Below are 57,022 nucleotides of genomic sequence, written 5' to 3'. Positions count from 1 at the left end.
TCTCCACCGTCAGCGCGTCGTAGCTCAGCAGTGTCCCGGTGAGCGGCGCGCCGATTCCGGCGAGATGCTTGACGGCCTCGGTCGCCATCAGCCCCGCGACGACGGCCGTTGTGACGCCGAGGACGCCCGCAGTCGCGCAGTCGGGCACCGAGTTCGCGGCAGGCTGCTCCGGGAACAGATCCCGCAGTCCGGCGCCGTGGGCCGGCGCTCCGGGCCCGGTCCACCACAGAGCGACATCGCCGCGATACCGCAGCACAGTGCCCCAGATCAGGGGAGTGCCGGTGAGTTCCGCCGCGTCGGCGACCAGGTACTTCGTGGCGAAGGTGTCGGAGCCGTCGAGCACGAGGTCGGCTGCACCGACGAGTGCCGCGGCGTTGTCGGTGGTGAGTCGCTCGGCGCGGGGCTCGACCGAGATGCCGGGCTGCAACTGTCGCAGACGCTCGGCAGCGACCGCGACTTTCGGTCGGCCCACGTCGTCAGCGCCGAAGAGGATCTGTCGGTGGATATTGCTGAGGTCCACGTCGTCGTCGTCGATCACGGTGATGCACCCGACGCCGACGGCGGCGAGGGACTGCATCGCCGGGCAACCGAGGCCGCCGGCTCCGATGACGAGCACGTGGGCGGCTGCGAGCCGTTCCTGCTGCGCGAGACCGAAACCGGGGAGTGCCAGCTGCCGTGCGATCCGGCGGAGCTCCGCATCATCGAGCGGGACGGGCGTGCCGCTCACAGCACCTGCTCCGCCCAGCTCGCGAGTCCGTCGAACGGCGACGATGCGACGGCGTGCTCGCGCCGCGGAATGCGGCCCGACCGGTGCGCCAGGGCGCCGGCCTCGACCGCGAGACGCATGCCGTGAGCCATCAGCGCGGGATCCTGGCAGCGGTTGACGGCGCTCGCGAGGAGCACCCCCGAGCATCCGAGCTCCATGGCGAGCGCGGCATCTGAAGCGGTGCCGACCCCGGCATCGAGCAGGATGGGTACCGTGGCGCGGCCGCAGATCAGCTCGAGATTGTGGGGGTTCAGGATCCCGAGGCCGGTGCCGATCGGGGAGCCGAGGGGCATCACGGCCGCAACGCCCGTGTCCTCCAGCCGCGACGCGACGACGGGATCGTCCGAGGTGTAGGCGAGCACCGTGAAACCCTCTGCGACGAGTGTCTCGCACGCATCGAGCAACTCCGCGGTATCCGGGAGCAGCGTGCGGTCGTCGGCGATGACCTCGACCTTCACCCAGTCGGTGCCGAGCGCTTCGCGAGCGAGCTTCGCGGTGATGACGGCGTCACGGGCGGTGCGACAGCCGGCGGTGTTCGGCAGGGGAGCGATGCCAAGACGACGCAGCAGATCGAACACCGATTCCTCCGTCGCCTCGGCGACACCGCGGTGCCGGCGCATCGAGACGGTGGTGAGCTCCGTGCCGCTCGCGACGAGCGCCGCCTCGAGGAGAGCGTGCGATGTGGCTCCTCCCGTACCCATGACGAGGTGAGAGGCGAACGTACGGTCGGCGATGGTGAGCACGGCGTCACCCGCCCTGGACCGCGGTGAGCACATCGATGGCGTCGCCGGCAGCGATGGGGCGATCCCACGCCGATCGGGGGACGACGTCGCCGTTCACGGCAACCGCGACGCCGCTCGCTGCCGGGGTGATCGAGGCGACGAGCTCCGCAACGGTGATGGGTGCGGTGTCATGCGATTCGCCGTTCACGGTGTACTGCATGTGCGACTTCCTTCCGGGTCGGGAGCGGGGTGGTGCAAGGGGCTGATGAGGCGCGGCGCCCCGGGGCTCGGCGTGCCGCCAGGGATCGCAGACCGAGAGGTCGAGATCCGAGAGGTATCCGGATCCGCAGCCGGGTCCGCAAAGGGTGTCCGCCACCACTCGACCGCCGAGCGCGGCGAGGAGCACGCCGTGCCGGAAGTACCCGGTCGAGACGATGACGTTCTCCCCGACGCGGCCCAGGTAGGGCAGGTCGTCCGGAGTGCCGGGCCGCACGCCAACGGACGTCTCGCGCACGCCGCACTCCTCGAGACCGGGAATGACCCGGATCCCGTCGCGCAGCAGATCGTGCAGGGCGCCGGCTCGCGGCAGATCCCCGTCGTCCTCGCGGCTCGTCGCCCCGAGAATCACCTCACGACCGTTCCGGGGGATGAGATAGACCTGGCGGCCCTCGACGAACGCGCGGATGACGCCGGTCGTCAGGGGGTGCAGGGATTCGGGGACCTCGAGGGTCATGATCTCGCCCGCGACCGGTCGGAGACGGAGCGGCGAGGCGCCGGGGTGCCACCCGGACACCTGCCTGGCACCGAGACCGTTCGCGAGCACGACGACGGCCCCATCGGTGTCGATCGTGACCGTCTCGCAGCGCACCGACCGGCAGGGATCGGCTCCGTCGAGCGTGAGCGCGCGCTCGCGAACGAACACCGCCCCCCGGCGTTCGAGTGCATCGATGAGGGCTGCCGCGAATCGCCGCGGCGCGAGGTGGTGATCGTGCGGCAGCGAGACCGCCGCCGCGAGCCCCGGCGCCAGCGACGGTTCGGTGCGTCGCGCGTCTCGAAGCGGAATCGGGTCCGCGACCATGCCGTGCCGCCGCTGGTACTCGGTGAGACCGCTCAGGTGCGCGGCGTCCGTGCGGTCGGCGGCGATGACGAGCGTGCCGTCGTCCCGATAGCCGGTCGGCAGCGGTGTCGCGTCGGTGACGCGTTCCACGAGACCCCGGGTGAGCTCGGCGGACCGTGCCATCAGCGGGAACAGCGACTCCTGACCGTACTGAACCTCGGCGATGGGTGCGAGCATGCCCCCCGCGTGATGCGTCGCACCGGAGACCGGACTGGGATCGACGATCACGACCGGCAATCCGGCCTCGGTGACTTCGAACGCCGCCACGAGGCCGATGATCCCCGCGCCGATGATCACGGCGCGGTCCGCATCGAGGTCGCACCTCATCGCCCGGCTCCGAACCCGCGGATCACCGACCGAGCCAGCGCTTCGGGATCCCGCGCACGCATGAACTCTCGAGATATGGCGACGCCGGCGATCCCGGTTCCCGCGAGGTCGGGCACATCCTGAGCCGTGACGTCGCCGATCGCGATCACGGGAACGGGGGACTCGACGACCAGCGGCGGGTATCCGGCGATGCCGAGGGGGGTGCGCCCGGAGTCCTTCGTCGGCGTCGGCCGGAACGGTCCAGCCCCGATGTAGTCCACAAGATCGGCGACCTCGTGGACGGCGTGCACGAGGCTCCAGGTTCCGGTGGTGACGCCGATGATCGCCGCGTCTCCGAGCAGAGCGCGTGCGTCGCGCACGTGGACGTCGTCCTGTCCGATGTGGACCCCGTGTACCGCGACCCCGCGCCGGGCGAGTGCCGCGGCAACGTCCACCCGATCATCGATCAGCACGCGGGTGGTCGGGGACACCGAGGCGACCGCTTCGGCGACGCGCGTGGCGAGGTCGGCGAGTACGCGTGCCGAGATCGGCTTCGATCGCACCTGCACCACGCCAGCGCCGCCCGCCGCTGCGGCGCGGGCCACCTCGACCGTGCGGCGATGATCGTTCCCGCCGGTGACGACGTGACATCGAAAATCGGGATTCATACTGCAGACTCGCTTCCTCCGCTGGCGCTCACCAGATCAGGTTCAACGGTCCCGCGCCGCTTCAGCGCAATCTCAGCCCGATGCATCGGGCACCCGTGGGGTACTGGCGCCCAGCCTAACCGGAGGTCCGTCATCGGCGCTAGGGAGCGCCGCGCGGACCCCCGGCGAGGAGACCCCCCCTACACCGCCTGGGGGAAGGCGTCCGCCGCCTTCTCGGCGAGACGCCGCAGATTCTCGGGTACCGGGCGATCCTGAACGGCCATGGTCTGCGCCCAGAGACGACCCGCGCGGTACGAGGAGCGCACCAGCGGCCCAGCAAGCACGCCGGCGAAACCGATCGCATCGGCATCGGCCTTGAGGTCGACGAACTCCTCGGGGCGCACCCATCGATGGACGGGGCGGTGCAGCTTGGAGGGGCGCAAGTACTGCGTGAGGGTCAAGATGTCGCAACCGGACTCGAAGAGCTGGTGCATCGTGTCGAGTACCTCGTCGCGTTCCTCGCCCATGCCGAGGATCAGGTTGGACTTCGTGATCATCCCGGCTTCTCGCGCCTGGCGGATGACGTCGAGCGATCGCTCGTAGCGGAACCCCGGGCGAATGCTGCGGAACAGGCGCGGAACCGTCTCGAGATTGTGCGCGAACACCTCGGGTTTCGCGTCGAACACCTGCTGCAGGTCACTGGGTCGGCCGCCGAGGTCGTCGGCGAGCACTTCGACGCCGGAGCCGGGGTTGAGCTGGTGGATCTGCCGGATCGTCTCGGCGTACAACCAGGCTCCGGTATCGGGGAGGTCGTCGCGGGTCACGCCGGTGATCGTCGCGTAGCGCAGGCCCATCGTGCGGACCGACTCGGCGACGCGACGGGGCTCATCGGTGTCGAGGGGGAGCGGCTTGCCCGACGTAATCTGGCAGAAGTCACAGCGGCGCGTGCAGATCGAGCCGCCGATGAGGAACGTCGCCTCGCGGTCCTCCCAGCACTCGTAGATGTTCGGGCAGCCGGCCTCCTGGCACACCGTGTGCAGCCCCTCGCGTTGCACGAGTCCACGGACGTCCGTGTACTCCGGTCCCGTCTTCGCGCGGGTCTTGATCCACTCGGGCTTCCGCTCGATCGGGGTCTCAGCGTTCCGAGCCTCGATGCGGAGCAGGGTGCGGCCGTTCGCCGTCGGGCGTTGCTCCCCACCTCCGGCACCGGCGGGATCCGGGGCACTCGAGCCGCCACCGCACCCGCCCGACGCCCCGCGCGCATGCGGCTCGAGCGTAGCGACCTGCGGGGTGTCTTCGTCTCGCGACTGCTCAGCCAGCACCTCCGAGAGTGGGGCGCCGATGTTGCGCGCGCTCACGAGGTCAGCTCCGCGATCGCGTCGAGCAGTCTCGGCGTGATCACCGGAAGCACGTCCGCCGGCGTGATCTCGGTACCGGCCAGGGTGCTCAAGGATGCCGCGCCGGCATCGGTGATGCCACAGGGGATGAACGAGCTGAACGGCTCGAGCGCGTTGCTGCAGTTCAGCGCGAATCCATGGGTGATCACGTGGGCGCGGGCGCGAAGCCCGATCTGCGCGAACTTCACTTCGGAGGCCCCGGCAGTCGCCCAGACGCCTGACCGGCCGGCAACACGATGTCCCGTCACCCCGAACTCGGCTGACACGTCAAGGAGTACCCCTTCGAGTGCACGCACGACGTCGACGACGCCGCGGTCCGGGCTGATCCGGATCACCGGGTAGCCGACGAGCTGGCCCGGTCCGTGCCAGGTGACGAGGCCGCCGCGGTCGACAGGAACGACGGGGGACCCGTCGGTGGGGTACTCCGCGGGATCGGCCCGTCGTCCTGCCGTGTACACCGGCTCGTGCTCCAGAAGGATGAGCGTGCCGTCATCCGCGCCGGAGTCGAGTCGATCGGCCGCCTGGCGCTGCAGGTCGAGGCCATCGCCGTACGGGACGAATGCGGGGTCGAGTCCGGCGACGTCAATGGTCACCGACGATTGAGCGATCATGCGATTAGACTAGTTGAACCGAGTTCAAAAAGTCGAATGATCATTTCGGGCTGGCAGTACCGTCACCGGGTTCGGCGCGCGCGGCCCGTCCCGCGACACCCGGAGGGCGCTACAGGGAGCGGAACACCGCAACAACTTTGCCGAGGACGTCGGCGAAGTCGCCGAGAATCGGTTCGAACGCACTGTTCCGGGGGAGGAGCCAGGTGTGGCCGTCACGGCGACGCAGCACCTTCACCGTCGCTTCTCCGTCGAGCAGTGCGGCGACAATGTCACCGTTCTCGGCGTCGTTCTGCTGACGGATCACGACGTAGTCGCCGTCGCAGATCGCCGCGTCGACCATCGAATCGCCGACGACCCGCAGCATGAAGAGTTGGCCCTCACCGACCAGGTGACGGGGCACGGGCATGACTTCATCCACCTGCTGCTCCGCGGTGATCGGAATGCCGGCGGCGATCTGGCCGACGAGCGGCACGTAGGCCGCTTCTTCCGGAGTCGCGTTCGATGGCGTGGGGTCGACCATGCTCGGCAGCTCGACGAGGACCTCCAAGGCGCGCGGACGGTTCGGGTCACGCCGCAGGTATCCGAGCAGTTCGAGCCGGGTCAGCTGGTGCGTGACGCTCGACAGCGAGGCGAGGCCGACGGCATCGCCGATCTCGCGCATGCTCGGCGGGTACCCGCGCGATGACACCGACTGGCCGATGAACTCGAGAATCGCCTGCTGCTTTTCAGTGAGCGGCTTAGCGGATTTCGAAGGTTTCGAGGGGCTCACGGTGGGTCCTTTCCCGGGGCTGCGACGCAAATGTCAGAGGTGCGTGATGGAGTGCTGCTCGTTCCCCGAGTGTAGGTGAAGTGTTCGAGTGGAACAAACATTCATTCGAGTGTGTCGCGGATTCCATTGGCGAATATTCGAACACTTGACTTCATCTTCGAAAAAAGAGAACATATATTCGAAAGACGCGTTCGGCATCGTTCTTCGATTCGAACGTTTCATCCGAAAGGAGATCGCAATGACCGCCACCGCATCACTCGAGCAGGCACCTGTCGGCATCGACGGGCGTGCTGCTCGCGAGACTCCCGTGCACCTGCGCCTCACGCATCGCGGTCGCGTGGTGTTCGGCACCATCGGCACACTGCTCACCGCCGGGGTGCTCGCACTGCTGGCCGCGCTCGGTGCGACGTCGGCGTCCGCGTCGGCCGAGCAGAGCGAGCAGTCGTTCAGCACCGTGGTGGCAGCCCCCGGCGATTCCTTGTGGGGCATCGCCGAGTCGCTCGACCCGGAAGGCGATCCGCGCGACCTCGTCGCCGAGCTCGTCACGCTCAACGGTATGGACGGTTCGGGCGTGCAGGCCGGCGAGAGCATTGCGGTGCCCACGCGGTACGCTGACGCTCCCGGCGTCATCCCCGCTCAGTAGGTCCGGGCTCCGCCCAAAGGACATTGCGCCTTTCGGGTCCGGCCTAGACTGGACAGGTGACTCAACTCAGCGACCTTCCGCTTCGCGACAACCTCGTCGGCAAGCTCCCATATGGCGCTCCTCAGGAGCCGGTGCCGGTGAGCCTCAACGTCAACGAGAACACCCATCCGATCCCCGACGAGGTCGTGGACGATGTCGTGGCGGAATTGACGCGTGCCGTTCGCGGAGTGAACCGCTATCCCGATCGAGAGTTCGGCGCATTGCGCGCGGCGCTGGCCGGATACCTCGGTCACGACCTGCGGGCCGAGCAGATCTGGGCGGCGAACGGCTCGAATGAGGTGCTCCAGCAGATTCTGCAAGCCTTCGGAGGACCTGGCCGCAGCTTGTTGAGCTTCACGCCGACGTACTCGATGTATCCGCTGCTGGCGGCAGGTACGGACACTCGGTGGGTCCCCGTCGAGCGACCGGCCGATTACGTGCTCGAGCCCGAGTTCGTGGCTCGCACGCTCAGCGATCACCAGCCCGACGTGGCGATCATCTGCGGACCGAACAACCCCACCGGCACCTCGCTCGACCTCGCTGTGGTCGAGGCGGCCGCCGACGCCTTCGACGGCATGCTGATCGTGGACGAGGCGTATCACGAGTTCGATGCCGCGCACCCGAGCGCGCTCGAACTCCTGCCCGGGCGACCGAGACTCCTCGTGTCGCGCACGATGAGCAAGGCGTTCGCCTTCGCCGGCGTGCGCCTGGGATACCTGGCAGCGGACCCGGCGGTCGTCGACGCGCTCCGTCTCGTTCGGTTGCCTTACCACCTCTCGGCGCTCACGCAGGCCGCAGCGATCGCCGCGGTGCGGCACGCGGACCGCATGCTCGCGACCGTCGACGACATCCGACACCAGCGGGACCGGCTCGCGGCGGCGCTGACGGACCTGGGTTACGCGGTGCACCCGTCAGGCTCGAATTTCATTCTGGTCGGAGGATTTGCCGACCCGCATGCCACGTTCACCGCGCTCCGGGAACAGGGGATCCTGATCCGTGAACTCGGCATCCCCGGCCACCTGCGCATGACCGCGGGAACGGAGACCGAGACGTCGTCGCTGATCGCCGCGATCTCCGCCCTCGGTCCCGGGGGCGCACGCTCCGAGTGAAGCGAGCGCGATAGGATCGGTGTATGACCGAATCCGCGCGTACCGCACGCCTCGAGCGCCAGACGAGCGAGTCCCAGATCGCCGTCGAGGTGAACCTCGACGGCTCGGGCAGCCACGACATCGAGACGGGTGTGCCGTTCTTCGATCACATGCTGACCGCCTTCGCGCGTCATGCGCTGATCGATCTGACGGTGCGCGCCGTGGGCGACGTCCACATCGATGTGCATCACACGGTCGAGGACACCGGTATTCTGCTCGGCGCCGCGCTGCTCGAAGCGCTCGGCGAGAAGCGGGGCATCACTCGGTACGGCGATGCGCTCGTCCCGCTCGACGAGGCGTTGGCGCAAGCCGTGATCGATATCTCGGGGCGGCCGTACCTCGTGCACTCCGGGGAGCCGGCGGGCTTCGAGTATCACCTCATCGGCGGGCACTTCACCGGATCGATGGTGCGTCACTTCTTCGAGGCACTCGTGCTGAACGCCCGGCTGACCGTGCACCTGCGGCTGGTCGAGGGTCGCGACCCGCACCACATCGCCGAGGCGGAGTTCAAGGCGTTCGCGAGGGCACTGCGTCAGGCGAAGTCGATCGATCCGCTGGAGACGGGTATCCCGTCGACCAAGGGCGCTCTGTGACCGACACCCTCCCCGATGTCGCGGTGCTCGATTACGGGTCGGGCAACGTGCACTCGGCCGTCAAAGCGCTGGCGCGAGCCGGGGCCCGGGTGGACCTCACGCGCGATCCTGACGCCGTGCGGTCGGCGGACGGGCTCCTGGTGCCTGGCGTCGGTGCGTTCGACGCGGTGATCCGCGCGCTGCGCGCGGTCGGAGGAGATCGGTTGATCGCCGAGCGTCTCGCCGCGGGGAAGCCGGTGCTCGGAATCTGCGTCGGTGAGCAGGTGATGTTCGCGCGCGGGATCGAGCGGGGAGTGGAGACCGAGGGTCTCGGATACTGGCCCGGGACGGTGCGCGAGCTCCGCGCTCCGGTGCTGCCCCACATGGGGTGGAGCACCGTGGAGGCGCCCGCGGAGTCGCGGCTGTTCCGAGGCATCGCGCAAGAGCGCTTCTACTTCGTCCACAGCAACGCCGCACCGGAGTGGGCCGTCGAAGCCGATGCTTCCGGTGGTCCCGAGGTCACCTGGGCCGAGCACGGGGAGCGCTTCGTCGCCGCCGTCGAGGACGGCCCGCTCACGGCCACGCAGTTCCACCCCGAGAAGTCCGGCGAAGCGGGAATCCGGTTGCTCGGCAACTGGATCGCTTCGCTTCGCACCACCCCCGCAGAAAGCGAGTAGTCCGTGACAGCGTTCACCGAGCAGCCCCGACTGACCCTGCTTCCCGCCATCGACATCGTCGACGGGGCGGCCGTTCGGCTCGTCCAGGGCGAAGCCGGCAGCGAGACCGATTACGGCAGCCCGCTCGACGCGGCGCTGCAGTGGATCGACCAGGGCGCGGAGTGGATCCACCTGGTGGACCTCGATGCCGCGTTCGGTCGCGGGAGCAACGCCGGCGTCATCCGGAAGGTGCTCGCGCACGCGAAGCACGTGCGCATCGAGCTCTCCGGCGGCATCCGGGACGACGCGAGCCTCGAGGCGGCGCTGGAGCACGGCGCGGCGCGGGTGAACCTCGGGACCGCCGCTCTCGAGGACCCCGAGTGGACGGCCGCCGTGATCGCCCGGTACGGCGAGCAGATCGCGGTCGGCCTCGATGTGCGCGGCGACACGCTTGCGGCGCGCGGGTGGACCGAGGAGAGCGGCAACCTCTGGGAGGTGCTGGACCGGCTCGAGGACGCATCGTGCCCGAGATACGTGGTCACCGACGTCACGCGCGACGGCATGATGCAGGGACCGAACATCGACCTGCTGCGACGGGTGTCGCAGCGCACCGAACGACCGGTGGTCGCCTCGGGGGGCATCTCCAGCCTTGACGACCTCGCAGCACTGCGCGAACTGGTGCCGCTCGGCGTCGAGGGCGCGATCGTCGGCAAAGCGCTCTATTCGGGGGCGTTCACCCTCGGTGCGGCCCTCGACGTGGCGGGACGGGCCGAGTAGGCCGGTATGGCGATCAAGCGGCTGCCCTCGACCGGTGATGCGCCCCGCACGACGGGCGTCCCCGAGAGTCTCGTCTCGGGCGGCGCCAGCGACTCCGCCGGTTTCCCGTGGGCCGGTCGCACCTTCGATCACCATGAGACCGCGTTCGCCGACGACGACGGAGCGACGCCGGAGGAGTTCGGTATCGCCGTCGACGCGGTGCGAGCCGCTGCCGCCGCACTGCGCGGGGCGGTCGACGCCGAGGGGCAGCGCGTGGCTCTCGGAGATCTGGCGGACGCCCACGCGGGCGCGATTCTCGCTCTTTCGCAGTGCCGGGTGCTCGTGCCGCTCGTGGCGGAAGCGGGCGACTTCGGCGAGACAGATGACGGGCGCACCGTGGAGAAGTCGCAGGAGCTGTCGATCGTGACGGTGCTCGGTCCGGACGGGAGACGGGTGATGCCCGTCTTCAGCTCGGTGGCGACGCTGCGCGCGTGGAACAGCGAGGCCAGGCCGATTCCGGTCGCAGCGCCCCAGGCGGCGCTCGCGGCGGCGCAGGACGACCATGCCCTCATCATCGTGGACCCCGGAACGCCCGAACGCGAGTTCGGCGTGCGGCGAACGGCGTTGCAAGCCTTGGCCGCGGGGGAACGCCGCGAACCGGCGTGGGCGGACCCCGAGGTCGAGCGCGCGTTCGCCTCGGGGGTGACCGCCGATTCGCAGGTGCGCTACACCGCGATCGTGCCCGGCGATCCCGAGGCGCGCCTCCTGGCGCCCGAGGTCGAAGTCGTGCTCGGACTCGAGCCCGCTCTAGATCGGGAGACGCTCCAGGCCGTGCTCGAGCGTGCGAGTCGCGCGTGGGCCGAGCATCCCATCATCGCCGAGCGCGTCGACTCCTTGCGGGTCGTGCCGACGGGCTCGGCGTCTTGAGCGCTAGTTGACAGGGCCGGTGTACTTCTCGCCCGGTCCCTGACCGGGTGCGTCCGGGAACTGCGACGCCTCACGGAAGGCGAGCTGCACCGACCGCAGGCCGTCGCGCAGGCTCCGCGCGTGCATGTCGCTGACCTCGGGAGCGCCCGCCGTGATGAGCCCGGCGAGGGCGTTGATGAGTTTGCGAGCCTCATCGAGGTCGATCTGGGACTCCGGATCGTCGGCGAGGCCGACCTTGACGGCGGCGGCGCTGAGCAGGTGCACGGCTGCGGTGGTGATCACCTCGACGGCTGCGACATCGGCGATGTCGCGCGTCGCGTCCGCTGCGGGATCGGCTGCGTTGGCGTCGGGTACGGTGTCGTCGTTCATGGCATCCTGTCTGTCGCTGTGCTAAACTTCTGCTGGTTCTCGGTGTTACGCCGAGAAAACGGAAGTGGAGATTCTCCCACCCGGCACCGCACATAACAGGTTACCGGGTCGTTGACACCCCGCCGCGCATCGCGTGGCAGCATAAGGGTGTGAGAGTGCGCGTCGCTCTTGATCTCCGTCACCGTGGTCCGATCCGGACCCAGCACACGAGATCAGAGGAGCAAGCGATCAGCGATCCCCGCACGAATGACAGAATCCGCGTCCCCGAGGTGCGACTGGTTGGTCCCAGTGGCGAGCAGGTCGGTGTCGTGCCGATCGAGACCGCTCTGCGCCTGGCAGCGGACGCCGATCTCGATCTCGTCGAGGTTGCCCCGAACTCGAAGCCGCCGGTGGCCAAGATCATGGACTACGGCAAGTTCAAGTACGAGGCCGCCCAGAAGGCGAAGGAAGCCCGTCGCAACCAGGCCAACACCGTCCTGAAGGAGGTGCGGTTCCGCCTGAAGATCGACACGCACGACTACGAGACCAAGACGAAGCGCGCCATCGGCTTCCTGTCGCAGGGCGACAAGGTGAAGTCGATGATCCTCTTCCGCGGTCGCGAGCAGTCGCGTCCCGAGCAGGGCGTTCGCCTGCTCCAGCAGTTCGCCGAAGACATCGCCGAGTACGGCACCGTCGAGTCCGCACCGCGCATCGACGGCCGCAACATGGTGATGGTCATCGCCCCGGTGAAGAACAAGTCGGAGGCGAAGGCCGAGCAGAACGCGCGTCGCGCCGAGGAGAAGGCGGACCGCAAGGCTCAGAAGGCCGGGGAAGCCGGAGAGTCCAGCGAATCCGGCGAGGCAGCCGCGAACGCCGAATAGAGACTTCGGCGCCCCGCGCGCCGTAGCACCCGTGGTCGCCCAGGCGACACACAACACGAATCAAGGAGAAATCGATGCCCAAGCAGAAGACCCACTCGGGGGCCAAGAAGCGGTTCAAGGTCACCGGCTCCGGCAAGCTGATGAAGCAGCGGGCCGGCATGCGCCACAACCTCGAGGTCAAGGCCTCGAAGCGGAAGCGCCGCCTGAACGCCGAGCAGGTGCTCTCGAAGGGCGACGCTCAGCAGGCCAAGCGGATGCTCGGCCTCTAACCGGCACCCGAACCCAGACTTTTCGTAAGGAAGACAGAACATGGCAAGAGTCAAGCGGGCCGTCAACGCCCACAAGAAGCGTCGCGTAATCCTCGAGCGTGCCGAGGGATACCGCGGACAGCGGTCGCGTCTGTATCGGAAGGCGAAGGAGCAGGTCACCCACTCGCTCGTCTACTCGTACAACGATCGCCGCAAGCGCAAGGGCGACTTCCGTCGCCTGTGGATCCAGCGCATCAACGCCGGTGCCCGCGCCAACGGCCTGACCTACAACCGCTTCATCCAGGGTCTCGGCCTGGCCGGTATCGAGGTCGACCGTCGTATGCTCGCCGAGCTCGCGGTGAACGAGCCCGCCACGTTCGCGACGCTCGTCGCGAGCGCGAAGCAGGCGCTGCCCGAGGACACCTCGGCGCCGAAGGCCGCGTAAGCGTCGTTCTCTCCGTCGGAACCCCGTCGCCCCTGAGGGCGGCGGGGTTTTGCGTTTCCTGGTCGACTCCGCGGCGCATAGGATGGGGCGGTGTCCGACGCCATGCTCAGTAACCGCCAGTCCGGTCGCGTGAAGCGCGCAGCCGCACTGACGCGCAAGAAGGATCGCCGTGCGCAAGGACGCTTCCTCGTGGAGGGCCCGCAAGCCGTGCGTGAAGCCCTGGTGCATGCGCCGCACCTCATCGAGATCGTCTACGCCACCGACGAGTCGCAGTCGTGGCAGCTGGAGATCGATCGACTCGCCGATGATGCGGGTGTGGAGCTCGTGCGCGCGACCTCCGAGGTCGTCGCGGCGATGACGGAGACGGTCACGCCGCAGGGCGTCGTTGCGATCGTCGAAGACTGCCGAGTGGCCCTCGCCGACGCCTGCGCGGGGGCGCAGCTCGTGGCAGTACTGCATGAGGTGCGCGACCCCGGGAATGCGGGAGCCGTGCTCCGCGCGGCCGATGCGGCCGGTGCCGATGCGGTGGTGTTCGCCGGGGACAGCGTGGACCCGTTGCATCCGAAGGTCGTGCGCTCGACGACGGGGTCGCTGTTCCATCTCCCGGTGGCCTCGGCAGACACGCTTGAGGACGCGATATCCGCGGTCAGGGAGGCCGGGCTCGCGGTCGTCGCCGCGGACGTCGACGGAGCCGAACTCGCCGCTGCGCGCGAGGCGCAGGATCTCGGCGGTGCCATGGCCTGGGTCTTCGGCAATGAGGCGCGAGGACTGTCGGCAGAGGCGCTCGCACAGATGGACCGCTCGGTGCGGTTGCCGATCTACGGCCGCGCGGAGTCGCTCAACCTGGCGACCGCGGCGAGCGTGCTGCTCTACGAGTCGGCATTCGCCCAGCGCTCGCGCTGAGCCGCCCGTGCCGGGTGCGCGCCCGGGGGTGCGCACCCGGGATGCAGCGGCCGGACCTCACGGTCCCGCTGCGCTGCACTCCCGGGTGCGGGTCGATCAGCGATCGTCGGACGGGCCCCGGGTGTCCGGGCCGTCGAGGGGCCGATCCTGGCTCTCTCCGGCCCCGGTCCCGGGCCGCTTGCGATTCTTCAGCACGATGACGACGACCGCGCCGATGGCTGCGATCGCTCCGAGCCCGATGAGCGCGGGCAGCACGTAGCCGGCCCCGTCGGAGGACGCGTCGCGTGCCGTGTCCTCCGTTTCGGCGTTCTCAGTGGCCTCGTCACCGCCGGTGGGCTCCGAGGGATCGAATGGGCGGAACTCGGGGTTCTCGCTCGCCGGGTTCTCGAGGTCGAAGACGAATGCTCCCTCGATGGGGTGGCCGTCGCTGGACACGACCCGCCAGACGACGCGGTACTCTCCCGGCTCGAGATCGTCGGCGACGGGCTGGTCGACGTCTCGCCCGTTGTGCTCCGGAGCTCCGTCGGTGACATCGGTGCCCTCGGGGTCCGTGACGGCGATCTCGGTGCCGTTCGTGAGGACCTCGTCGCTGAAGCTCAGTTGGACGGCCGACACGGAGTCGACATCGTCGAGTACGAGTCGCTGGCCGACGAGCTCATCGTGGGCGAGCGCCGGTGTGGCGATACCGCCGAGCGCGACCGCGGCGGCGAGGGCCGTCGCCGATGTCAGGCGTACGCCGGTGCGGCGTCGCGTGCGCGGTGCGGAGTGCGGGGCGGGTGCAGCGTGCTGCTGCGATTCCAGAGTGTGCATGGGGTCCGTTTCGTTGGGGAGTCGATGGCACCGAACGCACGCGCGTTCGGACGGGGTCAGCAGGCGGTGCGAACCGGCGGGCCGCGTGAGGACATCGCGGAGAGCCCATGGAGGCGCTCCAGGAGGAAGGGGATCGGGTTCCCGGGAGGATGCTGCGCCGAGCGAGCAGGACGCGGGCCGATGGTGGGCCAGGAGCGGGTGACACGGTGCAGGAGCCGACGCAGCGACCGCGCCGCCGACTCACCGCGGGCGATGAGTGCGATGGTCACCGCGGCAGCGAACGCGTGGCTCGCCCACATCAGCGCAGTCGACTCGGCCACTGCGACCTCCGTGATCGAGAGTCCTGAGACGGGGGAGGTGTGCACCGTGTGCGCCGCGACCGCTGCGCCACGACCCGAAGCGAATCCCGGGGAGGCGCCCAGGCCGGCGAACGACCAGTGGAAGACGAACTGGCTTGTGACGACTGCTGCGGTCAACCTGAGGATCGATCCGGCACGCCCCGACAGGAGCACGCAGACCGGCCAGGCGAGTGCCGCCGTCGCAGCCACCGAGAGTGCGGCCACCTCCGCGCCGCCGAGCGCGTGCGATCCGGCCGCCAGCACGGTCGACGTCACTGCCGCGAGGCTGCCGCGCGCGACGCGCTGCGGTCGGGACAGCGATCGGGCAGGGGTGGTCACCGCGCCACGCGCTCCGGAATGCGCCCCCGTCTGACCCACGGCCTCAGTGTAATCGGCGCGGCCGACGAGGTGCCCGCGCGTCCGCCGCGCACGGTAAACTTGGTGCTCGTGTCAGACTCCAATCCCATTTCATCCGAAGCGGTCGACGCCGCGGTCGCGGCGGCGCTCGCCGCATTCGCAGCCGCCGACTCCGTCGCCGACCTGAAGCGCGCCCGCGCCGAGCACGCGGGCGAGGCGTCGGCGATCGCTCAGCTGAACGCGCTCATGCGGCAGGTGCCGAAAGACGAGAAGGCCGCCACGGGCAAGCTCATGGGGCAGGCGCGCGGACGCGTCGAGGGCGCGTATCGCGGTCGCGAGACGGAGCTGGCAGCTGCCGAGGCGCGGGCCAGGCTCGTCGCCGAGACGGTCGACGTCACGGCGGCCCCGATGCGTCGGCGTGCCGGAACCCGGCATCCGCTCGCGCAGCTCCAGGACGACATCGCAGACGTCTTCGTCGGCATGGGCTGGGAGGTCGCCGAAGGTCCAGAGCTCGAGCACGAGTGGTTCAACTTCGATGCACTCGGGTTCGACCCCGACCATCCGGCTCGCGCGATGCAGGACACCTTCTTCGTGGAGCCCGCTGACCGCCACCTGGTGCTGCGCACGCACACCTCGCCGGTGCAGATCCGGGCTCTGCTCGGCGAGCAGCTCACCGATCCGACGCTGCCGCTGTACGTGGTCGCGCCCGGCCGCGTGTATCGGACCGATGAGCTCGACGCCACGCACACGCCCGTGTTCCACCAGGTCGAGGGCATCGCCATCGACCGTGGGCTGACGATGGCGCACCTGCGCGGGACGCTCGAGCACTTCGCGCGGCAGATGTTCGGCGAGGGCGCCGAAATCCGGTTGCGCCCGAACTTCTTCCCCTTCACCGAGCCGAGTGCCGAGATGGATGTGTGGCAGCCGCACGCCAAGGGCGGTGCGCGCTGGGTCGAGTGGGGCGGGTGCGGCATGGTCGATCCGAACGTGCTCGCCGCGGCTGGTGTCGATCCGGAGGTGTACCAGGGCTTCGCCTTCGGGATGGGCATCGAGCGCACCCTGCAGTTCCGCCACGACCTCAGCGATATGCGCGACATGGTCGAGGGCGATGTCCGCTTCAACTCCCAGTTCGGAGGCTTGGTCTAATGCGCGTTCCCCTCAGCTGGCTCGGTGAGAGCGTCGCTCTCGATGCGGCGGTCACCCCCGAGCAGGTGCACGCCGATCTCGTGCGCGTCGGTTTCGAAGAGGAGTCGGTGCGTCGCTTCGACGTCTCCGGTCCGGTCGTGGTGGGCGAGGTGCTCTCCGCCGAGCCCGAGCCCCAGTCCAACGGCAAGACGATCAACTGGTGCCAGGTGCGCGTTGCGCCCGAAGGCGAGTCCGCCGCCGACGGCGGCCCCGATGTGCGCGGCATCGTCTGCGGTGCGCACAACTTCGGTGCGGGCGATCGGGTGGTCGTCACGCTGCCAGGCGCGGTGCTGCCGGGCGAGTTCACGATCGCCGCGCGCAAGACCTACGGTCACGTGTCCGACGGCATGATCGCCTCGGCGCGCGAACTGTCGCTCGGCGACGACCACGAGGGCATCATCGTGCTCTCGCGACTGGGCCTCGACGCATCGAACGGTGCCGTCGTCGGAGCCGACGCGCTCGCCCTGCTCGGTCTCGATGAGTCCGCGGTCGAGATCAACGTGACGCCGGACCGCGGATACGCCTTCTCGGTCCGCGGCGTGGCGCGCGAGTACGGGCACGCCACCGGGGCTCCGTTCACCGACCCCGCGTCGACCGTGTCGATCGCGCCGGCGTCGGGATTCCCGGTGACGCTCGACGACAGCGCGCCGATTCGCGGGCGCTCGGGAGGGACGGGCTTCGTCGCCAGGGTCGTGCGCGGTATCGATGCGACGCGACCGACCCCGCCGTGGATGGCGTCGCGGCTGCAGCTCGCCGGGGTGCGCTCGCTCTCGCTGCCCGTCGACATCTCGAACTACGTCATGCTCGAGCTCGGCCAGCCGCTGCACGCCTACGATCTCGCGAAGCTCGAGGGCGGGATCACGGTCAGGCGCGCGCGTCCGGGTGAGCGCCTGCAGACGCTCGACGAGCAGGATCGCGAACTCCACCCCGAAGACCTCGTGATCGCCGATGATGCGCGCGCGATCGGGTTGGCCGGCGTCATGGGTGGCGAATCCACCAAGACGGACGACACGACGACCGACGTGCTCGTCGAGGCCGCGACGTTCGATCCGGTGTCGATCGCCCGCACGTCGCGCCGCCACAAACTGCCGAGCGAAGCGTCGAAGCGCTTCGAGCGAGGCGTGGATCCGCAGGTCGCTGCGGCAGCCGCTCAGCGCATGGTCGACCTGCTCGTCGCTCTCGGCGGCGGCGTCGCCGACGGCCTCGGTGCGACGATCGACGCCGGGTGGGAGCCCCAGGCGGTGCGCCTGCGCGGCGCCAGCGTGAACGGTCTGCTCGGCACCGACTACACCGCCGAGGAGATCCGAGGCGCCCTCGAGATGATCGGCTGCACGGTCGCGCTCGGTGCGGCCGGTGATCCGGATCTGCTGTTCGTCACCCCGCCGAGCTGGCGGAGCGACCTCGTGCGCGGTGCCGATCTGATCGAGGAGATCGCCCGCATCGTCGGCTACGACCGCATCCCTTCGGTGCTGCCCGTCGCTCCGGCCGGCCGCGGCCTGACGCGTGCTCAGCGGTTCCGCCGACGCGCGGCGAACACGGTGACGGCGGCCGGGTTCGACGAAGTGCAGAACTACCCGTTCGTCTCGCGCGCCCAGCTCGACGCCTTCGGCACCGGGCCGGCGGACGCTCCCGCAGCGGGTGCGGCACCGGTCGCCGCACTCGCGCTCGCGAATCCGCTCGACGGCGAATCCCCGTTCATGCGCCGATCACTGCTGCCCGGTCTCGTCGGCGCCGTGCAGCGGAACGCCTCACGCGGACTCACCGACCTTGCGCTCGTCGAGTTCGGCTCGGTCTTCGTACCGATGTCGAACGCCGCCGAACTCGGCACGGAGGTCGTACCTCCCCTCGGCGAGCGGCCGGCGGATGCCGTGCTCGCGCAGCTCGACCGATCGATCCCCGAGCAGCCGCTCCGCGTCGGCGGCGTGCTCACGGGCGACGCCGAGTCCAAGCAGGCCGGCCTGTCGGCGCGCGCGTACGACTGGGCCGACGCGCTGGATGCGGCACGTGTTGTCGCCGGAGCCGTTGCCGCGGATCTCGTCGTGCGCGCAGGCAGCCATCGAGCGTTCCACCCCGGACGCACCGCCGAGCTGTACGTGCGGGCCGATCCAGGGGCCGAACTCGAACTCGTCGGAATCGCCGGTGAACTGCTGCCCGACCTGGTCGCCGATCATCACCTGCACGGGCGCGCTGCCGCGTTCGAGCTCGACCTCGGACGTCTGATCGCCGTCGCGCTTCACTCGCCCGAGACGGCGCCGCTGTCGACCTATCCCGCGGCGACGCAGGATCTCACGCTGGTCGTCGACGGCGATGTGGCTGCGGGGGACCTCCTCGAGGTCGTGCGCTCCGGATCCGGTTCACTGCTCGAGGACGTCCGCATCGTCGACGACTACCGCGGTGGCGGTGTCGCGGAGGGTCAGAAGGCACTGACTTTCGCGCTGCGGTTCCGCGCCGACGACCGTACGCTGCGCGCCGAGGAGGCCAGCGAGGCGAAACTCGCGGGCGTCGCGGCAGCGGAGGCGGCGTTCGGCGCGAAGCTCAGGGAGTAGCGTCGATCCACCTCGGCCCGTGCTTGTGCGGCGACGCACCAGAGCGGATACTGAACGCAGAACCGCGTTCAGCGTCGAACCGAGGAGCACGCCATGCAGAAGATCGTCCCGAACATCTGGTGCAACGGAAACGCCGAGGAGGTCGGAGACTTCTACGCGTCGGTGTTCCCGACGGCGCAGGTCGCCGTCGAATCCCGATACCCGGAGGAGGGACTGCTGGACTTCCAGCAGCCCCTCGCCGGTCAGCCGTTGACCGTCGGTCTGAACATCGCGGGAACGCGGATCGTCCTCATCAACGCCGGAGACGAGTTCGCACCGAACCCTTCGGTGTCCTTCATGCTGAACTTCGATCCGCTGCTCTTCGATGCGCGTGAGAGTGCCGCGCGCGCTCGCCTCGACGAGGTGTGGGCGGCGCTCAACGCGGAGGGTTCGATCCTGATGCCGCTGCAGGAGTACCCGTTCAGTCGGCGATACGGCTGGGTGCAGGATCGATTCGGGGTGAGCTGGCAGTTGATGCTGTCGGATCCGGCAGGGGACCCCCGCCCCTTCCTCCTGCCGTCGCTGCTGTATTGCGGCCCAGCGCAGGGCCTCGCGGCGCGAGCCGTCGACCACTACATCGAGGTGTTCAAAGAAGCGGGGACCGAGGCCGAGCTGGGCATGCGGGTCCGCTATCCCGAGCCCGACGGCCCGGCGACCACGGATTCGGTGATGTTCAGCGACTTCCGCCTCGGAGACCAGTGGTTCACCGCCATGGACTCCGGGATCGCGCAGCCGTTCTCCTTCACCTGCGGCATGTCGCTCGAGGTGAACTGCGCCGACCAGACGGAGATCGACCACTTCTGGGATCGACTCTCCGCCGTCCCCGAAGCGGAGCAGTGCGGGTGGCTCGCCGATCTCGCCGGACTCAGCTGGCAGATCGTGCCCGCCCGCATGGGCGAGATCATGCAGGCCCCCGGCGCCTTCGACCGAATGATGCCGATGAAGAAGCTCGTGATCGCCGAACTGGAGGGGGCTTCGGCGGACTGAGGCCCCCGCCCCGCCGCCCACCTGTGGACGGTGTCGAGGGCTCCGCGCCGGGAGTGCCACAATAGAAACACTCTGTGCCCGGTGAAAAGGAGACGAACATGGCCTACAGCGTCGCGGTAGCGGGGGCGAGCGGTTACGCGGGCGGCGAGCTGCTGCGCCTGCTCGCCGCACACCCCGAGTGCGAGGTGCGCACGGTGACGGGCCACTCCAGTGCGGGGCGCCCGCTGATCGAGGTGCAACCGCATCTCCGCTCGCTCGGCCACCTTGTGCTGCAGGAGACCACGCCTCAGGTGCTCGACGGGCACGACATCGTCTTCTTCGCGCTGCCGCACGGCGCGTCGGGTGAACTCACGGCGCAGCTGTCCGAGGTGCGGCTCGCCGTGGACTGCGGTGCCGATCACCGACTGCGCAGCGCCGACGACTGGGAGACCTTCTACGGCGGCGCGTTCTCCGAGCCCTGGGAGTACGGCGTTCCCGAACTTCTCGTCGCCGGCGATCACGGCCACGTGCGGCAGCGCGAGATGCTCACCGGCGCCCAGCGGATCGCCGCGCCCGGCTGCAACGCCTCCACCGTCGCGCTCTCACTGGTGCCCGGCATCGCGTCCGGGGTGATCGAGCCCGACGACATCGTGAGCGTTCTCGCGGTCGGTCCGTCAGGCGCGGGCAAGGCGGCGAAGACCCACCTCCTCGGAGCCGAGCTCATGGGGACGGCGAACCCGTACGCGGTGGGCGGCAGCCACCGGCACATCCCCGAGATCCGCCAATCGCTCCGCGCCGCAGGGGCGTCGGGCGAGACCCGGATCAGCTTCACCCCGGTGCTCGTGCCCATGAGCCGAGGTATTCTCGCGACGACGACGGCGCGACTCGTTCCGGGCACGAGCGCGGCCGACGTGCGACGCGCCTGGACCGACGCCTACGCCGATGAGTATTTCGTCCACCTGCTGCCCGAAGGAGTGATGCCCCGAACTGCCGACGCCCTCGGTGCCAACACCTGCCTGATCGGCTTGGCGGTGGACGAGGCGGCCGGGCGCGTGGTCGTCGTCGCCGCGGTCGACAATCTCGCGAAGGGCACGGCGGGCGCCGCCATCCAGTCGGCGAACATCGCCCTCGGTCTCCCCGAAGCCACCGGCCTCAGCGTGAATGGAGTCGCACCGTGACCGTGACCGTCCCCCAAGGATTCCGCGCTGCGGGTATCACCGTCGGGCTCAAAGCCTCGGGCGGACGCGACCTCGCGCTCGTCGTGAACGACGGGCCGGCGTACGCGAGCGCCGCCGTCTACACCGGCAATCGGGCTCAGGCGAACCCCATCCTGTGGAGTCGCGCCGTCGCCGCCACGCACACGGCGCACGCCGTGATCCTGAACTCGGGCGGAGCCAACTGCTTCACGGGCGACTTCGGGTACGAGACCACCCGGCTCACCGCCGAGACGGTCGCAGCGACGCTCGGCGGCGCGTTCTCGCCGGAGCACATCCAGGTCTGCTCGACCGGCCTCATTGGTCACGGCGGTCACGACTTCCGCGACCGCATCATCACGGGTGTCCCCGCACTCGTCGATGCGCTGGGCGACCACGGCGACCTCGCCGCCGCAGCGATCATGACCACCGACTCCGTCGCGAAGACCGCAGCGCACCATCACCCGGACGGGTGGACGATCGGCGGTATGGCCAAAGGCGCCGGCATGCTCGCACCAGGGCTGGCGACGATGCTCGTCGTGATCACGACGGACGCCGTGCTCGACGACGCCGCGCTCGACCGCGCGCTCAGGCACGCCACCGGAAGCACGTTCGACCGACTCGACTCCGATGGATGCATGTCGACCAACGACCAGGTCACCCTGCTCGCGAGCGGCGCGTCAGAGGTGCGCCCCGAAGAGGCGGAGTTCGCGGAAGCGCTCGCCGCCGTCTGCGACGACCTCGCTGCGCAGCTGCAGCGCGACGCTGAGGGTGCGAGCCATGACATCGACATCGAGGTCGTCGGGGCGGCGACGGTGGAGGACGCCGTCGTCGTCGGCCGATCCGTGGCCCGCAACAACCTCTTCAAAGCGGCGATCTTCGGCAACGACCCGAACTGGGGGCGAGTTCTGGCCGCGATCGGCACGACGGACGCCGACTTCGACCCCTACCGGGTCGACGTCTCGTTCAACGGCGTGCGGCTCTGCCACGCCGGGGGACCGGACCGCCCCGTCGAGGAGTGCGACCTGACACCCCGAGAGACCCGCGTGCGCATCGAACTCTTCGCAGGCGACCGGGCCGCGACGATCCGCACCAACGACCTCACGCATGACTACGTCCACGAGAACAGCGCCTACTCGAGCTGAGAGCAGACCGATGACCGACACCGTCACCCCACTGGACCACGAGCGCGCCGCGGCGAAAGCGCGCGTGCTCGTCGAATCGCTGCCCTGGTTCAAGAAGTTCCGCGACTCGATCATGGTGATCAAGTTCGGCGGCAACGCCATGGTCGACGACGAGCTGCTGCGCACGTTCGCCGAGGACGTGGTGTACCTGCGGCTCGCCGGCATCCGCCCTGTCGTCGTGCACGGTGGCGGACCGCAGATCAATGCGATGCTCGGGCAACTCGGCATCGAGAGCGAGTTCCGAGGCGGCTACCGCGTGACGACGCCCGAGACCATGGACGTGGTGCGCATGGTGCTCACCGGCAAGGTGAACCCCGAACTCGTCGATGCGATCAACACCCACGGACCGCTTGCTGCGGGCACCACTGGTGAGGACGCCGGACTCTTCATCGGTCGTCGACGCGATCCGATCGACGCAGACGGTGAGCTGGTCGACCTCGGCCTCGTCGGCGACGTGGTCGGTGTGCGCACCGAACCGGTGCTCGCGCTCGTCGAGGCGGGTCTGATTCCGGTGGTGTCGTCGATCGCGCCCGATGCGGATCATCCGGGGGACTCCCTCAACATCAATGCCGACGCGGCCGCTGCGGCGCTCGCCAGCGCACTCGGAGCCTCCAAGCTCGTCATCTTGACCGATGTGGCCGGACTGTACGCGAACTGGCCCGATCGCGATTCTCTCGTCTCCTCCATCACGGCTCCCGAGCTCGAGGCGCTACTCCCGTCGCTCGAGTCGGGAATGATCCCGAAGATGCGAGCGTGCCTCGAAGCCGTCGCCGGCGGCGTCGAGAAGGCGGTCATCATCGACGGGCGCGAACCCCACTCGGTGCTGCTCGAGATCTTCACCGAGCAGGGCATCGGCACCGAGGTCACCGCGTAGGTGGCGGCCGCCGCGTCGGGGGTGCTCTACGCCGTCTTCGCGGCGACCTCGATGTGGGTCACGGTGACGGACCTGCGCACGCGCCGCATCCCGAACCGCGTGATCGCTATCGCCGCCGCGGCCATCGTCGGGTGCGGCGCCGTGTCAGCGTTCGCTGCCGCGGATGCGCGGCGCTGGGTGTGGGCCGCGGTCGCCGCAGCGATCTACGGAGGTGCGGCGTTCGCGCTCTGGCTTGCGGTGCCGAACGGCGCGGTCGGCGGGGGCGACGTGAAGCTGGCGCCGCTCATCGGATTCGCGACGGGGTGGTCCGGGATCGACGCCGCGTTCGGGTGGGCCCCGATCGGCATCGCTGCGGCGGCGCTCGCCGCTGTCGCCTGGGCGAGGTTCCGGAGGCGCGACGTGCTTGCCTTCGGTCCGGTGCTCCTCGCGGGGGCGTGGATCGCGATCCTCATCACGTGGTGGTGAGCGGGGCCCCGCGCCGCCGCGCGCCGCGTGAGCCGCGCCCGCCTCGCCCAGAGCGCACTTGTGCTGGCTTCACCTTGCCTGAAGGGGGACTTTGCGCGCTTTCGGTGATGCCGAGTGTGGACTCGAACCCCGGCGCCCGCCCGCGCACCCCAGCCCCGCCCACCCCGCCCACCCAGACCATAACGATCACGTCTCGGGGATGGCCGAGGGTGAACCCTGCTGGGCTCTCGGAGTAACGTGATGCGGGGGAGCGGTGTTCCGTGATCGCGCGTCGCACCGTCCCGCCTGTCGAGGACGACGAACGGCAACCACAACGACGAGGAGTGCTTGATGACTATCGGAAGAGTGACGACCGGGCGAATCGCTCGTGGACGCGGTCGGGTGTTCGCGGCGATCGGCTTCACCGCGGCGACCGCGCTGGTACTGACCGGCTGCTCAGGAGGCGGTGGCGACGAGTCGCTGGGCGACTTCGAGGGGGAGACGCTCACCGTGGCGGCCGCGTGGTCGGGCGCCGAGCAGGAGAACTTCGAGGCGGTGCTGCAGGAGTTCAGCGACCGCACGGGTGCGCAGGTCGATTACACGAGCTTCGGCGACAACGGGCCGACGTACATTCAGGGTCAGCTCGAGGGTGGCACCCCGCCGAACGTCGCAGTCATCGGCCAGCCGGCGCTCATGCAGTCCCTCGCGCAGAACGGCGACATCGTCGCGGTGGGCGAGGGGGTGCAGTCGGCCGTGGCTGAGAACTACGCCGACACCTGGGCCGATCTCGGCAGTGTCGACGGGGATCTGTACGGCGTCTGGTTCAAGGTCGCCAACAAGTCGACGGTCTGGTACAACTCCGACATCTACGACGAGGCGGGCGCGGAGGCGCCGGAGGACTGGGACGGCTTCCTGGAGCAGCTGCAGCTCGTGAGCGACGCCGGTTACTCGGGCATCTCGGTCGGCGCCGACGTGGGGTGGCCGCTCACCGACTGGTTCGAGAACGTCTACCTGCGGACCGCGGGTCCTGAGAAGTACGACCAGCTGACGAACCACGAGATCCCGTGGACCGATCAGTCGGTGAAGGATGCGCTCGAGGTGCTCGCCTCGCTCTGGGGCACCGATCTGGTGCAACCCGGCGGTGACCAGCGCGACTTCCCGACGAGCGTGACCGAGGTGTTCGGCGCGGATCCCGAGGCGGGAACCGTCTTCGAGGGCGACTTCGTCGCGGGCAACATCGCCGCCGACGGCACGTCGGTCGTCGGGGAGAACGCCCTCTTCTACGACTTCCCGGCGATCGACGGTTCGGATCCGAGCGTCGTCTCCGGTGGCGACGTCGCCGTGCAGTTCGCCGACGATGAGGCGACATCGGCGCTCATGGAGTTCCTCGCGTCTCCCGACGCGGCAGAGGTGTGGGTGCCGGAGGGCGGACTGCTGTCGGCGAACTCCGGTGTCGACACGTCGCTCTACCCCGACGAGACGACGCAGCAGATCGCGGAGTCCCTGCTCGAGGCGGAGGAGATCCGGTTCGACATGTCCGACCTCGCGCCGAGCGCCTTCGGGGGGACGCCCGGTCAGGGCTTCTGGCAGGAGATGATCTCGTTCTACCAGGATCCGACCGATATCGACGGCACCGCGCAGCGTCTCGAGGACGCGGCGGCAGACGCCTACTGATCCGCCGCCCAATGAGTCGCACACTCACGGTCCCGGTGCAGGTCCGGGGCCGCGGACCTCAGCTCCGCGGCCCCGCCCGCCTGCGGCGGGGACTCGTCATCGCCTCCTTCCTCGGTCCCGGACTGCTGGTGCTCGGGGCGCTCGTGGTCTACCCGATCATCTACACGCTCATCCGGTCCTTCTTCGATCGCAGCGGGTCGGAGTTCGTCGGGTGGGAGAACTACGTGACGATGTTCACGAACGAGACGACGTTCACCGCAATCCGCAACAACATCATGTGGGTGATCGTGGCTCCCGTCGCCGTGACGGTGCTCGGACTCATCTTCGCGGTGCTGGTCGACAAACTGGGCTGGAAGACCGCGTTCCGTCTCATCGTGTTCATGCCGATGGCGATTTCGATGCTCGCGGCGGGCGTGATCTTCCGCGGCATGTTCCAGGAGAGCCCGCAGCTGGGCGTCGTGAACGCGGCGATCACGAGTGTGCAGAGCGTGTTCGGCGAGGAGGCCGGGTACCCCGGAGCGGGCCCGCGCGAAGGGTTCGGCATCGTCGACGATGGCGGCATCATCGCGTCGGACGCGACGGTGGCGACGGGCGAGGTGCAGAACTTTCCGCTCACCGGGGTGAAGCAGAGCGACCTTCCCGAGGGGCTCGCGGACGCCGAGGCGGTCGACGCCGCGGGATCCACCGATATCGCGGGCACGGTCTTTCTCGATGTGATCTCGGGCGGCGGGGGAACGAACGGCGAGATCGAGCCCGGGAAGCGCGGCCTGGAGGGGGTGCGGGTCGACGCCGTCGCCGAGGACGGATCCATCCGCGGATTCGCGACCACCGGCGCCGGCGGCACGTACACCATCTCGGGTCTCGATGCCGGTGAGAGCTACCGGGTCGCGCTGCCCGCCGCGAACTTCGACGCGGGAGCGCAGGGCGTTTCCTGGCTGAGTTCGACCTTCATCAACGTGGTCGTGATCCTCTCCTACATCTGGATCTGGGCGGGCTTCGCCATGGTGATGATCGCGTCGGGCCTGTCGGCCATGGATCGATCGCTGCAGGAGGCCGCCCGCACCGATGGCGCGAGTGAGTGGAAAGTGTTCACGCGGATCACGGCTCCGCTGCTCGCTCCCGTGCTGGTGGTGGTGTTCGTGACCCTCATCATCAACGTGCTCAAGATCTTCGACCTCGTGTACGTGATCCCACCCGGGGCCTCGAAACCCGCGGCGAACGTGATCGCCGTGGAGATGTGGACGGTGTCGTTCGGTGGCGGGGGCAACCAGGGACTCGGCTCGGCCCTCGCGCTGCTGCTGCTGATCCTGGTGCTGCCGTCCATGATCGTGAACATTCGACGGTTCAAGGAGGAGCGGAGCCGATGAGCGCGACAACTGCCGCAAAGCCCCGCCGCACGACTGGGCAGCGGATCGCCGGCGGGCTGGGCCGCGGCATCATCAACGTGGTCCTCCTCATCGTCGCGATCTTCTGGCTCGTGCCGACGGTCGGCCTGCTCCTCACCTCGTTCCGTTCGGTCGGCGACAACGCGTCGAGCGGCTGGTGGACGGTCCTGACGAAGCCGACCGAGCTGACGATCGAGAACTACGCGAACCTGCTGTCGAACCCGACGATCACGGGATCCTTTTGGAACACCGTCGTCATCGCCGTACCGACGACGGTGCTCGTCGTCCTGCTCGGATCCCTCGCGGCCTATGCGTTCGCGTGGCTGCGGTTCCCGGGAAGGGACTGGCTGTTCCTCGCCGTCATCGTGCTGCTCGCGGTGCCGCTGCAGGTCGCGCTGATCCCGCTGGCGCGTCTCTTCGGAACGCTCGGCATCTTCGGCAGCGTGCTCGGGGTGATCCTGTTCCACACCGCATTCGGGCTGCCGTTCGCGATCTTCCTGCTGCGCAACTTCTTCATCCAGGTGCCGGCCGAGCTGCTCGAGGCGGCGCGGATCGACGGGGCGAAGGACTGGCGGATCTTCTTCCAGGTCATGCTGCCGCTCGGGCTGCCCGCCATCGCGTCGCTCGCGATCTTCCAGTTCCTCTGGACCTGGAACGACATGCTGGTGGCGTTGATCTTCACCAACTCGGATTCGCAACCGTTGACCGTCGCGATCCAGTCGCAGTTGCGACAGTTCGGATCGAACATCGATGTGCTCTCCGCGGGTGCGTTCTTGTCTATGCTGGTACCGCTGATAGTGTTCTTCGCGTTCCAGCGGTACTTCGTGCAGGCGCTGCTGGCAGGATCCCAGAAGTAAGACGACAGCCACAGAAGGGTCGACGTATTGATCGACGACTACGACGCGTTTCTGTTCGACCTCGACGGGGTCATCACCCCCACCGTCGACCTGCACATGCGGGCCTGGCATGAGACATTCGACGACGTGTTCGCGCGTCACGGTGCGGAGCCGTATCGGCAGAGCGACTACTATCGCTCGCTCGACGGGCGGCCGCGGTTCGACGGCGTCGCGACGCTGCTCGCCGCGCGGGGCATCTCGCTCCCGGTCGGCGAGGCCGATGATGACGGACTGGATTCCGTCACTGGCATCGGCAACCGGAAGAACCGCGTGTTCACCGAGGTACTCGAGCGAGACGGCATCTCGGCGTATCCCGGCTCGGTGCGGTTGCTCGACCAGCTCGCCGGCCGTCCGCTCGCCATCGTATCGAGCTCCCGCAACGCCGATGCGGTGCTCCGCGCGGCTGGCCTGCGCGATCGCTTCGCGGTGGTCGTCGACGGGAGCGTCGCCGAGCGCGAGGGGCTACCGGGCAAGCCGGCGCCCGACACGTTCGTGCGCGCGGCCGAACTGCTCGACTGCGCTCCGGAGCGGGCCGCAGCTTTCGAGGACGCCGTCTCAGGTGTCGCCGCTGCGCATGCCGGCGCATTCGGTTGGGTCGTCGGCGTCGACCGGGGGACCGGGGCCGAGGCACTGCGGGAGGCCGGCGCCGACGTGGTCGTGCGCGATCTCGAGGAGCTGGTGCGATGAACCCGGGCATGGAGACGCAGCGCTCGTTCGGCGATGATCCGTGGAAGCTGGTCGTGCGCGGCATCGATCCCGCGCTCGCCGGTGAGGACGAGACGCTGTTCTCGCTCGCGAACGGGTATCTCGGTCTGCGCGGCAACCACGAGGAGGGACTGCCGCTCGGCAGTCACGGCACCTTCGTGAACGGACTGCACGAGACCTGGCGCATCCAGCATGCTGAGAACGCCTACGGGTTCGCCGAGCACGGCCAGACGATCGTGAATGCGCCGGACGCGAAGACGATCCGCATCTACGTCGACGACGAGCGTCTGAATCTCGAGACCTCCGAGATCCGCGAGGTGACGCGCACCCTCGATCTGCGGGCGGGCACCTGCACCCGTTCGCTCGTCTGGCTCACGCCGACGGGCAAGCGGGTGCGCGTCGACACGAAGCGCATGGTCTCGTTCGTGCACCGGCATATGGCGACCGTCGAGATGACGGTCACGGCGCTCGATGCCGACGCCGAGCTCACGTTCAGCAGCCTGGTGATCAACCGGCAGGATCTTGCTCGAGTGAACACCGAGACGCCGGGTGCAGAGGTCGGCGAGGCCGGGCAGACCCGGGCGATGAACGATCCCAGGCAGAGCGAGATGCTGACGGACCGAGTGCTCAATCCCGGTCCGCATCGGCACAGCATGAGCCGCACGATCATGAGCTACGGCGTCAACAACTCCGGGATGAAGGTCGCGGTGGGCGTGGACCACGTCTTCGCGCCGGATCCGGATCGCGAGCCGCTGCAGCTCAACACCGGCATCTCCAGCGGCGCGCTGAGCGAGATGCAGGATCTCGGCGAGGGGTGGCACTCCCGCGTCGAGGCCGGACCCGACCGCGTGCGGCACCTGTTCCAGGGAACGGCGTACGAGGGTCAGACCGTTCGACTGACGAAGACGATCATGTACCACTCGTCCGCCACCTCCGCGCTGACCGAGATGGTGGACCGCTGCGAGCAGTCGCTGGAACAGCTCGCGATTGAACCCGCGGGGCAGCGGTGGCGTGCGCAGCGCGCGTTCCTCGATGACTTCTGGCGCGCGAGCGGGGTCGAGGTCGATGCCGAGCCGGGTGTGCAGCAGTCGATCAACTGGAACCTCTTCCAGCTCGCGCAGGCCGCGGCCCGCGCCGACGGGCGCGGGATCCCCGCGAAGGGACTGACCGGTTCCGGCTATAGCGGGCACTACTTCTGGGACTCCGAGATCTACGTGCTCCCGTTCCTCACGTACACGACTCCACGGTGGGCGCGAAACGCCCTGCGTGCACGAGAGCGCATGCTGCCGCGCGCCAGAGCCCGTGCGGCGATGCTCAGCGAGAACGGGGCGCTCTTCCCGTGGCGCACGATCAACGGGGAAGAAGCGAGCGCCTACTACGCGGCGGGAACCGCGGCGTACCACATCAACGCCGACATCACCTACGCGCTCGCCAGGTACGTCTCGGCGACGGGCGACACGGGGTTCATCGCCGGTGGCGCCAGCGATATCGCGGTCGAGACCGCGCGTCTCTGGTCGAGCCTCGGGTTCTGGAGCGGCGGCGCCGTCGGTGAGGGTCAGTTCCACATCCACGGCGTCACCGGGCCGGACGAGTACACCACAGTCGTGAACGACAACCTGTTCACGAACGTGATGGCGCAGTTCAACCTGCGCTTCGCCGTCGAGGTCGTGCGACGCGGGATGCGGGACGCCCCCGCCGACTATTGGGAACTCGTGGAACGCCTCGACCTCGGTGAGGACGAGGTCGACAACTGGGCGATGGCCGCGGAGCACATGTGCGTGCCGTACTCGGAGGAGAGCGGGGTGCACCCGCAGGACGCGCACTTCCTGGAGCGCGAGATGTGGAATCTCGAGGCGACGCCACCCGAGCAGAAGCCGCTCCTGCTGCACTTCCACCCCCTCGTGATCTACCGGTACCAGGTGCTGAAACAGGCGGACGTGGTGCTGGCGCTGCTCCTCGCGAGCGACGAGTTCACGCTCGAGCAGAAGCGGGCGGACTTCGAGTATTACGACGCACTTACCACGGGGGACTCGAGCTTGTCCGCGGTCGTGCAGTCGATCATCGCCGCCGAGGTCGGGTACCAGGATCTCGCGTACCGCTATTTCGAACACGCGCTGCGCGTCGATCTCGACAACCTCCACCGCAACGCGTCGGACGGGGTGCACGTCGCCTCGGCCGGCGGCATCTGGATGACCGTCGTACAGGGCTTCGCCGGCATGCGCGACGCGGGCCGAAAGCTGAGCTTCGATCCGCGTCTGCCGAAGCACTGGGGGCGGCTGGCGTTCTCGCTCATGTGGCGCGGCAGCCGCATATCGGTCGAGCTCGAACGCGATGCGATCTCGTTCGCGCTCGTCGAGGGCGATACGCCGGTGACGGTGCACGTGCGAGGACGGGCGTTCGATATCGGGGAGTCCGAGCCGACGCGTGTCGAGCTCGACGGCCAGGGCCCCGACCTGGGCGAGTTCGAGGGACTCTCCGCAGGGATCCTGCCGCGGGACGGTGAGGGGGAGCACCACGTTCCGACGGTCGAGGTCCCCGTGATCACCACCTCGATCCCGGTCAAGGCGCCGTTCACCGTCGCCGAGCCGGAGCTGTAGCGCGTTCGCGCAGGTGCACCGGGCGTAGGATAGAGGGGTTCCGGTGCAGTCGATTGAAAGGTGAGGTTCTGTGACCTACGTCATTGCTCTTCCGTGCGTCGATGTGAAAGATCGCGCGTGCGTCGACGAGTGCCCGGTCGACTGCATCTACGAGGGTGAACGTTCGCTCTACATTCACCCCGATGAGTGCGTGGACTGCGGCGCCTGCGAGCCGGTGTGCCCGGTCGAGGCGATCTACTACGAGGACGATCTTCCGGAGGAGTGGTCCGAGTACTACACCGCGAACGTCGATTTCTTCGATGAGATCGGATCGCCGGGCGGCGCAGCGAAGACGGGGGTCTACGACTTCGACCACCCGATCATCGCCGCGCTCCCGCCGCAGGGCGAGTAACCGGTGCGCGCCGCACTGCCCGACTACCCGTGGGACGCCATGGCGCCGTATGCGGAGCGGGCCAGCGCCCATTCCGGGGGAGCACTGAATCTCTCCGTCGGCTCCCCGGTCGATCCGACACCCGAGCCGGTGAGCGCGGCACTGGCCGCCGCGACGGACGCCCACGGGTATCCCTCGACTGCCGGATCGGGCGAATTGCGTCACGCGATCGTCGACTGGTTCCGCCGTCGTCGCGGTGTCGTGCTCGACGCTGATGCGGTGCTGCCGACGGTCGGATCGAAAGAGCTCGTCGCGCTGCTGCCGATGCTGCTCGGCCTCGGACCGGACGAGACGGTCGTGCACCCGCGGGTGGCGTACCCCAGCTACGCGATGGGCGCGGCGCTCGTCGGCGCTCAGGCGGTCGCGAGCGACGATCCCGACTCCTGGCCGGAATCGACGCGGCTCGTCTGGCTCAACTCGCCGGGCAACCCCGACGGGCGCGTGCTCGGCGTGGACGCGTTGCGGGCGGCGGTATCGCGCGCCCGAGCGCTCGGGGCCGTGGTCGCGGGCGATGAGTGCTACGCCGAGTTCGGGTGGGAAGCCCCTTGGGTGGGTCAGCGGATCCCCTCGGTGCTCGACCCGGAGGTCGTCGGCGACGACCACTCGGGTGTGCTCTCCGTCTACTCGCTGAGCAAGCAGTCGAATCTCGCCGGATATCGTGCGGCCCTCATCGGTGGCGACCCCGCTCTCGTGTCGCGTCTGCTCACGGTGCGGAAGCATGCCGGACTCATGCTGCCGGCACCGGTGCAGCACGCCATGGCCGTCGCGCTCGCCGACGACGCGCACGTCGCGGAGCAGCGCGAACGCTACCGCGCGCGTCGCGAGGTCCTGCGCCCCGCCCTCGAATCCGCCGGCTATCGCGTCGAGGGCAGTGAGGCGGGGCTGTACCTCTGGGTGACCCGCGACGCCGACGCCTGGGAGTCGGTCGCCGCGTTCGCCGACCTCGGCATCGTCGTCGGTCCCGGGCACTTCTACGGAGACCACTCGCCGCAGCACGTGCGACTGGCACTCACGGCATCCGACGCCGACATCGCCGCTGCTGCAGCTCGCCTGCGCGGGCGCTGAACCCCGTCAAATCGCCTTTTGCTCGACGTCGAGATAGTCTGTCGGTGCGGGTAACGCACCCGCACGGATAAGGTGGGAGTGCTGCGTGCAATCACCTCTGCGCGCACCGCTGCACCGACAGACCTCACGAGGAGATGACGTGACCGAATCGACTCAGGGCCAGACTCAGGCCTCCGCGAAGCTCACGTTCCCCGGCGGATCGGCAGAGTTGCCCATCCTGCAGGCGGAAGACGGGGCTTCGTCGATCGATGTGAGCTCGTTGACGAAGCAGACCGGCCTCACGGCGCTCGACTACGGTTTTGTGAACACCGCATCGACGCGGTCGCGCATCACCTACATCGACGGCGAGGCCGGGATCCTGCGGTACCGCGGGTACCCGATCGAGGAGCTGGCGCGTCAGTCGACGTTTCTCGAGGTCGCGTACCTGCTGATCTACGGGAACCTGCCCACCGCGGATGAGCTCGCCGAGTTCGACGGCGTCATTCGTCGACACACCCTGCTGCACGAAGACATGAAGTACTACTTCGAAGGGCTGCCGCACACCGCCCACCCCATGGCGGCGCTCTCGGGCGGGTTGCAGGCCATGTCGACCTACTACGAGGACTCGCTCGACACTGCTGTTCCGGAGTTCGTCGAGGTGAACACCATCCGCCTGCTCGCGAAGCTTCCCGTGCTCGCGGCGTACGCGCACAAGAAGTCCGTGGGCCAGGCGTTCCTGTACCCCGACAACAATCTCGGCTTCGTCGAGAACTTCCTGCGACTGAACTTCGGCAACATGGCCGAGGAGTACGTGATGAACCCGGTGCTGGTCGATGCGCTCGACAAGCTGCTGATCCTGCACGCGGATCACGAGCAGAACGCGTCGACGTCGACGGTGCGCCTCGTCGGTTCCACGGGGGCGAACATGTTCTCCTCCATCTCGGCCGGTATCAACGCCCTTTCCGGACCGCTGCACGGTGGAGCGAACGAAGCCGTGCTCGACATGCTCGGCCAGATCCGCGACTCGGGGCAGAGCGTGCAGACCTTCGTCGAGAAGGTGAAGAACAAAGAAGACGGGGTGAAGCTCATGGGCTTCGGGCACCGCGTCTACAAGAATTACGACCCCCGTGCCCGCATCGTGAAGGAGAGCGCCGGCCGCGTGCTCGAAGAGCTCGGGATCAACGATCCGCTGCTCGACCTGGCGCAGGAACTCGAGCAGATCGCCCTCGAGGACGACTACTTCAAGGAGCGCAAGCTCTACCCGAACGTCGACTTCTACACCGGCGTCATCTACAAGGCGATGGGGTTCCCGACGCGGATGTTCACGGTGCTCTTCGCCATCGGACGCCTGCCCGGCTGGATCGCGCAGTGGCGCGAGAGCCACGAGGACTCGCTGACGAAGATCGGGCGTCCGCAGCAGCTCTACATGGGCAGCCCAGAGCGGCACCTCAACCGCTCTTAGCAGGGTCCGCGGTCCGCGGTCCGTGGTCGTGCTGCGGGCCCGGGTCGCGTGAGCCACTCGTCCTCGCACCTTGGCCCGCGAGGGTGCCCGCGCTTTGGCCGGTAAGGGGCGTCCGCCGGCGTTGCCGAGATTGCAGAAACTCGCGCTTCGATCCGTTTGAAGCAAGCGTGAGCGCAATCTCGACGATGGGCGGGGCTTCGCAAGGGTTCGCGGGCCCGTGTTCCCGATGCGCGCGCCCGCGAGCGGCGCCTGCAGGCATCGCCGAGATCGCGCAAGATCTGGTGTCAGCGATGGTGAAGCACGAGTTTGCGCAATCTCGACGAGGGTCGGGGCCCGCACGTGGGTCGGGGCCCGCACGAGGGTCGGGGCCCTCGAGGGGCGGGCCCGGCGCGCGTCAGGCGTGGAGCGCTGCGTTCAGGGTGACTCCGTGGCCTTCGCGGGGCAGCGCTTCCACGGCTCCGTTCCGCGAGTTGCGGCGGAAGAGGAGCTGCGGGACCCCCGAGAGCTCGGCGGCCTTCACCTCGACCGGGGAGCCGCCCGATTCGACGGTACCCTGCGGGAGCGACACCTTCGTGCCTGCGGTCACGTAGAGGCCGGCCTCGACGACGGTGTCATCGCCGATGGAGATGCCGATGCCGGAGTTGGCGCCGAGCAGTGCGCGCTCGCCGATGGCGATGCGCTGCGTGCCGCCACCCGAGAGGGTGCCCATGATCGACGCGCCGCCGCCGATGTCGGAGCCGTCTCCGACGACGACTCCCTGGGAGATGCGCCCCTCCACCATGGAAGCCCCGAGCGTGCCCGCGTTGAAGTTCACGAAGCCCTCGTGCATCACGGTGGTGCCGCGCGCGAGGTGCGCCCCGAGACGCACCCGCGTGGCGTCGGCGATGCGCACGCCGTCGGGCACGACGTAGTCGGTGAGCCGGGGGAACTTGTCGATCCCGGTTGCCGTGATGCCGGCCGTCCGAAGCTCGGGGAGACGCTTCAGATAGTCATCGTGCAGCATGGGGCCGGCCGTCGTCCAGACGTTGTTCGGCAGCTGGCCGAAGATCCCGTCGAGGGTGATGGTGTTCGGTCGCACCAGGCAGTGCGACAACAGGTGGAGTCGCAAGTACGCGTCCTCGACCGAGGTCGGCGCGGCGTCGAGATCGATCTCTACGTTCACGACCCGGATCTCAACGTTCCGCCGCTCATCCGCGCCTGCCGCCCGTTCGAGTTCTACCGGAGCGATCCAGCGGTCCTCAGGGGTGGCGCGGCCGCCGAGTCGAGGCGCGGGGAACCAGGCGTCGAGGGTCGAGCCGTCTGCGGCCACGGTGGCGAGGCCGGACGCGTGTGCGGTGCGAGTGTCGTTCATGGAACCAGCGTATCGCGGCGGTCACCGCTCCGCGTCGGTCTCCGCCGTGCCGCTGCGGTGTCATAGGCTGGTCTGGTGAGCGAACCCTCCTCGAACCTCCTGGATCCCGCTGCGGGACCCGTCGCGCTGACCCGTCAGCTGTGCGACATCGAGTCCGTGTCCGGCAACGAGCGACGCATCGCCGATGCCGTCGCCGAGGTGCTCGCGCGCGATGCCCCGCACCTCACCGTCCACCGCGACGGGGATACGCTCATCGCGCGCACCGAACTCGGTCGGGCCCATCGGGTGGCGATCGCGGGGCACCTGGACACGGTTCCGGTGAACGAGAATCTTCCTGTGACCGACGAGCATGATCCGGACACCGGTGAGGCCATCATCCGGGGGCGCGGCACCGTCGATATGAAGGCGGGTGTCGCCGTGCAGCTCGCACTCGCGATCGAGCTCGACGCCCCTGCCGTCGACGTGACATGGATCTGGTACGACCATGAGGAGGTGTCTGCCGAGCTCAACGGTCTGGGACGCGCGCTGCGCAACCGGCCGGATCTGTTCGCAGCGGACTTCGCGATCCTCGGGGAACCGACCAGGGCCGAGATCGAGGGCGGGTGCAACGGCACGATGCGCGCTCGGGTGAGTTACCTCGGTACGCGCGCGCATTCCGCGCGCAGCTGGACGGGTGTGAATGCGATCCACCGGGCCGGGAACCTGCTCGAGCGGCTTTCCGCCTTCGAGGCGGAACGGGTGACGGTCGACGGACTCGAGTACCGCGAGGGCCTGAATGCGGTGCAGATCTCGGGGGGTGTGGCCGGCAATGTGATCCCGGATCGCGTCGACATCGAGGTGAACTACCGGTTCGCGCCCTCGCGCTCGACGGAGGAGGCGGTGTCGCTGGTCCGCGAGTTCTGCGCGGACGCCGACGAGTTCGAGGTGACCGACCTCGCCCCCGGCGCGCGACCCGGCCTCGATGCCGAGCTCGCCCGAGGTTTCCTCGCCGCCGTCGGCGGTGTCCCCGAGGCGAAGGTCGGGTGGACCGACGTGGCGCGGTTCTCGGCGCAGGGCGTGCCGGCCGTGAACTTCGGGCCGGGCGACCCGCTGCTCGCCCACGCGGATGACGAGCGGGTGCCGGTGCCGCAGATCGAGGAGGCGCACCGGGCGCTGCGCGCCTGGTTGCTCGGGGAAGGCGCGAATCCGGTCACATGACCGGTCGTGAACGACCGGATTTTCCAGATTCCGGAAAGCACCGGATAATGGAGATGTACGACGACTAGCGAGGAGGCGCCATGGCGGCGATGAAACCGAGGACCGGCGACGGGCCCATGGAAGCGGTACGCGAGAGCCGAGTCATCGTGCTCAGGGTTCCGCTCGAGGGTGGCGGCCGTTTGGTGGTCTCCGTGAACGACGACGAGGCGACGGAGCTTCGCAATGTGCTGAACGGCGTCCTCGACGGCTGACGCGGCCACGCGAAGAGAACGCGCGCTCCCGATGCGGGGGCGCGCGTTCTTGCGTTGAGGGATGAACGCCGTCGCGCGACGCGTCAGTCGGAGAGGCGTGTGAGGATGAGGAGGCCGTCCCCGACCGGCGAGAGCGCGGGGGCGATGGCCGCGGACTCCGAGACCATGGCGAGCAGGTCCCGCACCGCTTGGGTGCGGTGATCGCGTGCGGCGGGATCCGATACGCGTCCGCTGGCGAACGCGCCCGGGACGACGATGCAGCCGCCGGGGCGGACGATCGTCAGCGCGTATTCCACGTACTCGAGCAGGTGTTCAGGATCGGCGTCGAGCAGCGCGAGATCGTACGAGGCGAGGTTCAGGCGGGGTAGGACCTGCTGGGCGTTGCCCTCGATGAACCGGACGTGCGATGCGGGAATGCCTGCGCTCGCGAAGACCGCGCGCGCCTCCTTCAAGTGTTCCGGCTCGACCTCGATGGAGGTGAGGACGGCTTCGGGGGCGTGACGCAGCAGCGCGAGACCGCTGACGCCGACGCCGGTGCCGATCTCGCAGATCGCGCGCGCTCCGCTCAGCACGACCAACGAGGACAGCTGAGCGGCGATGGCGCGGCTCACCGGCTCGATGCCGAGCTCCAACGACAGGCGGCGCGCACTGATCTGCGGCTCGGTCTCGTTCGGGTACTGTTCCGCGAACTGCCAATTCCGCTCGAGCTTGCTCACCGATTGCCTCCTGGATCCTGACCGGTCACGCGGTTCCGAGTGTAGAGGGTTCCCGGATCGACTCGGCCCCCACACGCCGGGTGTGGGGAACGCTCACGGGGTGCGGCACTACGATGGAGCCCATGGGTCTCACGATGGACAAGCTGCTGGTGATCGCGTTGGTCGCCATGTTCCTGCTGGGCCCCGATCGTCTTCCGGTCTACGCGCAGAAGCTGGGCGAGCTCGTGCGCAGCGTGAAGCGCATGGCGAACGGTGCGAAGGATCGCCTGCGCGACGAGATGGGCCCCGAGTTCGACGAGGTCGATTGGCGTCAGCTGGACCCGCGGCAGTACGATCCGAGACGCATCATCCGCGACGCGCTGGTCGAGGACGAACGCGAAGCGCGTGCGGAAGCCCGGCGACAGCGCATGCAGGAGGTCGCCGAGCGTCGGCGGGCGGTCAGCAATGCTCCGCCCGCAGCTGATGCCGATGGGGGCTCAGCGGGAGCGGATGGGGCGGGGCAGGCCGCCGCAGATGCGGAGCGTACGGGCGCCTCAGATGCGAGCCCGAGCGGTGCGAGCGGCGGGAGCACGAGCGACGCGAGTGCGGCGGACGCTGACGCGGATCGGACGCCGGCGAAGTTCGCCGTCGTGAGCGGTGACCTGGTGCTCAACTTCGACGAGGAAGCGACCTAGCCTCAGGTCGCGGGTCGCAGCCCGAGGGAACGCCCCGCGAGACCTCGACCGAGGCCTCCGAGACGGGCGGCGATGCGCAGCACCGCCGCCGCCGCGACATCGTCGGGGTGCGCGAGCACCGCGGGTGCTCCCGCGTCGCCAGAGGCGCGGAACTCAGGACTCAGGGGAACGGTGCCGAGCAGCGGCACCTCGCCGTGCTCCGCATCGCTCAGACGCTCCGCGACGAGTGCGCCGCCGCCGCTCCCGAAGAGGTCGAGCACGGTGCCGTCGGGTTGCGCGAGCCCGCTCATGTTCTCGATGACCCCGACGACGCGCTGGCCCGTCTGACGCGCGACGAGGGCACTGCGGACCGCCACATCGGCCGCCGCCTCCTGCGGCGTCGTGACCACGACGACCTCGGCGTGGGGGAGCAGTTGGCCGATGCTGATCGCGATGTCGCCCGTTCCTGGCGGCAGGTCGAGCAGCAGCACGTCGAGGTCGCCGAACCAGACGTCGCGGAGGAATTGCTCCATGGTGCGGTGCAGCATCGGGCCGCGCCAGGAGACGGCGGTCGTGCGCGGGTCGCCCTCGCCGAGGAACATGCCGATCGAGATGACCTTCACTCCGTGCGCGACCGGCGGCAGGATCATGTCGTCGACGCGCGTGGGCTGTTCGACGTGCCCGTCCCGGCTCAAGCCGAGGATCCCGGGGATCGAGAACCCGAAGACGTCGGCGTCGACGAGTCCCACGGCGAGGCCCTGCTGCGCGAGCGACACCGCAAGGCCCGCGGTGAGCGACGACTTGCCGACGCCGCCCTTGCCGCTCGTCACGGCGATCACCCGCGTGAGCGTGTCGGGGCCGAACTGGTTGCCGCGCTGGGTCTTCCCGCCGCGGACGAGTTCGGTGAAGGCGCGACGCTCTTCGGGGGTCATCACCTCCATGACGACCTCGGCCGACCGGACGCCGGAGGTGCTCTCGACGGCGACGCGCACATCGCGCTCGATGCGTCGTGCCGCCGGGCACCCCGCGATCGTCAGCCGAACGCGGACGGCCGCAGCGCCCGTCTCGTCGACGCGCACCTCGGGCACCATGTTCAGTTCGGTGATGGGACGCAGGATCTCGGGATCACGCACGCCGTCGAGCGAGCGCCACACGCGCTCCTCGGCGTCCGAGGCCTGCGCGCGCGGGGGCGGCGCTTCAGTCATCCCGCTCCTCGCGGTCGAGCTCGGCGAGAAGGGCGCGCAGCTCCTGCCTGATGACGTCGCGATCCGGCAGTTCTTGGATCGCGAGCCGCAGGGCGACGACCTCGCGCGCCAAAAACTCGGTGTCGGCGAGGTTGCGCTCGGCTCGCTGCCGATCCTGTTCGATCTGCACGCGGTCGCGGTCGTCCTGCCGGTTCTGGGCGAGCAGGATCATCGGTGCGGCGTACGACGCCTGCAGCGAGAGGATCAGGGTGAGCGCGGTGAAGCCGAGCGCGGCGGAGTCGAAGCGCACTTCTGCGGGGGCGAGCGTGTTCCATACGAGCCAGGCGACGCAGAAGAGCGTCAGGATCAGCAGGAACCACGGGGTGCCCATGCCGCGGGCGATGCCCTCCGTCCAGCGTCCGAAGCGCTCGTTGCTGTGGCCGCCGCCCGTGCGCCGTGGTCGCCCGGCTGCGGTCCGCGGCGCATCGAGGCCCGGGTTGTCGCGGAACAGTCGCTTCATCCTCGACCTCCTCGGGTGGGCGCGGTCGTGCCGCTGTCATCGTCGTCGTCGGCGTGCCGCCAGTCGTCGGGCAGTAGATGATCGAGCACGTCGTCCACCGTGACGACTCCGACGAGGCGGTCGGCCTCGTCCACGACCGGCAAGGCCACGAGATCGTAGCTCGCCAGCCGTCGTGAGACTTCGGCGGCGCTCGCCACGGCCGGGATGGGTTCGATCTCGGTGTCGAGCAGTGCGCTCAGGCGCTCGTGCGGGGGGAACCGCAGCAGCCGTTGGAAGTGCGCCACGCCCAGGTACTCGCCCGTGGGCGTTTCGTACGGCGGGTGCGTGACGTAGACGGCCGAGGCCATCGCCGGCGTGATCTCGGAGCGTCGGATCATCGCGAGTGCCTCGGCGATGCTCGCTTCGGCCGGCAGCACGACCGGCGCCGGGTTCATGAGTCCGCCCGCGGTGTCCCGGTCGTACTCGAGCAGGCGCCTGACGTCCTCCGCTTCTTCGGGCTCCATGAGGCCGAGCAGTTCTTCACCGCGCGCCTGCGGCAATGCCGAGATGAGGTCGGCGGCGTCGTCGGCGTCCATCCGATCGAGGACCTCGGCCGTGCGATCCGAGGGGAGCTGGGCGAGGATGGACAGCTGGTCGGCTTCGGCCATCTCCTCGAGCGCATCAGCGAGTCGCTCGTCCGGCAGTGCGGCCATGACCTCGAGCATGCGCGGCTCGGGAAGCTCCAGCAGTGTCTCGGCGAGGTCGGCGGGCTTCAGGTCGACCAGTGTGCTGAGGAACAGCTCGACGGACTGCGCACCCGATCCGGCGTGGGGCATGCGCACGTCGCTCCAGCGCACGATGCGGGACTCGCCGCGGGCGAACGCACCGCCCGGCTTCGGGAACCGCACCGAGAGCTCGGAGATGACCCACTCGCCCGACCGTGTGCGCTCGATGGAGGCGTCTTCGATGGTCGCGGTGGGCCCCGGCGCATCGGGGAGGAGCACGCTGACTTCGCGTCCGATGAGTTCGGCGATCATCCGCGTCTCGCCGCCGCGCTGCTCGAAGCGGCGCACATTGATGAGACCGGTGCTGATCACCTGCCCCGAGCGGATCGAGGTGATGCGCCCGATGGGCGTGAACACTCGCCGTTTCCCCGGGATCTCGACGATCAGCCCGACGACTCGCGGCGCTTCCGCGGTGCGGAACACCACCAGCACGTCGCGAATCTTGCCGATGCGGTCGCCGACGGGATCGAAGACGCCGCGACCGGCGAGACGACCGACGAAGACTCTCGAGCTGCTCACCCCTCCTACGGTACTGGCACGGCGCTGAATGTTGCGTATTCTCCGATGATTCACCGGCCGGGGAGTGGGAGAATGAGTGCATGAGCATGCCAGGTCCCGCCGCATCGTCACGACGACTCGCGATTCCCGAGATTCCGGAGGGCGAGATCATCTCGACCTACGATCGGTACGAGGATGCGAAGCACGCCGTGGACGTGCTCGCGCGCGCGGGGTTCCCGGTGCGCGAGGTGTCGATCCTCGGCAACGATGTGCGCAGCGTCGAGCGCGTGACGGGCCGACTCACCTACGCCCGCGTCGCGCTGATGGGAGCGATGTCCGGTGCCTATCTCGGTCTGTTCCTCGGCTTGCTGCTCTTCATCTTCCAGCCCGACAATGCCGGGATCGCGGGCGTCTTCCTCGCGGCCATCGCGATCGGCGCCGGCTTCGGCATGCTCTTCGGCGTGCTCTCCTACGCGATGAACCGGAACAGGCGCGACTTCTCTTCCGTGATGCAGATGGTGGCGTCGCGCTACGACCTCATCACGAACGGCGATCTCCTCTTCGATGCGCGTCGCATCCTCACCGAAGCGGCGCAGTAGGCGAATCGTCGGAGCGGGCGCAAGCCCCTGCGCGCACGGCTCCGCCGTGCGAGCATAGGGAGGGACCGCAGACCCGACGCGCACAGGGAGGCACCTCGTGACCGATACCGATGACACCCAGCCAGAACCCGACGGCACCCCGGCGAACGTGACCGGTCGCACGGTGATCTCGGCACGTGAGGAGACGGAGGCCGAAGCGGCGGAGGCGGCGCCGGAGGCGCAGCCGCAGGCCGACATGGAACCGGAGGAGCGCGCGGACGCGCTCGACGCCGAGGAGCCGGACAGCGGCTCCGCGCAGGAGCGAGACGACCGCACGCAGGACGAGGATCCGACAGCCCTCGACGCACCGGACTGATCGTGAGAAGCATCGCACGCGTCGCGCTCGGCGCGATCCTCGTCTTCGCCGGCATCGCCCATCTCACGTTCGCCCGACGCGCGTTCCGCGCTCAGGTGCCCGAGTTCGTCCCGGTCGACCCCGACACCACGGTGGTCGGATCGGGTGTCGTCGAGATCACCCTCGGGACCGCGATCGCGGTGTCGCAGGGCCGCAGGGCGCGGCGGATCGGGACGCTCGCCGCGGCGTTCTTCGTCGCGATCTTCCCGGGCAACCTGTCGCAGTTCGTGCACGGTCGCGACGGCTTCGGTCTCGACAGCGACGGCAAGCGATTCGTGCGGCTGTTCTTCCAGCCGGCGCTGGTCGCATGGGCGCTGTGGTCGACGGGTCCGCGCCGCTGACGCGGACCCGTCAGCCGTTCAGCGGCCGATTGCCGCCTGCACCCACGCCTCCACGGCGTCCGGGGTGCGCGGAATGTCCGCCGACAGATTCTCCGACCCGTCGGCGGTGACGACGATGTCGTCCTCGATGCGCACTCCGATGCCGCGGTACTCCTCGGGCACCGTCAGGTCGTCGGGCTGGAAGTAGAGACCCGGCTCGATGGTGAACACCATGCCGGCCTGGACGATCCCGTCGAGGTAGAGCTCGCGCCGGGCGCGGGCGCAGTCGTGCACGTCCATGCCGAGGTGGTGGCTCGTCCCGTGCACCATGTAGCGCCGGTGGTAGTCGACGCCGGGTTCCGCGTCCTCGGGCACGAACCCCCATTCACGGGTCCGGCGCGCGATGACCTCCATCGCCGCGTCGTGCACGTCCCCGAACCTGATGCCGGGCCGCACGATCGCCCGCGCCGCATCGGCCGCCTCGAGCACCGCCTCGTACACGCGGCGCTGCACCGGGGTGAAGCGGCCGTTGACGGGCACGGTGCGGGTGATGTCGGCCGTGTACAGGCTGTCCAGCTCGACGCCGGCGTCGAGGAGCAGCAGGTCGCCGTCGAGCACATCGCCGTCGTTCCGGATCCAGTGGAGGGTACAGGCGTGCGGGCCGGCCGCGGCGATGGTCTCGTACCCCACGCTGTTGCCGTCGAGGCGGGCGCGCTGGTTGAAGACGCCCTCGACGACGCGCTCGCCGCGGGGCGCGGAGGAGGCGGTCGGCAGCGCGGCGAGCACGTCGGCGAACCCGCGTGCGGTGGCGTCGACGGCCGCCTGCATCTCGGCGAGCTCGTAGTCGTCCTTCACGAGTCGCAGTTCGGAGGCGACACGGGCCACCGCGTCGTTCTCGAGGGTTCGCTCGCCGGCGACGCTCGCGAAGTCGCCCAGGGGTGCCGTGCGCAGCTGCAGCATCGCGGAGACCTGTTCGAGCGACGGGCGCGGGCCGATCCAGAATTCGCCGATCTCGGGGTTCGCGAAGAACTCTTCGCTGTCGCGTCCGGCGCGCTCCCGGAAGTAGACGGTCGCTTCGTGACCGCCCTCCACGGGGTCCATCACCAGCACGGCGCCCGGCTCGGAGTCCGACCCCCACCCGGTCAGGTGGGCGAACGCGCTGTGCGGCCGGTAGGGGTAGAACGTGTCGTTCGACCGCTGCTTCATCGGACCGGCCTCGATGACGATCCGCTCGCCCGGGAACTCGCGCGAGAGCGCCGCTCGGCGGTCCGCGGCGAAGCGCGCGGCCGGAAGGGGTGCGGGGGTGTCGGCGCGCTGCGGCGCCCACCCGGAGGAGATGTACTCGAGGAACGCGTTGCTGCGCGGGGTCGAGCTCCGGTTGCTGTGATCGATCTTCGCCTCGTGCGTCTCAGTCATCCCTCCATCATGGCACCGGAGGTGCCGGCCCGCGAGCGGTCCGCGCCCGGCGGGTTAGCATGGGGGAATGGCCTCTTCGCTGAGCGGGTACGACCTGCACACGCACTCGATCCACTCTGACGGGACGACGACGCCGGGTGAGATCGTTCGCGAGGCCGCTGCGCTGGGTCTGGCCGGCATCGCGCTCACGGACCACGACACGGTGACCGGGTGGCCGGAAGCGCGAGCCGCGGCCGCAGAGGCCGGCATCGCCTTTCTGCCCGGCGTCGAGATCACGACCCGCTACGGGCATCGGTCGACCCACCTGCTCGCCTACGGAGTCGACGTCTCGCGCGGGCGACTCGCCGACGAGCTCCGCGCCGTGCGAGAGGCCAGGCACTCGCGGGCGCGCGAGATGGTCGCGCGACTCGCAGCGGACTACGACATCGCCTGGGAGACGGTGGTCGCCGAGGGCGACGATCGCACCGTCGGGCGGCCGCACATCGCGGATGCGCTCGTCACCGCGGGCTACTACGCCGATCGGAGCACTGTCTTCGCGGAGATCCTGCACCCGAGATCCCCGTACTACGTGCCCACCTACGCGACCGACACCGCCGAGGCGATCGAGCTGGTGCGCGACGCCGGAGGGGTCGCCGTTCTCGCGCATCCCGCCGCCGCGCGGCAGAGCGGTCCGGTCACCGACGCGGCGTTGGAGGACCTCGCCGATGCGGGCCTCTGGGGCGTCGAGCTGGAGCACCCGGAGAATCGCGACGACTGGTTGACCGGACTGCGCGCCATCGTGCGTCGTCGCGGTCTCGTGGTCACCGGCGCGAGCGACTTCCACGGTGCCGGCAAGCCGAACCGTCTCGGCGAGCGCACGACGGACGCGGCGACCGTGGCACGGATTCGCGAGTGCGTCGCGATCCCCGAGTAGGGATCACGACGCACTGCGGCTAGCTCGTCGTCGAGGCCGACTCGCCATCGGTGCCGGGGGCGGACTGCTCGCCGTTGGCGGCGGCCGACTGCTCGCCACCCTGTCCCGAGCCGCCGCGACGGCGACGCCGACGGCGACGGGGTGCGGTGCCCGGCTCGCCCTGGGCTCCTGAGCCGGTCGCGCCATCGTCGCCCGGTGCGGTGCTCTCGGCCTCGCCGCGGGCGGGGGCGTGCGACTCGTGCCGGCCGGGCCCCTGCGGGTTGGCGCTGCGCGTGCGACGCCGCGAACGGTTCCGTTCGGAGCCGGAGCTGCCCTCGCTCGAGCGCTCTGAGCGCTCGGAGCCCGACCGTGATCCGCCGGACTTCGGGGCGCGCTCCTTGATGGGCGTGGCCTTCAGACGACCCTTCGACCCCTCGGGGATGTTGAGGTCGTTGAAGAGGTGCGGCGACGACGAGTAGGTCTCCTGCGGCTCGGGACGGTTGAACTCGAGCGCGCGGTCGATGAGTGCCCACTTGTGCAGGTCGTCCCAGTCGACGAAGGTCACGGCGATGCCGGTGCGTCCGGCGCGGCCCGTGCGGCCGACGCGGTGCAGGTACGACTTCTCGTCGTCGGGCACCGTGTGGTTGATCACGTGCGTGACATCGTCGACGTCGATGCCGCGCGCCGCGACGTCCGTCGCGATGAGGATGTCCTTCCTGCCCGACTTGAACGCGGCCATCGCCCGCTCGCGCTGATCCTGGTTCAGGTCGCCGTGCACCGACGCGGCGGAGAAGCCGCGGTCCACGAGCTCCTCCTGCAGCTTGGCGGCGGCGCGCTTCGTGCGCATGAAGATGACGGTCTTGCCGCGGCCCTCGGCCTGCAGGATCCGGCCGATCACCTCGTCCTTGTCGAGGGAGTGGGCGCGGTAGATGATGTGCTCGATGTTGGCCTGAGTGACGCCCTCGTCGGGGTCGGACGCCCGAATGTGGATGGGCCGCGACATGAAGCGGCGCGCCAACGTCACGATGGTGCCGGGCATCGTCGCCGAGAACAGCATCGTGTGCCGGGTCTCGGGGGTCAGCGAGAACAGCTTCTCGATGTCGCCGAGGAACCCGAGGTCGAGCATCTTGTCGGCCTCGTCGAGGACCATCTCGCGCACCTTGCCGAGATCGAGCAGGCGCTGACCGGCGAGGTCCAGCAGACGACCCGGCGTGCCGACGACGATCTGGGCGCCGGCTTTCAGCTGCTCCACCTGTCCTTCGTAGGCCTTGCCGCCGTAGATCGGCACGACCTGGACGGCGCGGTTCTGTGCGGCGAGCTCGAGATCCTCGTACACCTGATGCGCGAGTTCGCGCGTCGGCACGACCACGAGGGCCTGCACTCCGGGTTCGGGGTTCGCGCCGATGCGCTGCAGCACCGGGAGGCCGAAGCCGAAGGTCTTGCCCGTGCCGGTCTTCGCCTGGCCGATGATGTCCTGGCCGTCGAGCCCCAGGGGGATCGTCTGCTCCTGGATGGGGAAGGCATCGACGATGCCTCGGGAGGCGAGCGCCTCGACCATATCGGCGTCGACGCCGAGCTCGGTAAACGTGGTCACGTGGTGTCCTCTGCAGTTCGTGGTGATGCTACGCGCTGATTCAGACCCCGCGTAGCCGCCGGGGATCCCTGTCCTCCGACGTGGGCGTGCTCCGCACAGTCTATGGCACGTCCGCTCCACGATCCGGGAGGGGACGGCTGCAACATGCCCGGATTCCGACGCGACCTCGCTACAATGACGGGGTGTTCGAATGGATCCGAGGACTGCGCAAGTCGAGTGCGCCGGCGCGAAAGCTCCGGACGCGCGGAGACGCGGAGCGCGCCGAACGCGTCGCCGTCTCGGAGTTCGCACCGGGTATGCTGCCGTTCCTCGGCATGACCGCGTACCTGCAGCTCGAGCTCTACGCCGCGGCGACCCGCGCCGTCTCCGGGGCGGCGACGCTCGAGGGCAAGGACGTGCTCGCCCGGGTCGCCGGTCTCGCGCTGTCGAAGCACCAGCGCCTCACGGAGGAGATCCGGCGGCGGGGGCACGAGCCGCACGTGGTGATGACTCCGTTCGGCGGCATCATCGACCGCTACGTCGAGCGCATCGAGGTGCCCGACTGGCATCAGCACGTGCTGTCGCTGTACCTCGTCGGCGGTCTCTTCGACGACTTCTTCGCGAGCCTCGCGGGCGGCATCAAGGACGGGTATCGGTCGGATGCGATCGAGATCCTCGGCGACGGCAGCGCCCGCGAAGAGCTGCACGATCTGCTCGCGCGCGAGATCGCGGCCGACGACGGACTGGCCAGCTGGCTCGCGCTGTGGGGTCGTCGTCTCGTCGGCGACACGCTCCTCGTCTCGCGTGCCGTGCTCACACTGAGCGAGCGTCGCGAGTTCGTCGAGAGCGAGGTCGAGCCGGTGTTCACCGACCTCATCGCCGATCACATCAGGCGCATGGACAGTCTGGGGCTGACGGCGTAGTGACGGACGTCGCGGATCGGCGCAGCGCCTCCCCGCGGGACCCCGCAGTGCGCTGCGGGTACTTCGTCTCGGGTGCCTGCCGATCCTGCACGCTCATCGAGACGCCGATCACCGATCAGTTGGCGGGCAAACAGGCACGCTGCAGAAGTCTGCTGCCCACCGTCCCCGAGTCGGCGTGGGTGGCCCCGGTGCCCGGCGGGGTGCGGGCGTTCCGCAACCGCGCCAAGCTCGCGGTCGGCGGGCGCGCGGGAGCGGTGACCCTCGGAATTCTCGCTCGTGACGGCACCGGCGTCGATCTCCGGGCGTGCCTGATCCAGGGGGGCGCGATCCACGCGGCGATCCCCGCACTGGCCGAGGTACTGAACGCGACGGGACTCGCCCCGTACGACGTGCCGGCTCGCCGGGGCGAGCTCAAGTACGTGCACGTGACCGAGGCGCCGAACGGCGATCTCATGCTGCGCTTCGTGGTGCGCACTCAGGAGGGACTCGGCCGCATCCGGGCGCGTCTCGGCGCAGTGCGCGCCGCGATCCCGGCGGCCGTGGTCGTCACGGTCAACCTGTTGCCCGAGCACCGCGCCGTGCTCGAGGGCGATGAGGAGATCGTGCTCCACGGGGCATCGTTGCCGATGCCCCTCGGCCCGGTGACGCTGCACCTGCAGCCGCGCAGCTTCTTCCAGACGAACACCGTCGTCGCGCAGGCGCTCTACGCCCAGGTCGCCGACTGGGTGGATGCGATGGGACCGCAGACGCTCTGGGATCTGTACTGCGGCGTGGGAGGCTTCGCACTGCACTGCGCGGCACCGGGGCGCGCGGTGACCGGGGTGGAGCTGAGTACGAGCGCGATCGAGGCCGCTGAACGCAGCGCCGCCGACGCCGGTCTGCATGCCGACTTCATCGCCTCCGACGCCACGGCATACGCGCACGATCACGAGAGCGAGGCGCCGGAGCTCGTGATCGTCAATCCGCCGCGACGGGGCATCGGCGGAGAACTCGCCGACTGGTTGCAGCGGAACCGACGCGTGCGCAGCGTCGTCTACTCGAGCTGCAACCCGGAGTCACTGGCGCGAGATCTCGAGCGCATGCCGGACTTCGCAGTGCGCAGCGCACGCCTCTTCGACATGTTCCCGCATACGGGGCACCTCGAGGTGGCCGTGCTGCTCGAACGCGGCGCTCCCGCGCCGCACGATCCGACGTCGGCCGCGCCCGAGAGCGCGACCGACGCGGGCCGGTAGATCAGCTGACGAACCCGACCTTGCGACCGGACTCGCCGCCGAACTCCACATAGGAGATGCTATCGATGTTCACGAGGAACTGCTTCCCCTTGCTGTCGCTCAGCGTGACGAGTTTCGATCCGTCGCCTCCGGCGCGCTCGAAGAGCTCGCGAACGCTCTCGGTGCTCTGATCGGTCTCGAAGCTGAGCTCGCGCGGCGACTGTGCGATGCCGATGCGTACCTCCACGGCCTACCTCCTGGTTCGGTGACACGGACAACTACCGACAACGATTCTAGGGGTCCAGGCTATTCCCGCGCTGGGACGAGCCGGAGCGCGTCCTGCGCCGCCGTGTTCACCGCGTCGGGGGAGTAGGCCCACGGGACCTGCCGGCCGACTGCCCAGTCCTCGGCCTGGTCGGTGTAGTGCGGATGGAAGGCGTGCCCGCTCGCACCGGTGAGGTGGTGCCAGGTCGAACTGTCCCAGTCGCCCGGATCCATCACCGTGCGGAACGAAGGGACCGTCTGCGTCGCGTAGCCGTCGCCGAGCGACCACCCCGTGGCGTTCACGACACCGTCGCCACCGCCGACGGGGATGGGCCCGCGATTGAAGAGTCCCTCGACGAGTCCGATCCCGCTGGTGCCGAACGTCCCGTGCGTGAGCGTGATCGCGTGCAGGTCGCCCCAGTCCCACTGCGCGGGGTCGTCCCCCTGCAGGGCGACGAGTTCGTCGACGGCCTGCCCCGCGGCAACGGCGAGGACCGCGTCGCGGCCCGTCGTCCCCGAATCCTCATCGCGCCACCACGTCGATTCCGGGTCGGCGAGCTGCTCCTCGAACATGAGGAAGAGCAGCGACTGGTCGCCGCGCGGGATCGTGGTGTCCCCGCTGAGCAGGAGTGCCGTCACGCGCTCCCAGAGCACGTTCGCGTACGCCGCAGCGGCCGAATCCGCATCGTTCCGTCCGTTCCAGTCGTCGAGCAGCGCGAGCGCGGCGTCGACGGTTCCGGCATCCGCGTCCGCCGCGCGACGCACCTCCGCCGCGTCGAGGTCGCCGATCGCTTCCTGGAGCGCTGGAGCGACCGGGAAGCGGTTGTCCATCTGGATCTCACGCATGTCGTCTGCGGTGACCGGACCCGCGGCGATGCGCTCCTCGAGCAGCTCCGTGATCCGGTCGCCCCGGAAGCCCGAGTTCCAGTCGCGCGTCAGGAAGTACGGGTAGTCGTCCGAGGCGATCGCGTGGTTCGCGGTGACGATGACACCCGATTCCGGATTGAGATCGGTCGGGAGATCCGCGAACGGAATGTATCCCTGCCAGTCGTACGCGCTGTCCCACCCGGGCTGAGGGAGCCACCCGTCGCCCTCCCCGCGGATCGGGAGCTTGCCCGGGGCCTGATAGCCGATGTTGCCCGACGTGTCCGCGTAAATCAGACTTTGCGCCGGGACGTCGAACTGCGAGGCCGCGACTCTGAACTCGTCAAAATCGGATGCCAGGTTCAGCGAGAAGATCGCCTCGGCCGTCCGCCCGGGTTCCAGCGCCGTCCATCGCAGACTGAGGGCGTGCTCGCCGGGGAGTGCTCCGGCATCCACCGGGGGATCCTCCGCGATGCTCGTGAAATCTGGCGTGAGCCCAGAGACGATGGGACCGTGCACCGTCTCTCGCACCTCGAACGTGACGTCGTCGGAACCGGCGACCGCGAGCGTCTCCTCGCGTGACTCGATCGGCACGCGCTCGCCGTCGCGCCAGGAGGTGTCCCCGTCGATGCGTTCGACGTACAGGTCGGCCACATCGGTCGACAGGTTGGTGAAGCCCCACGCGATGTCCTGATTGTGACCGATGGCGATCCCGGGGACCCCGGAGAAACTGAACCCGGCGACATCGAAGGGGCACGCGTCCGAGACCGGCGCGCAGCGCAGCTGCTGCTGATTCCATACCGAGGGCAGCTCGGCGCCGAGGTGGGGGTCGTCCGCGAGCAGCGGCATCCCCGATGCGGTGTGCTCGCCCGACACCACCCAGGAGTTCGATCCGACACCCTCTCCGGTCGCGAGCAGCCGCGAGAGGCGCTCTGAGACGGCGGGGTCGGCGGGATCTGCGGGGTCGGCGGGGTGCTCCGTCGCAGCGGCGCTGGTTTCCGACGCTGAGGCCGTGGTGAAAGCGACCGTGTCGGCGGTGGTCGTGCCCTCGACGTCGCGGTTCGCGGACATGCCGTCGCCGTTCCAATCGCGGTCGACGACGACGGGGTGCTCGTCGAACGGATACTCCGGGTACAGCTCCTCCAACTGCTCGAGCGGCAGCGTCTGCGCGAGGATCGCCCGATCAGTCTCGTCCTCGATGTTCGTGCGCAGATCCCACGCCATCGCCTTGAACCAGGCGACCGAATCGGCAGGTGTCCAGGGCTCCGGTTCGTACCCGGGGTTCTGCAGCCCGAGCACGGTGTACTCGAGCGAGAGCCCGCCGCCCGAGCGATCGGCGAGGTACGCATTCACCCCGTCGGCGTAGGCCTGATAGAACGCCAGAGTCTCCGGTGGCAGCGCGGCGACCTCGGCTTCTGCGACCTGTCGCCAGCCGAGCGTGCGGAGGAACTTGTCGGTGTCCACCTGCGACTCACCGAACAGCTCGGAGAGTCGTGCGCTCGTAAGGTGCCGTCGGAAGTCCATCTCCCAGAACCGGTCTCCGGCGTGCGTGAATCCCTGGGCGAAGAACAGGTCGTGCGAGGTCTCGGCCGTGATCGTCGGCACCCCCTGCGCGTCGCGCTGCACCAGCACCGCCGCCTCGAGTCCCGCCGCAGGGATCTCTCCACGGGTCTGCGGGAACGGGCGTACGAACGACCAGGCGATGACCGCGGAGAGTCCGAGCGCGAGCGCCACGATCACGGCGAGGACCCACGTCAGCGCGCGTCCGACGCGCGAGCGACCGGGGTGGGGGCGGGAATCGGCTCGCGGAGCGGCCGCGATCGGGGTCGTCTGCGTCATGCGTGCGGGCTCCAGCTTCGATGATGGTCGTGCGGTCAGTCTGTCACGCTGCGCGGTTCGCGTGCGGGCGCCGCTACGTCGGGAGATGTCAGAGGCGGCATCTACACTGGGAGCACGATGAGCGACTTCGAACTTCTGGATCCCTCCGGTGCGCCGGTCGGGGACGGCGACGACCTGACGGACGGCCTGAATCCGGCGCAGAAGCGTGCCGTGACGGCGCGCGGTCAGGCGCTGCTGATCGTGGCGGGCGCCGGATCGGGCAAGACGCGGGTGCTCACGCATCGCATCGCATCGCTCATCCGAGCACGTGAAGCGTGGCCGAGTCAGATTCTGGCGATCACCTTCACCAACAAGGCCGCGGCCGAGATGCGCGAGCGCATCGAAGGGCTGCTCGGTGCGTCGGCGCAGGGCATGTGGGTCTCCACGTTCCACTCGGCATGCGTGCGCATTCTGCGGCGCGAGGCCGAGCGGTTCGGGTACGGCTCCGGGTTCACCATCTACGACTCCGCCGACTCCCGCGCGCTGCTGAAGCGGATCATCAAAGACCTCGATGCCGATAGCTACGGGTTCACCCCCGCGAATGCCGGGGCGAAGATCTCCCGGCTGAAGAACGAGCTCTCCGATGCCGAGGCCTACACCGCCACGATGAACGCGTCGGACCCCCGCGAGCGACTGTTCGGCGAGATCTTCCGCACGTACGACGCCGAGCTGAGACGCGCGCACGCGTTCGACTTCGACGACCTCATCGGCCAGACGGTGCACCTGTTCCGCGCTCATCCCGACGTGGCCGCGGTGTATCAGCGACGCTTCAGGCACGTTCTCGTCGACGAGTACCAGGACACCAACCACTCGCAGTACGCCTTGATCCGCGAACTGACGAAGCCCGTGGCTCCCGTCGACGCCGAGCGGCTCGTGCCGCCGGTGCGCGCGGCCGAGGTCGACGGGACGGGGTCGATTCCCGGGGCCAGTCTCACGGTCGTCGGCGATTCCGATCAGTCCATCTACGCGTTCCGCGGCGCCGATATTCGCAACATCGTCGAGTTCGAGCGCGATTTCCCGGGTGCGGAGGTGGTGAAGCTCGAGCAGAACTACCGCTCGACGCAGAACATCTTGAGCGCCGCCAATGCCGTGATCGGCAACAACTTCGACCGTCAAGAGAAGAGCCTGTGGACGTCGGAGGGCGACGGCAAGCGGATCGTCGGGTTCACCGGGTACTCGCAGCACGATGAGGCCCGCTTCGTCGCCGAAGAGATCGAGGAGCTGCATCGCTCCGGGCTCGCGTACAGCGACATCGCGGTCTTCTACCGCACCAACTCGCAGACGCGCGCGCTCGAAGAGCTGCTCATCCGCTCGGCAGTGCCCTACCGCGTGCTCGGCGGAACCAAGTTCTACGAGCGGGCGGAGATCAAGGACGCGATGTCCTATCTGACGAGCATCGCGAACCCCTACGATCCGATCTCCTGGTCGCGGCTGCTGGGCGTGCCGAAGCGCGGCATCGGTCCGATGGCTGAGGCACACCTCGCGAACTTCCAGGAGGCGCAGGGGATCTCCTTCCACGAAGCGATGCTGCGCGCCGGGGAGCTGACGTTCGGTCCGAAGGTGCGGTCGGCCATCACCGGCCTCGGTGATCTGCTCGGCCGGGCCGCTCGAATGGCCGCCGGTGGCGGGGCGACCGACGACTCCGGCACCGAGAAGCGACCCGCGCCGGTGGGGGACCTGCTGAAGCTGATCCTCGACGAGACCGGTATGGTCGAGCGGCTCCGCGAGAAGCGCGACCCCCAGGACGAGGCCAGGGCCGAGAACCTGGAAGAACTCGTATCGGTGGCGCGCGAGTTCGACGCGAAGAACCCGGAGGCCGGGCTTGTCGAGTTCCTGACCGAGGTGAGTCTCGTGGCGGCAGCCGACGATCTCGACGACGCCAGCGGCACCGTCTCGCTCATGACGCTGCACACGGCGAAAGGACTCGAGTATCCCGCGGTCTTCATCACCGGCGTCGAAGAGGGTCTGCTGCCGCACCAGATGTCTGTGGACGAGGTCGGCGGCATCAGCGAGGAGCGCCGGCTCATGTACGTCGGCATCACGCGCGCCCGACAGCAGCTCTTCATCACCCTGGCATCGACGCGTGCCCAGTTCGGCGACATCTCCGTGGCGATGCCGTCGCGATTCCTGCAGGAGATCCCCGAGCATCTGATCGAGTGGCGGCAGTCACCCGGAGAGGTGACGGGCCGAGGCGGTACCGAGTCGCGGGCGCTCAACGCACCCCGCTCCGGCGCGCGGCCGGCGCGCGGCGGAGCGAGCAGCACGAACTCATCGGTGACGTTCGGCAGCGGGGGCGGTCGCGGCAGCGCCGCGATCGCGGAACCGGCGAGCGGCAACATGCAGTCCGCGCTCGACAAGTGGCGGGAGCGGAAGCGCCTCGCGAAGGAGCAGCAGGCGGCCGGGGGAGGCTTCCCGAATCTGGTCGGCGGAAACGTGCGCGACAACGGCGATCTCGAATTGGCGCCGGGAGATCGCATCTCGCACGAGGACTACGGTGAGGGGCGGGTAACCGGTGTGACGGGTGTCGGTTCGAAGCGGATCGCACACGCCGTGTTCGAGTCGGTCGGTGAGCGGAAACTCCTCGTGAAACTCGCCCCCATTACGAAGCACGACTGAGGCGGCTGAACTCTCGGGAAGAGGCGCTACAGTGTGTTGCGGGGTCACTATGCAACATGTGCGTTATAGGAGAGTCGTCCGGTGAACGGCGCCGATCGTCGCGCCTCGGGAGCGGGACTCTGGTCTCACCACGACGCCCACTCCGTCTTCATCAGTGTCGCCGCTGCGCTCCTCACCGTGACACTCGTCGTCGACCTCTTGACGAGTAGCGACGCCTACGGCATCGGGGTGCTGAGCGTCATGCTGGTGGTGACGGCCACCATGGGGGTGGTCGCCATCGTGCAGGGCGCGAGGATCCCGCGATCGTTCGGGCTCGCCGCGGTGTGCGCGTTCGGGCTCGCGCAGGTGTTCTTCCTCAGCGGGCTGAGCGATGCGAAGGGCGCGGTCAGCAGCTTGCAAGAACTGCCGATCCTGGGCTTCTACCTGGGCTGGTTCGTGCGTCCCGTCCTCGCCCGCACGCTGATGAGCGTCTCGATCGTCGCGCTGATCCTCGCGATCCTCACGAACCCGGATTTCGCCCCCGACGGGCAGCTCGGCGTGCCGACGGCCGTGCACGGGCTCCTGGGCGCGATCTTCTGCTTCGAGGTGGGCAGCTATCTCTGGAGGCGCTCGACCGCGCTCGCGAACACCGACCCGCTGACCGGGGTGCTGAATCGCCGCGGATTTCTCGCGTCGCTGCGGCGCGAACTCCGCGTGCCGGCGTCGCAGCGCAGGCACGCGATGGCGTTCGTCGTCATCGACTTCGACGACTTCAAGCTGGTCAACGACACGTCCGGTCACGGCGAAGGGGATCGGGTGCTCCGGGAGATCGTCGGCGAGTGGGAAGAGGAATCCCGCACGCGCGACCTCATCGGTCGCACCGGGGGAGATGAGTTCGTCATGCTCTTGCGACGCACCGACGAGCGGCAGGCCGCGGCGATGATGCAGCGACTTCAGGCACACTCGGCGCACCCGTGGTCGTGGGGCGCGGTGACCGTCGAGCCGGAAGATTCGGTCGACTCGCTGTTCGCGCGGGCCGATGCGCAGCTGTACCTGCAGAAGAGCGCACGGAAGAGCGTCTCATGAGGCGCGCGGTCAGGGGAGTGCCCGAGTCTCGCGTCCGCGCCGGCGGGGATGCCGTGCTGCACCGGTTCGCCGCGTGGCAGACGCCGTTCTCGGTGGTGAGCGGACTGATGCCCGGAGTGCTCGTGCTCGTCTTCGCCACCGATCTCATCGTCGGCCACGAGGGCGCGAACCGCACGCAGATCCTGTGGTGGATCGTGCTCTTCGGCATCGCCACGACGCTTCCGTTCGCGCTCGGGCGTCGGTATCCGGCGTGGCTGGGGCTCGTCATGGTCGCCTTCTACGCGGGCTGGATCACGTACTTCATCGTGTGGGTGAACCATGTGCACGCCCACATCAGCGCACTCCTCGAACTGCCGATGGTCGCCCTCTACCTCGGCTGGTTCTTCCGTCCGGGCATCGGCCGCCCGTTCATGTTCGTCTGCGTGGTCGCGGTCATCGTCGCGGTCAGCTTGAACCCCGAGGTCGCAGGACCCGGGATCCCTTCGTGGATCACGACCGGCTACGCCATCATGATCGCCGGTCTGGGGTTCGAGGGCGGCGTCTTCATCCGACGCGTGGCCGATGCGCGACTGGAGCGCGATGAGCTCACGGGAGCGCTGAACCGACGCGGTCTCGATCGGCTCGCTCGTCTGACCGCCAGTCGGGCGGCGCGCAGAGACGTTCAGCTCACCTGCGTGGTGATCGATTTCGATCACTTCAAGGAGATCAACGACTCGGCGGGTCACGCGGCGGGGGACACCGCGCTCCGTGACACCGTGCTCCACTGGATGTCGCACATGAACCGGAGCGATCTCATCGCTCGCACCGGAGGCGATGAGTTCGTCATCATTCTGCACTGCTGCACCGAGGACGGCCGGATGCTCGTCGAGGAGGTGCAGCGGAGCTCACCGCACCCGTGGTCCTACGGCATCTCCGCATTCCCCTCGGGGGACACCCTCGATCGCGCGATCGCGCGGGCGGACGAGCACCTCTATCGGGCGCGAGGCAATCGTCGTCGGAACGCCTGAGGAGCCGGTGATAGAGTGGAATGCGGTCGATATTTCTCTCGACATCGAGACGTTTTTGCCTCGGAACACCCCGACCAAGCAAAGGACAGTACGTGGATCTGTACGAGTACCAGGCCCGAGACCTTTTCGAGCGCTACGAGGTTCCCGTCCTCGCGGGCATCGTCGCCGACACCGCCGAGGAGGTGCGTGCAGCGGCCGAGAAGCTCGGCGGCGTGGTGGTCGTCAAGGCGCAGGTGAAGACCGGCGGTCGCGGCAAGGCCGGCGGCGTCAAGGTTGCGAAGAACCCCGATGAGGCGTTCGAGGCTGCGCAGCAGATCCTCGGTCTCGACATCAAGGGCCACACCGTGGAGCGCGTCATGGTCGCGGCGGGTGCTGACATCCGCGAGGAGTTCTACTTCTCCGTGCTCCTCGACCGTGCGAACCGCTCCTACCTCTCGCTCTGCAGCGTCGAGGGCGGAATGGAGATCGAGCAGCTCGCCGTCGAGAAGCCCGAGGCGCTCGCGCGCATCGAGGTCGACCCCATCACCGGCATCGACGCCGCGAAGGCGGAAGAAATCGCTCGCGCGGCGAACTTCCCCGAGGAGCTCGTCGCGAAGGTTGTTCCCGTCTTCCAGAAGCTCTACGCGGTCTACGCCGGAGAAGATGCGACCCTCGTCGAGGTGAACCCGCTCGTGCTCACCGGCGAAGGAGAGATCATCGCACTCGACGGGAAGGTGTCGCTCGACGAGAACGCCGAGTTCCGTCACTCCGAGCACGCTGAGCTGGCCGACAAGTCGACCGAGGATCCGCTCGAGGCCCAGGCCAAGGAGCAGGATCTCAACTACGTGAAGCTCGAC

At 69.0% G+C, this 57,022-nt stretch carries 56 protein-coding genes, 1 pseudogene and 1 riboswitch (2 of these 58 cut by a window edge); of the genes and pseudogenes, 38 read left to right on the top strand and 19 right to left on the bottom strand.

What is annotated here, in order from left to right; all coding sequences use genetic code 11:
- The 7 genes from J4H85_RS10700 to lexA all read right to left on the bottom strand — a co-directional run.
- Positions 1-727, bottom strand: partial view of a ThiF family adenylyltransferase gene (locus J4H85_RS10700; RefSeq protein ID WP_208239448.1) — the 5' portion only. 485 nt of this gene lie to the left of the window's left edge; the window shows 727 of its 1,212 coding nt (coding positions 1-727); it begins with the start codon at positions 725-727; its stop codon lies beyond the left edge, outside the window.
- On the bottom strand, positions 724-1,542 hold the full coding sequence (locus tag J4H85_RS10695) for a thiazole synthase (protein ID WP_208239446.1): 819 nt from the start codon (positions 1,540-1,542) through the stop codon (positions 724-726). Before J4H85_RS10695 ends, J4H85_RS10700 begins: the two co-directional genes overlap by 4 nt.
- Positions 1,514-2,932, bottom strand: coding sequence for a glycine oxidase ThiO (gene thiO / locus J4H85_RS10685; RefSeq protein ID WP_243893615.1), 1,419 nt, complete (start codon positions 2,930-2,932; stop codon positions 1,514-1,516). Before thiO ends, J4H85_RS10695 begins: the two co-directional genes overlap by 29 nt.
- Positions 2,929-3,579, bottom strand: a complete 651-nt coding sequence (locus J4H85_RS10680; RefSeq protein ID WP_208239444.1) for a thiamine phosphate synthase — start codon at positions 3,577-3,579, stop codon at positions 2,929-2,931. Before J4H85_RS10680 ends, thiO begins: the two co-directional genes overlap by 4 nt.
- Positions 3,575-3,686: riboswitch (TPP riboswitch) on the bottom strand. Its footprint overlaps the gene before it by 5 nt.
- Positions 3,687-3,758: 72 nt before the next feature.
- On the bottom strand, positions 3,759-4,721 hold the full coding sequence (gene lipA / locus J4H85_RS10675; protein WP_208240444.1) for a lipoyl synthase: 963 nt from the start codon (positions 4,719-4,721) through the stop codon (positions 3,759-3,761).
- A 191-nt stretch (positions 4,722-4,912) separates the two neighbouring features.
- Positions 4,913-5,566 carry a lipoyl(octanoyl) transferase LipB gene (gene lipB / locus J4H85_RS10670; protein ID WP_208239442.1) on the bottom strand — a complete coding sequence of 218 codons (654 nt, stop codon included), beginning with the start codon at positions 5,564-5,566 and terminating at the stop codon, positions 4,913-4,915.
- Positions 5,567-5,675: 109 nt separating this feature from the next.
- On the bottom strand, positions 5,676-6,335 hold the full coding sequence (lexA, locus tag J4H85_RS10665; protein ID WP_208239440.1) for a transcriptional repressor LexA: 660 nt from the start codon (positions 6,333-6,335) through the stop codon (positions 5,676-5,678).
- A 238-nt stretch (positions 6,336-6,573) separates the two neighbouring features.
- On the opposite strand from lexA, the gene J4H85_RS10660 reads away from it, so the two are divergent.
- The 6 genes from J4H85_RS10660 to J4H85_RS10635 are packed head-to-tail and all read left to right on the top strand — an operon-like array spanning position 6,574 to position 11,076.
- Positions 6,574-6,978 (top strand): hypothetical protein, encoded by a 405-nt coding sequence (locus tag J4H85_RS10660; RefSeq protein WP_243893614.1) that lies wholly within the window; start codon positions 6,574-6,576, stop codon positions 6,976-6,978.
- 56 nt (positions 6,979-7,034) lie between these two features.
- Positions 7,035-8,126 carry a histidinol-phosphate transaminase gene (locus J4H85_RS10655; RefSeq protein WP_208239438.1) on the top strand — a complete coding sequence of 364 codons (1,092 nt, stop codon included), beginning with the start codon at positions 7,035-7,037 and terminating at the stop codon, positions 8,124-8,126.
- Between the two features lie 23 nt (positions 8,127-8,149).
- Positions 8,150-8,758: an imidazoleglycerol-phosphate dehydratase HisB gene (hisB, locus tag J4H85_RS10650; RefSeq protein WP_208239436.1), complete on the top strand. Its 609-nt coding sequence runs from the start codon at positions 8,150-8,152 to the stop codon at positions 8,756-8,758.
- Positions 8,755-9,414: an imidazole glycerol phosphate synthase subunit HisH gene (gene hisH / locus J4H85_RS10645; RefSeq protein ID WP_208239434.1), complete on the top strand. Its 660-nt coding sequence runs from the start codon at positions 8,755-8,757 to the stop codon at positions 9,412-9,414. The genes hisB and hisH overlap by 4 nt, the downstream gene beginning before the upstream one ends.
- 3 nt (positions 9,415-9,417) lie before the next feature.
- On the top strand, positions 9,418-10,170 hold the full coding sequence (gene priA, locus J4H85_RS10640; protein WP_208239432.1) for a bifunctional 1-(5-phosphoribosyl)-5-((5-phosphoribosylamino)methylideneamino)imidazole-4-carboxamide isomerase/phosphoribosylanthranilate isomerase PriA: 753 nt from the start codon (positions 9,418-9,420) through the stop codon (positions 10,168-10,170).
- Positions 10,171-10,176: 6 nt separating this feature from the next.
- Positions 10,177-11,076, top strand: a complete 900-nt coding sequence (locus J4H85_RS10635; RefSeq protein ID WP_208239430.1) for an SseB family protein — start codon at positions 10,177-10,179, stop codon at positions 11,074-11,076.
- 3 nt (positions 11,077-11,079) lie between these two features.
- Here J4H85_RS10635 and J4H85_RS10630 read toward each other — a convergent pair whose 3' ends face one another.
- Positions 11,080-11,445 (bottom strand): DUF1844 domain-containing protein, encoded by a 366-nt coding sequence (locus J4H85_RS10630; RefSeq protein ID WP_208239428.1) that lies wholly within the window; start codon positions 11,443-11,445, stop codon positions 11,080-11,082.
- A gap of 227 nt (positions 11,446-11,672) precedes the next feature.
- Between J4H85_RS10630 and infC the strand changes: the two genes are divergently transcribed.
- The 4 genes from infC to J4H85_RS10610 all read left to right on the top strand — a co-directional run bounded on the left by infC (position 11,673) and on the right by J4H85_RS10610 (position 13,901).
- Positions 11,673-12,305, top strand: coding sequence for a translation initiation factor IF-3 (gene infC / locus J4H85_RS10625; RefSeq protein ID WP_208240441.1), 633 nt, complete (start codon positions 11,673-11,675; stop codon positions 12,303-12,305).
- A gap of 74 nt (positions 12,306-12,379) precedes the next feature.
- On the top strand, positions 12,380-12,574 hold the full coding sequence (gene rpmI, locus J4H85_RS10620; protein ID WP_208239426.1) for a 50S ribosomal protein L35: 195 nt from the start codon (positions 12,380-12,382) through the stop codon (positions 12,572-12,574).
- Positions 12,575-12,614: 40 nt separating this feature from the next.
- A complete protein-coding gene (gene rplT, locus J4H85_RS10615; RefSeq protein ID WP_208239424.1) occupies positions 12,615-12,998 on the top strand; it encodes a 50S ribosomal protein L20 in 384 nt (127 codons plus the stop codon).
- A 90-nt stretch (positions 12,999-13,088) separates the two neighbouring features.
- Positions 13,089-13,901, top strand: a complete 813-nt coding sequence (locus J4H85_RS10610; protein ID WP_307863609.1) for a TrmH family RNA methyltransferase — start codon at positions 13,089-13,091, stop codon at positions 13,899-13,901.
- Between the two features lie 96 nt (positions 13,902-13,997).
- On the opposite strand, the gene J4H85_RS10605 is transcribed toward J4H85_RS10610, so the two are convergent.
- Both J4H85_RS10605 and J4H85_RS10600 read right to left on the bottom strand, forming a co-directional pair.
- Positions 13,998-14,711 carry a copper resistance CopC family protein gene (locus J4H85_RS10605; RefSeq protein WP_208239422.1) on the bottom strand — a complete coding sequence of 238 codons (714 nt, stop codon included), beginning with the start codon at positions 14,709-14,711 and terminating at the stop codon, positions 13,998-14,000.
- A 56-nt stretch (positions 14,712-14,767) separates the two neighbouring features.
- Positions 14,768-15,427 carry a hypothetical protein gene (locus tag J4H85_RS10600; protein WP_208239420.1) on the bottom strand — a complete coding sequence of 220 codons (660 nt, stop codon included), beginning with the start codon at positions 15,425-15,427 and terminating at the stop codon, positions 14,768-14,770.
- A gap of 69 nt (positions 15,428-15,496) precedes the next feature.
- Between J4H85_RS10600 and pheS the strand changes: the two genes are divergently transcribed.
- From pheS to J4H85_RS10525, 15 genes are all read left to right on the top strand, one after another.
- Positions 15,497-16,552 (top strand): phenylalanine--tRNA ligase subunit alpha, encoded by a 1,056-nt coding sequence (gene pheS / locus J4H85_RS10595; RefSeq protein ID WP_208239418.1) that lies wholly within the window; start codon positions 15,497-15,499, stop codon positions 16,550-16,552.
- A complete protein-coding gene (pheT, locus tag J4H85_RS10590; protein ID WP_208239416.1) occupies positions 16,552-19,137 on the top strand; it encodes a phenylalanine--tRNA ligase subunit beta in 2,586 nt (861 codons plus the stop codon). The genes pheS and pheT overlap by 1 nt, the downstream gene beginning before the upstream one ends.
- 93 nt (positions 19,138-19,230) lie before the next feature.
- The gene (locus J4H85_RS10585) at positions 19,231-20,163 is read left to right on the top strand and encodes a VOC family protein (RefSeq protein ID WP_208239414.1); all 933 of its coding nucleotides are present in this window, start codon (positions 19,231-19,233) and stop codon (positions 20,161-20,163) included.
- Between the two features lie 98 nt (positions 20,164-20,261).
- Positions 20,262-21,320: an N-acetyl-gamma-glutamyl-phosphate reductase gene (argC, locus tag J4H85_RS10580; RefSeq protein WP_208239411.1), complete on the top strand. Its 1,059-nt coding sequence runs from the start codon at positions 20,262-20,264 to the stop codon at positions 21,318-21,320.
- Positions 21,317-22,480, top strand: a complete 1,164-nt coding sequence (gene argJ / locus J4H85_RS10575; protein ID WP_208239409.1) for a bifunctional glutamate N-acetyltransferase/amino-acid acetyltransferase ArgJ — start codon at positions 21,317-21,319, stop codon at positions 22,478-22,480. The genes argC and argJ overlap by 4 nt, the downstream gene beginning before the upstream one ends.
- Positions 22,481-22,490: 10 nt before the next feature.
- The gene (argB, locus tag J4H85_RS10570) at positions 22,491-23,393 is read left to right on the top strand and encodes an acetylglutamate kinase (protein ID WP_208239407.1); all 903 of its coding nucleotides are present in this window, start codon (positions 22,491-22,493) and stop codon (positions 23,391-23,393) included.
- Entirely contained in the window at positions 23,394-23,858 is a 465-nt protein-coding gene (locus J4H85_RS10565; RefSeq protein ID WP_208239405.1) for a prepilin peptidase, read from the top strand.
- Positions 23,859-24,188: 330 nt separating this feature from the next.
- Positions 24,189-25,511, top strand: coding sequence for an ABC transporter substrate-binding protein (locus J4H85_RS10560; RefSeq protein ID WP_208239403.1), 1,323 nt, complete (start codon positions 24,189-24,191; stop codon positions 25,509-25,511).
- Between the two features lie 11 nt (positions 25,512-25,522).
- Positions 25,523-26,878, top strand: a complete 1,356-nt coding sequence (locus tag J4H85_RS10555; protein WP_208239401.1) for a carbohydrate ABC transporter permease — start codon at positions 25,523-25,525, stop codon at positions 26,876-26,878.
- Complete coding sequence (locus tag J4H85_RS10550; protein WP_208239400.1) at positions 26,875-27,753, top strand: carbohydrate ABC transporter permease; 879 nt, start codon at positions 26,875-26,877, stop codon at positions 27,751-27,753. The genes J4H85_RS10555 and J4H85_RS10550 overlap by 4 nt, the downstream gene beginning before the upstream one ends.
- Positions 27,754-27,780: 27 nt before the next feature.
- A complete protein-coding gene (locus J4H85_RS10545; RefSeq protein WP_208239399.1) occupies positions 27,781-28,479 on the top strand; it encodes an HAD family hydrolase in 699 nt (232 codons plus the stop codon).
- A complete protein-coding gene (locus J4H85_RS10540; protein ID WP_243893612.1) occupies positions 28,476-31,094 on the top strand; it encodes a glycoside hydrolase family 65 protein in 2,619 nt (872 codons plus the stop codon). The genes J4H85_RS10545 and J4H85_RS10540 overlap by 4 nt, the downstream gene beginning before the upstream one ends.
- A gap of 70 nt (positions 31,095-31,164) precedes the next feature.
- Positions 31,165-31,485 (top strand): ferredoxin, encoded by a 321-nt coding sequence (gene fdxA, locus J4H85_RS10535; protein WP_208239398.1) that lies wholly within the window; start codon positions 31,165-31,167, stop codon positions 31,483-31,485.
- A gap of 3 nt (positions 31,486-31,488) precedes the next feature.
- Positions 31,489-32,589, top strand: a complete 1,101-nt coding sequence (gene dapC / locus J4H85_RS10530) for a succinyldiaminopimelate transaminase (RefSeq protein WP_208239397.1) — start codon at positions 31,489-31,491, stop codon at positions 32,587-32,589.
- A gap of 139 nt (positions 32,590-32,728) precedes the next feature.
- Positions 32,729-34,030, top strand: a complete 1,302-nt coding sequence (locus J4H85_RS10525; RefSeq protein ID WP_208239396.1) for a citrate synthase — start codon at positions 32,729-32,731, stop codon at positions 34,028-34,030.
- A 394-nt stretch (positions 34,031-34,424) separates the two neighbouring features.
- Here J4H85_RS10525 and dapD read toward each other — a convergent pair whose 3' ends face one another.
- The gene (gene dapD, locus J4H85_RS10520) at positions 34,425-35,381 is read right to left on the bottom strand and encodes a 2,3,4,5-tetrahydropyridine-2,6-dicarboxylate N-succinyltransferase (RefSeq protein WP_208239388.1); all 957 of its coding nucleotides are present in this window, start codon (positions 35,379-35,381) and stop codon (positions 34,425-34,427) included.
- Between the two features lie 75 nt (positions 35,382-35,456).
- Between dapD and dapE the strand changes: the two genes are divergently transcribed.
- Both dapE and J4H85_RS10510 read left to right on the top strand, forming a co-directional pair.
- Positions 35,457-36,578, top strand: a complete 1,122-nt coding sequence (gene dapE / locus J4H85_RS10515) for a succinyl-diaminopimelate desuccinylase (RefSeq protein WP_372440202.1) — start codon at positions 35,457-35,459, stop codon at positions 36,576-36,578.
- An 80-nt stretch (positions 36,579-36,658) separates the two neighbouring features.
- Positions 36,659-36,829 carry a DUF3117 domain-containing protein gene (locus J4H85_RS10510; RefSeq protein ID WP_208239386.1) on the top strand — a complete coding sequence of 57 codons (171 nt, stop codon included), beginning with the start codon at positions 36,659-36,661 and terminating at the stop codon, positions 36,827-36,829.
- Positions 36,830-36,912: 83 nt separating this feature from the next.
- On the opposite strand, the gene J4H85_RS10505 is transcribed toward J4H85_RS10510, so the two are convergent.
- Positions 36,913-37,545: an O-methyltransferase gene (locus J4H85_RS10505; protein WP_208239384.1), complete on the bottom strand. Its 633-nt coding sequence runs from the start codon at positions 37,543-37,545 to the stop codon at positions 36,913-36,915.
- Positions 37,546-37,667: 122 nt separating this feature from the next.
- On the opposite strand from J4H85_RS10505, the pseudogene J4H85_RS10500 reads away from it, so the two are divergent.
- Positions 37,668-38,015, top strand: a pseudogene (locus tag J4H85_RS10500) (twin-arginine translocase TatA/TatE family subunit); the annotation flags it as partial.
- A 206-nt stretch (positions 38,016-38,221) separates the two neighbouring features.
- Here J4H85_RS10500 and J4H85_RS10495 read toward each other — a convergent pair.
- From J4H85_RS10495 to J4H85_RS10485, 3 genes are read right to left on the bottom strand one after another with little or no spacing between them, the layout of a single operon-like run.
- Positions 38,222-39,403 (bottom strand): Mrp/NBP35 family ATP-binding protein, encoded by a 1,182-nt coding sequence (locus tag J4H85_RS10495; RefSeq protein ID WP_208239382.1) that lies wholly within the window; start codon positions 39,401-39,403, stop codon positions 38,222-38,224.
- On the bottom strand, positions 39,396-39,902 hold the full coding sequence (locus J4H85_RS10490; protein WP_208239380.1) for a DUF1003 domain-containing protein: 507 nt from the start codon (positions 39,900-39,902) through the stop codon (positions 39,396-39,398). The genes J4H85_RS10495 and J4H85_RS10490 overlap by 8 nt, the downstream gene beginning before the upstream one ends.
- A complete protein-coding gene (locus J4H85_RS10485; protein WP_208239378.1) occupies positions 39,899-41,185 on the bottom strand; it encodes a magnesium transporter MgtE N-terminal domain-containing protein in 1,287 nt (428 codons plus the stop codon). Before J4H85_RS10485 ends, J4H85_RS10490 begins: the two co-directional genes overlap by 4 nt.
- Positions 41,186-41,265: 80 nt before the next feature.
- Between J4H85_RS10485 and J4H85_RS10480 the strand changes: the two genes are divergently transcribed.
- The 3 genes from J4H85_RS10480 (at position 41,266) to J4H85_RS10470 (ending at position 42,498) form a co-directional block, all read left to right on the top strand.
- On the top strand, positions 41,266-41,763 hold the full coding sequence (locus tag J4H85_RS10480; RefSeq protein WP_243893611.1) for a YflT domain-containing protein: 498 nt from the start codon (positions 41,266-41,268) through the stop codon (positions 41,761-41,763).
- Between the two features lie 97 nt (positions 41,764-41,860).
- Positions 41,861-42,118 carry a hypothetical protein gene (locus J4H85_RS10475; protein WP_208239376.1) on the top strand — a complete coding sequence of 86 codons (258 nt, stop codon included), beginning with the start codon at positions 41,861-41,863 and terminating at the stop codon, positions 42,116-42,118.
- Positions 42,119-42,120: 2 nt separating this feature from the next.
- Complete coding sequence (locus tag J4H85_RS10470) at positions 42,121-42,498, top strand: DoxX family protein (protein ID WP_208239374.1); 378 nt, start codon at positions 42,121-42,123, stop codon at positions 42,496-42,498.
- Between the two features lie 18 nt (positions 42,499-42,516).
- Here J4H85_RS10470 and J4H85_RS10465 read toward each other — a convergent pair whose 3' ends face one another.
- Entirely contained in the window at positions 42,517-43,893 is a 1,377-nt protein-coding gene (locus tag J4H85_RS10465) for an aminopeptidase P family protein (RefSeq protein WP_208239371.1), read from the bottom strand.
- 67 nt (positions 43,894-43,960) lie between these two features.
- Between J4H85_RS10465 and J4H85_RS10460 the strand changes: the two genes are divergently transcribed.
- Positions 43,961-44,806, top strand: coding sequence for a PHP domain-containing protein (locus J4H85_RS10460; protein WP_208239369.1), 846 nt, complete (start codon positions 43,961-43,963; stop codon positions 44,804-44,806).
- A 19-nt stretch (positions 44,807-44,825) separates the two neighbouring features.
- Here J4H85_RS10460 and J4H85_RS10455 read toward each other — a convergent pair whose 3' ends face one another.
- A complete protein-coding gene (locus tag J4H85_RS10455; protein ID WP_208240431.1) occupies positions 44,826-46,343 on the bottom strand; it encodes a DEAD/DEAH box helicase in 1,518 nt (505 codons plus the stop codon).
- Positions 46,344-46,561: 218 nt separating this feature from the next.
- Between J4H85_RS10455 and J4H85_RS10450 the strand changes: the two genes are divergently transcribed.
- Together J4H85_RS10450 and J4H85_RS10445 are read left to right on the top strand one after the other, a co-directional pair.
- Entirely contained in the window at positions 46,562-47,281 is a 720-nt protein-coding gene (locus J4H85_RS10450; protein WP_208239367.1) for a ferritin-like fold-containing protein, read from the top strand.
- Positions 47,281-48,513, top strand: coding sequence for a methyltransferase domain-containing protein (locus J4H85_RS10445; RefSeq protein ID WP_307863606.1), 1,233 nt, complete (start codon positions 47,281-47,283; stop codon positions 48,511-48,513). The genes J4H85_RS10450 and J4H85_RS10445 overlap by 1 nt, the downstream gene beginning before the upstream one ends.
- 1 nt (position 48,514) lies before the next feature.
- Here J4H85_RS10445 and J4H85_RS10440 read toward each other — a convergent pair whose 3' ends face one another.
- Both J4H85_RS10440 and J4H85_RS10435 read right to left on the bottom strand, forming a co-directional pair.
- Positions 48,515-48,739, bottom strand: a complete 225-nt coding sequence (locus J4H85_RS10440) for a DUF3107 domain-containing protein (RefSeq protein ID WP_208239365.1) — start codon at positions 48,737-48,739, stop codon at positions 48,515-48,517.
- Between the two features lie 59 nt (positions 48,740-48,798).
- Positions 48,799-51,459 (bottom strand): penicillin acylase family protein, encoded by a 2,661-nt coding sequence (locus tag J4H85_RS10435; protein ID WP_208239363.1) that lies wholly within the window; start codon positions 51,457-51,459, stop codon positions 48,799-48,801.
- Positions 51,460-51,576: 117 nt separating this feature from the next.
- On the opposite strand from J4H85_RS10435, the gene J4H85_RS10430 reads away from it, so the two are divergent.
- From J4H85_RS10430 to sucC, 4 genes are all read left to right on the top strand, one after another.
- Entirely contained in the window at positions 51,577-54,114 is a 2,538-nt protein-coding gene (locus J4H85_RS10430; protein ID WP_208239361.1) for an ATP-dependent helicase, read from the top strand.
- 81 nt (positions 54,115-54,195) lie between these two features.
- Complete coding sequence (locus J4H85_RS14275; RefSeq protein WP_208239359.1) at positions 54,196-55,179, top strand: GGDEF domain-containing protein; 984 nt, start codon at positions 54,196-54,198, stop codon at positions 55,177-55,179.
- Complete coding sequence (locus J4H85_RS10420; RefSeq protein WP_208239357.1) at positions 55,176-56,186, top strand: GGDEF domain-containing protein; 1,011 nt, start codon at positions 55,176-55,178, stop codon at positions 56,184-56,186. Before J4H85_RS14275 ends, J4H85_RS10420 begins: the two co-directional genes overlap by 4 nt.
- Positions 56,187-56,278: 92 nt before the next feature.
- A protein-coding gene (gene sucC / locus J4H85_RS10415; RefSeq protein ID WP_208239355.1) for an ADP-forming succinate--CoA ligase subunit beta crosses the window boundary here: on the top strand, positions 56,279-57,022 show its 5' portion. It continues 423 nt past the right edge of the window; only the first 744 of its 1,167 coding nucleotides appear in the window; the start codon lies at positions 56,279-56,281; its stop codon lies off the right edge, out of view.

The organism is Leucobacter tardus (assembly GCF_017583045.1).
GTDB classification, from domain to species: domain Bacteria; phylum Actinomycetota; class Actinomycetes; order Actinomycetales; family Microbacteriaceae; genus Leucobacter; species Leucobacter tardus.
Note: the sequence above shows the minus strand (reverse complement) of the source record. Positions and strands in the feature narration are given on the sequence as shown.

Coding starts and splice junctions, on each gene's coding strand:
- J4H85_RS10420 (WP_208239357.1), top strand. CDS start 55,176: ATGAGGCGCGCGGTCAGGGGAGTGCCCGAGTCTCGCGTCCGCGCCGGC.
- J4H85_RS10585 (WP_208239414.1), top strand. CDS start 19,231: ATGCAGAAGATCGTCCCGAACATCTGGTGCAACGGAAACGCCGAGGAG.
- J4H85_RS10465 (WP_208239371.1), bottom strand. CDS start 43,893: ATGACTGAGACGCACGAGGCGAAGATCGATCACAGCAACCGGAGCTCG.
- J4H85_RS10555 (WP_208239401.1), top strand. CDS start 25,523: ATGAGTCGCACACTCACGGTCCCGGTGCAGGTCCGGGGCCGCGGACCT.
- pheT (WP_208239416.1), top strand. CDS start 16,552: ATGCGCGTTCCCCTCAGCTGGCTCGGTGAGAGCGTCGCTCTCGATGCG.
- J4H85_RS10560 (WP_208239403.1), top strand. CDS start 24,189: ATGACTATCGGAAGAGTGACGACCGGGCGAATCGCTCGTGGACGCGGT.
- J4H85_RS10540 (WP_243893612.1), top strand. CDS start 28,476: ATGAACCCGGGCATGGAGACGCAGCGCTCGTTCGGCGATGATCCGTGG.
- J4H85_RS10550 (WP_208239400.1), top strand. CDS start 26,875: ATGAGCGCGACAACTGCCGCAAAGCCCCGCCGCACGACTGGGCAGCGG.
- J4H85_RS10680 (WP_208239444.1), bottom strand. CDS start 3,579: ATGAATCCCGATTTTCGATGTCACGTCGTCACCGGCGGGAACGATCAT.
- hisB (WP_208239436.1), top strand. CDS start 8,150: ATGACCGAATCCGCGCGTACCGCACGCCTCGAGCGCCAGACGAGCGAG.
- argB (WP_208239407.1), top strand. CDS start 22,491: ATGACCGACACCGTCACCCCACTGGACCACGAGCGCGCCGCGGCGAAA.
- thiO (WP_243893615.1), bottom strand. CDS start 2,932: ATGAGGTGCGACCTCGATGCGGACCGCGCCGTGATCATCGGCGCGGGG.
- J4H85_RS10495 (WP_208239382.1), bottom strand. CDS start 39,403: ATGACTGAAGCGCCGCCCCCGCGCGCGCAGGCCTCGGACGCCGAGGAG.
- J4H85_RS10635 (WP_208239430.1), top strand. CDS start 10,177: ATGGCGATCAAGCGGCTGCCCTCGACCGGTGATGCGCCCCGCACGACG.
- dapD (WP_208239388.1), bottom strand. CDS start 35,381: ATGAACGACACTCGCACCGCACACGCGTCCGGCCTCGCCACCGTGGCC.
- J4H85_RS10460 (WP_208239369.1), top strand. CDS start 43,961: ATGGCCTCTTCGCTGAGCGGGTACGACCTGCACACGCACTCGATCCAC.
- J4H85_RS10695 (WP_208239446.1), bottom strand. CDS start 1,542: ATGTGCTCACCGCGGTCCAGGGCGGGTGACGCCGTGCTCACCATCGCC.
- J4H85_RS10490 (WP_208239380.1), bottom strand. CDS start 39,902: ATGAAGCGACTGTTCCGCGACAACCCGGGCCTCGATGCGCCGCGGACC.
- argC (WP_208239411.1), top strand. CDS start 20,262: ATGGCCTACAGCGTCGCGGTAGCGGGGGCGAGCGGTTACGCGGGCGGC.
- lipB (WP_208239442.1), bottom strand. CDS start 5,566: ATGATCGCTCAATCGTCGGTGACCATTGACGTCGCCGGACTCGACCCC.
- J4H85_RS10480 (WP_243893611.1), top strand. CDS start 41,266: ATGAGCATGCCAGGTCCCGCCGCATCGTCACGACGACTCGCGATTCCC.
- J4H85_RS10660 (WP_243893614.1), top strand. CDS start 6,574: ATGACCGCCACCGCATCACTCGAGCAGGCACCTGTCGGCATCGACGGG.
- rpmI (WP_208239426.1), top strand. CDS start 12,380: ATGCCCAAGCAGAAGACCCACTCGGGGGCCAAGAAGCGGTTCAAGGTC.
- J4H85_RS10455 (WP_208240431.1), bottom strand. CDS start 46,343: ATGGTCGAGGCGCTCGCCTCCCGAGGCATCGTCGATGCCTTCCCCATC.
- rplT (WP_208239424.1), top strand. CDS start 12,615: ATGGCAAGAGTCAAGCGGGCCGTCAACGCCCACAAGAAGCGTCGCGTA.
- J4H85_RS10630 (WP_208239428.1), bottom strand. CDS start 11,445: ATGAACGACGACACCGTACCCGACGCCAACGCAGCCGATCCCGCAGCG.
- J4H85_RS10510 (WP_208239386.1), top strand. CDS start 36,659: ATGGCGGCGATGAAACCGAGGACCGGCGACGGGCCCATGGAAGCGGTA.
- J4H85_RS10605 (WP_208239422.1), bottom strand. CDS start 14,711: ATGCACACTCTGGAATCGCAGCAGCACGCTGCACCCGCCCCGCACTCC.
- J4H85_RS10430 (WP_208239361.1), top strand. CDS start 51,577: ATGAGCGACTTCGAACTTCTGGATCCCTCCGGTGCGCCGGTCGGGGAC.
- J4H85_RS10435 (WP_208239363.1), bottom strand. CDS start 51,459: ATGACGCAGACGACCCCGATCGCGGCCGCTCCGCGAGCCGATTCCCGC.